This is a genomic window from Mesonia sp. K4-1 (genome assembly GCF_008017825.1).
Lineage (GTDB): Bacteria > Bacteroidota > Bacteroidia > Flavobacteriales > Flavobacteriaceae > Mesonia.
In genome coordinates this window covers 1-57671 of record NZ_VRLS01000006.1, presented here as the reverse complement: position 1 = coordinate 57671, position 57671 = coordinate 1, and the positions used below count along the sequence as shown (strand labels likewise).

Annotated in this window: 58 protein-coding genes and 1 riboswitch (1 of these 59 running past the window's edge); of the genes, 23 read left to right on the top strand and 35 right to left on the bottom strand. The window is 33.3% G+C overall.

The window, feature by feature from the left end; genetic code table 11:
- The 5 genes in view from FT986_RS00375 to FT986_RS00355 are tightly spaced (at most 53 nt apart) and all read right to left on the bottom strand, a layout consistent with a single transcriptional unit that may run on beyond the window.
- Window positions 1-279: the beginning of an RNA polymerase sigma factor gene (locus FT986_RS00375; protein WP_147863314.1), read on the bottom strand. 285 nt of this gene lie to the left of the window's left edge; only the first 279 of its 564 coding nucleotides appear in the window; it begins with the start codon at window positions 277-279; its stop codon lies beyond the left edge, outside the window.
- 10 nt (window positions 280-289) lie between these two features.
- Window positions 290-2119, bottom strand: coding sequence for an ABC transporter ATP-binding protein (locus tag FT986_RS00370; protein WP_147863313.1), 1830 nt, complete (start codon window positions 2117-2119; stop codon window positions 290-292).
- Between the two features lie 12 nt (window positions 2120-2131).
- Complete coding sequence (locus FT986_RS00365) at window positions 2132-3844, bottom strand: phospho-sugar mutase (RefSeq protein ID WP_147863312.1); 1713 nt, start codon at window positions 3842-3844, stop codon at window positions 2132-2134.
- A 53-nt stretch (window positions 3845-3897) separates the two neighbouring features.
- Window positions 3898-4851, bottom strand: coding sequence for a glycosyltransferase family 2 protein (locus FT986_RS00360; protein WP_147863311.1), 954 nt, complete (start codon window positions 4849-4851; stop codon window positions 3898-3900).
- Between the two features lie 3 nt (window positions 4852-4854).
- Window positions 4855-5391 (bottom strand): DUF4199 domain-containing protein, encoded by a 537-nt coding sequence (locus tag FT986_RS00355; RefSeq protein WP_147863310.1) that lies wholly within the window; start codon window positions 5389-5391, stop codon window positions 4855-4857.
- A gap of 171 nt (window positions 5392-5562) precedes the next feature.
- Between FT986_RS00355 and FT986_RS00350 the strand changes: the two genes are divergently transcribed.
- A complete protein-coding gene (locus FT986_RS00350; RefSeq protein WP_111541194.1) occupies window positions 5563-5814 on the top strand; it encodes a type B 50S ribosomal protein L31 in 252 nt (83 codons plus the stop codon).
- A gap of 150 nt (window positions 5815-5964) precedes the next feature.
- On the opposite strand, the gene FT986_RS00345 is transcribed toward FT986_RS00350, so the two are convergent.
- The 6 genes from FT986_RS00345 to FT986_RS00320 form a co-directional block, all read right to left on the bottom strand.
- A complete protein-coding gene (locus tag FT986_RS00345; protein WP_147863309.1) occupies window positions 5965-8187 on the bottom strand; it encodes an NADP-dependent isocitrate dehydrogenase in 2223 nt (740 codons plus the stop codon).
- Window positions 8188-8368: 181 nt separating this feature from the next.
- On the bottom strand, window positions 8369-8725 hold the full coding sequence (gene rplS, locus FT986_RS00340) for a 50S ribosomal protein L19 (protein ID WP_111541196.1): 357 nt from the start codon (window positions 8723-8725) through the stop codon (window positions 8369-8371).
- 113 nt (window positions 8726-8838) lie between these two features.
- Window positions 8839-9516, bottom strand: coding sequence for a tRNA (guanosine(37)-N1)-methyltransferase TrmD (trmD, locus tag FT986_RS00335; RefSeq protein WP_147863308.1), 678 nt, complete (start codon window positions 9514-9516; stop codon window positions 8839-8841).
- Between the two features lie 17 nt (window positions 9517-9533).
- Entirely contained in the window at window positions 9534-10127 is a 594-nt protein-coding gene (locus FT986_RS00330) for a hypothetical protein (RefSeq protein ID WP_147863307.1), read from the bottom strand.
- Between the two features lie 162 nt (window positions 10128-10289).
- Window positions 10290-11735, bottom strand: coding sequence for a glyceraldehyde-3-phosphate dehydrogenase (locus FT986_RS00325; RefSeq protein WP_111541199.1), 1446 nt, complete (start codon window positions 11733-11735; stop codon window positions 10290-10292).
- Between the two features lie 128 nt (window positions 11736-11863).
- Window positions 11864-13279, bottom strand: coding sequence for a S1C family serine protease (locus FT986_RS00320; RefSeq protein ID WP_147863306.1), 1416 nt, complete (start codon window positions 13277-13279; stop codon window positions 11864-11866).
- A gap of 124 nt (window positions 13280-13403) precedes the next feature.
- Here FT986_RS00320 and dapF point away from each other — a divergent pair, with 124 nt between their 5' ends.
- Genes dapF through mltG form a run of 3 tightly spaced genes read left to right on the top strand, consistent with a single transcriptional unit; the run spans window position 13404 to window position 15743 of the window.
- On the top strand, window positions 13404-14183 hold the full coding sequence (gene dapF, locus FT986_RS00315; protein ID WP_147863305.1) for a diaminopimelate epimerase: 780 nt from the start codon (window positions 13404-13406) through the stop codon (window positions 14181-14183).
- A complete protein-coding gene (locus FT986_RS00310) occupies window positions 14177-14710 on the top strand; it encodes a GNAT family N-acetyltransferase (RefSeq protein ID WP_147863304.1) in 534 nt (177 codons plus the stop codon). Before dapF ends, FT986_RS00310 begins: the two co-directional genes overlap by 7 nt.
- A complete protein-coding gene (gene mltG / locus FT986_RS00305; protein WP_147863303.1) occupies window positions 14700-15743 on the top strand; it encodes an endolytic transglycosylase MltG in 1044 nt (347 codons plus the stop codon). Before FT986_RS00310 ends, mltG begins: the two co-directional genes overlap by 11 nt.
- Window positions 15744-15840: 97 nt before the next feature.
- Here the strand turns inward: mltG and FT986_RS00300 are convergent, their stop codons facing one another.
- Genes FT986_RS00300 through FT986_RS00290 form a run of 3 tightly spaced genes read right to left on the bottom strand, consistent with a single transcriptional unit; the run spans window position 15841 to window position 18657 of the window.
- Window positions 15841-16224: a DUF3037 domain-containing protein gene (locus FT986_RS00300; RefSeq protein ID WP_147863302.1), complete on the bottom strand. Its 384-nt coding sequence runs from the start codon at window positions 16222-16224 to the stop codon at window positions 15841-15843.
- Window positions 16202-16996 carry a HipA family kinase gene (locus FT986_RS00295; RefSeq protein WP_147863301.1) on the bottom strand — a complete coding sequence of 265 codons (795 nt, stop codon included), beginning with the start codon at window positions 16994-16996 and terminating at the stop codon, window positions 16202-16204. The genes FT986_RS00300 and FT986_RS00295 overlap by 23 nt, the downstream gene beginning before the upstream one ends.
- 44 nt (window positions 16997-17040) lie before the next feature.
- Entirely contained in the window at window positions 17041-18657 is a 1617-nt protein-coding gene (locus FT986_RS00290) for an ABC transporter substrate-binding protein (protein ID WP_147863300.1), read from the bottom strand.
- Window positions 18658-18763: 106 nt separating this feature from the next.
- Between FT986_RS00290 and mtaB the strand changes: the two genes are divergently transcribed.
- Window positions 18764-20098 carry a tRNA (N(6)-L-threonylcarbamoyladenosine(37)-C(2))-methylthiotransferase MtaB gene (gene mtaB / locus FT986_RS00285; RefSeq protein WP_147863345.1) on the top strand — a complete coding sequence of 445 codons (1335 nt, stop codon included), beginning with the start codon at window positions 18764-18766 and terminating at the stop codon, window positions 20096-20098.
- On the opposite strand, the gene FT986_RS00280 is transcribed toward mtaB, so the two are convergent.
- The gene (locus FT986_RS00280; protein WP_147863299.1) at window positions 20095-20400 is read right to left on the bottom strand and encodes an N-acetyltransferase; all 306 of its coding nucleotides are present in this window, start codon (window positions 20398-20400) and stop codon (window positions 20095-20097) included. The two genes, mtaB and FT986_RS00280, sit on opposite strands and share 4 nt — an antisense overlap.
- 160 nt (window positions 20401-20560) lie before the next feature.
- Here FT986_RS00280 and FT986_RS00275 point away from each other — a divergent pair, with 160 nt between their 5' ends.
- Genes FT986_RS00275 through cls form a run of 3 tightly spaced genes read left to right on the top strand, consistent with a single transcriptional unit; the run spans window position 20561 to window position 23678 of the window.
- Entirely contained in the window at window positions 20561-21259 is a 699-nt protein-coding gene (locus FT986_RS00275; protein ID WP_187248541.1) for an alpha/beta fold hydrolase, read from the top strand.
- Window positions 21260-21269: 10 nt separating this feature from the next.
- A complete protein-coding gene (locus tag FT986_RS00270; RefSeq protein WP_147863298.1) occupies window positions 21270-22223 on the top strand; it encodes a lytic transglycosylase domain-containing protein in 954 nt (317 codons plus the stop codon).
- Complete coding sequence (gene cls, locus FT986_RS00265) at window positions 22224-23678, top strand: cardiolipin synthase (RefSeq protein ID WP_147863297.1); 1455 nt, start codon at window positions 22224-22226, stop codon at window positions 23676-23678.
- Here cls and FT986_RS00260 read toward each other — a convergent pair whose 3' ends face one another.
- Together FT986_RS00260 and FT986_RS00255 are read right to left on the bottom strand one after the other, a co-directional pair.
- Complete coding sequence (locus tag FT986_RS00260) at window positions 23679-24377, bottom strand: redoxin domain-containing protein (RefSeq protein ID WP_147863296.1); 699 nt, start codon at window positions 24375-24377, stop codon at window positions 23679-23681.
- A gap of 100 nt (window positions 24378-24477) precedes the next feature.
- Complete coding sequence (locus tag FT986_RS00255) at window positions 24478-24993, bottom strand: DUF2892 domain-containing protein (protein ID WP_147863295.1); 516 nt, start codon at window positions 24991-24993, stop codon at window positions 24478-24480.
- A 282-nt stretch (window positions 24994-25275) separates the two neighbouring features.
- Here FT986_RS00255 and rpmH point away from each other — a divergent pair, with 282 nt between their 5' ends.
- From rpmH to FT986_RS00240, 3 genes are all read left to right on the top strand, one after another.
- Window positions 25276-25434, top strand: coding sequence for a 50S ribosomal protein L34 (gene rpmH / locus FT986_RS00250; protein ID WP_013071475.1), 159 nt, complete (start codon window positions 25276-25278; stop codon window positions 25432-25434).
- Window positions 25435-25541: 107 nt separating this feature from the next.
- The gene (carB, locus tag FT986_RS00245; RefSeq protein ID WP_147863294.1) at window positions 25542-28394 is read left to right on the top strand and encodes a carbamoyl-phosphate synthase large subunit; all 2853 of its coding nucleotides are present in this window, start codon (window positions 25542-25544) and stop codon (window positions 28392-28394) included.
- A 103-nt stretch (window positions 28395-28497) separates the two neighbouring features.
- The gene (locus FT986_RS00240; protein WP_147863293.1) at window positions 28498-29130 is read left to right on the top strand and encodes a T9SS type A sorting domain-containing protein; all 633 of its coding nucleotides are present in this window, start codon (window positions 28498-28500) and stop codon (window positions 29128-29130) included.
- A 47-nt stretch (window positions 29131-29177) separates the two neighbouring features.
- Here the strand turns inward: FT986_RS00240 and FT986_RS00235 are convergent, their stop codons facing one another.
- Window positions 29178-29885 (bottom strand): DUF3307 domain-containing protein, encoded by a 708-nt coding sequence (locus FT986_RS00235; protein WP_147863292.1) that lies wholly within the window; start codon window positions 29883-29885, stop codon window positions 29178-29180.
- A gap of 1 nt (window position 29886) precedes the next feature.
- Window positions 29887-30501, bottom strand: a complete 615-nt coding sequence (locus FT986_RS00230) for a SatD family protein (protein WP_147863291.1) — start codon at window positions 30499-30501, stop codon at window positions 29887-29889.
- Window positions 30502-30700: 199 nt separating this feature from the next.
- Here FT986_RS00230 and FT986_RS00225 point away from each other — a divergent pair, with 199 nt between their 5' ends.
- The 3 genes from FT986_RS00225 to FT986_RS00215 are packed head-to-tail and all read left to right on the top strand — an operon-like array spanning window position 30701 to window position 33416.
- Window positions 30701-31999, top strand: a complete 1299-nt coding sequence (locus FT986_RS00225) for a cytochrome ubiquinol oxidase subunit I (protein ID WP_147863290.1) — start codon at window positions 30701-30703, stop codon at window positions 31997-31999.
- Window positions 31999-33024, top strand: coding sequence for a cytochrome d ubiquinol oxidase subunit II (locus FT986_RS00220; protein WP_255505870.1), 1026 nt, complete (start codon window positions 31999-32001; stop codon window positions 33022-33024). The genes FT986_RS00225 and FT986_RS00220 overlap by 1 nt, the downstream gene beginning before the upstream one ends.
- Window positions 33021-33416, top strand: a complete 396-nt coding sequence (locus tag FT986_RS00215) for a DUF423 domain-containing protein (protein ID WP_147863289.1) — start codon at window positions 33021-33023, stop codon at window positions 33414-33416. Before FT986_RS00220 ends, FT986_RS00215 begins: the two co-directional genes overlap by 4 nt.
- Window positions 33417-33890: 474 nt before the next feature.
- Here FT986_RS00215 and FT986_RS00205 read toward each other — a convergent pair whose 3' ends face one another.
- From FT986_RS00205 to FT986_RS00175, 7 genes are all read right to left on the bottom strand, one after another.
- Window positions 33891-34280, bottom strand: a complete 390-nt coding sequence (locus FT986_RS00205; protein WP_147863287.1) for a hypothetical protein — start codon at window positions 34278-34280, stop codon at window positions 33891-33893.
- Window positions 34281-34353: 73 nt separating this feature from the next.
- Window positions 34354-34896 (bottom strand): acyl-CoA thioesterase, encoded by a 543-nt coding sequence (locus tag FT986_RS00200; protein WP_147863286.1) that lies wholly within the window; start codon window positions 34894-34896, stop codon window positions 34354-34356.
- Between the two features lie 130 nt (window positions 34897-35026).
- A complete protein-coding gene (locus tag FT986_RS00195) occupies window positions 35027-35392 on the bottom strand; it encodes a 6-phosphogluconate dehydrogenase (RefSeq protein ID WP_147863285.1) in 366 nt (121 codons plus the stop codon).
- 12 nt (window positions 35393-35404) lie between these two features.
- The gene (gene rmuC / locus FT986_RS00190) at window positions 35405-36778 is read right to left on the bottom strand and encodes a DNA recombination protein RmuC (protein WP_147863284.1); all 1374 of its coding nucleotides are present in this window, start codon (window positions 36776-36778) and stop codon (window positions 35405-35407) included.
- Window positions 36779-36834: 56 nt separating this feature from the next.
- Window positions 36835-37617 (bottom strand): ABC transporter ATP-binding protein, encoded by a 783-nt coding sequence (locus tag FT986_RS00185; RefSeq protein WP_147863283.1) that lies wholly within the window; start codon window positions 37615-37617, stop codon window positions 36835-36837.
- A 2-nt stretch (window positions 37618-37619) separates the two neighbouring features.
- The gene (locus FT986_RS00180) at window positions 37620-38642 is read right to left on the bottom strand and encodes an iron ABC transporter permease (RefSeq protein ID WP_147863282.1); all 1023 of its coding nucleotides are present in this window, start codon (window positions 38640-38642) and stop codon (window positions 37620-37622) included.
- A 1-nt stretch (window position 38643) separates the two neighbouring features.
- On the bottom strand, window positions 38644-39780 hold the full coding sequence (locus FT986_RS00175) for an ABC transporter substrate-binding protein (protein ID WP_147863281.1): 1137 nt from the start codon (window positions 39778-39780) through the stop codon (window positions 38644-38646).
- Window positions 39781-39845: 65 nt separating this feature from the next.
- Window positions 39846-40054: riboswitch (cobalamin riboswitch) on the top strand.
- A 30-nt stretch (window positions 40055-40084) separates the two neighbouring features.
- Here FT986_RS00175 and FT986_RS00170 point away from each other — a divergent pair.
- Window positions 40085-41917, top strand: a complete 1833-nt coding sequence (locus FT986_RS00170; RefSeq protein ID WP_147863280.1) for a TonB-dependent siderophore receptor — start codon at window positions 40085-40087, stop codon at window positions 41915-41917.
- 3 nt (window positions 41918-41920) lie between these two features.
- Window positions 41921-43012: a YncE family protein gene (locus FT986_RS00165; RefSeq protein ID WP_147863279.1), complete on the top strand. Its 1092-nt coding sequence runs from the start codon at window positions 41921-41923 to the stop codon at window positions 43010-43012.
- Window positions 43013-43079: 67 nt separating this feature from the next.
- On the opposite strand, the gene FT986_RS00160 is transcribed toward FT986_RS00165, so the two are convergent.
- Complete coding sequence (locus FT986_RS00160; RefSeq protein WP_147863278.1) at window positions 43080-44474, bottom strand: S41 family peptidase; 1395 nt, start codon at window positions 44472-44474, stop codon at window positions 43080-43082.
- A 114-nt stretch (window positions 44475-44588) separates the two neighbouring features.
- On the opposite strand from FT986_RS00160, the gene FT986_RS00155 reads away from it, so the two are divergent.
- Genes FT986_RS00155 through FT986_RS00140 form a run of 4 tightly spaced genes read left to right on the top strand, consistent with a single transcriptional unit; the run spans window position 44589 to window position 46695 of the window.
- Window positions 44589-45101: an RNA polymerase sigma factor gene (locus FT986_RS00155; RefSeq protein WP_147863277.1), complete on the top strand. Its 513-nt coding sequence runs from the start codon at window positions 44589-44591 to the stop codon at window positions 45099-45101.
- Complete coding sequence (locus FT986_RS00150) at window positions 45088-45543, top strand: hypothetical protein (protein ID WP_147863276.1); 456 nt, start codon at window positions 45088-45090, stop codon at window positions 45541-45543. Before FT986_RS00155 ends, FT986_RS00150 begins: the two co-directional genes overlap by 14 nt.
- 6 nt (window positions 45544-45549) lie before the next feature.
- On the top strand, window positions 45550-46074 hold the full coding sequence (locus tag FT986_RS00145; protein ID WP_147863275.1) for a DUF4252 domain-containing protein: 525 nt from the start codon (window positions 45550-45552) through the stop codon (window positions 46072-46074).
- A 6-nt stretch (window positions 46075-46080) separates the two neighbouring features.
- Window positions 46081-46695 carry a DUF4252 domain-containing protein gene (locus tag FT986_RS00140; protein WP_147863274.1) on the top strand — a complete coding sequence of 205 codons (615 nt, stop codon included), beginning with the start codon at window positions 46081-46083 and terminating at the stop codon, window positions 46693-46695.
- A 46-nt stretch (window positions 46696-46741) separates the two neighbouring features.
- Here FT986_RS00140 and FT986_RS00135 read toward each other — a convergent pair whose 3' ends face one another.
- Together FT986_RS00135 and FT986_RS00130 are read right to left on the bottom strand one after the other, a co-directional pair.
- On the bottom strand, window positions 46742-47377 hold the full coding sequence (locus FT986_RS00135; protein WP_147863273.1) for a vancomycin high temperature exclusion protein: 636 nt from the start codon (window positions 47375-47377) through the stop codon (window positions 46742-46744).
- A gap of 46 nt (window positions 47378-47423) precedes the next feature.
- Window positions 47424-48857 (bottom strand): L-serine ammonia-lyase, encoded by a 1434-nt coding sequence (locus FT986_RS00130; protein WP_147863272.1) that lies wholly within the window; start codon window positions 48855-48857, stop codon window positions 47424-47426.
- A gap of 245 nt (window positions 48858-49102) precedes the next feature.
- On the opposite strand from FT986_RS00130, the gene dnaK reads away from it, so the two are divergent.
- Together dnaK and FT986_RS00120 are read left to right on the top strand one after the other, a co-directional pair.
- On the top strand, window positions 49103-51019 hold the full coding sequence (gene dnaK, locus FT986_RS00125) for a molecular chaperone DnaK (protein ID WP_111542030.1): 1917 nt from the start codon (window positions 49103-49105) through the stop codon (window positions 51017-51019).
- 69 nt (window positions 51020-51088) lie between these two features.
- The gene (locus FT986_RS00120) at window positions 51089-52084 is read left to right on the top strand and encodes an LLM class flavin-dependent oxidoreductase (protein ID WP_147863271.1); all 996 of its coding nucleotides are present in this window, start codon (window positions 51089-51091) and stop codon (window positions 52082-52084) included.
- Window positions 52085-52150: 66 nt separating this feature from the next.
- On the opposite strand, the gene FT986_RS00115 is transcribed toward FT986_RS00120, so the two are convergent.
- From FT986_RS00115 to FT986_RS00105, 3 genes are all read right to left on the bottom strand, one after another.
- Window positions 52151-52882, bottom strand: coding sequence for a DUF4369 domain-containing protein (locus FT986_RS00115; protein ID WP_147863270.1), 732 nt, complete (start codon window positions 52880-52882; stop codon window positions 52151-52153).
- 91 nt (window positions 52883-52973) lie between these two features.
- Window positions 52974-54242, bottom strand: a complete 1269-nt coding sequence (locus FT986_RS00110; protein WP_147863269.1) for a DUF819 domain-containing protein — start codon at window positions 54240-54242, stop codon at window positions 52974-52976.
- A 67-nt stretch (window positions 54243-54309) separates the two neighbouring features.
- Entirely contained in the window at window positions 54310-55236 is a 927-nt protein-coding gene (locus FT986_RS00105; RefSeq protein ID WP_147863268.1) for an alpha/beta hydrolase, read from the bottom strand.
- A gap of 130 nt (window positions 55237-55366) precedes the next feature.
- On the opposite strand from FT986_RS00105, the gene FT986_RS00100 reads away from it, so the two are divergent.
- Window positions 55367-56155 (top strand): S1/P1 nuclease, encoded by a 789-nt coding sequence (locus FT986_RS00100; RefSeq protein WP_255505868.1) that lies wholly within the window; start codon window positions 55367-55369, stop codon window positions 56153-56155.
- Between the two features lie 57 nt (window positions 56156-56212).
- Here FT986_RS00100 and FT986_RS00095 read toward each other — a convergent pair whose 3' ends face one another.
- The 3 genes from FT986_RS00095 to FT986_RS00085 are packed head-to-tail and all read right to left on the bottom strand — an operon-like array spanning window position 56213 to window position 57476.
- A complete protein-coding gene (locus FT986_RS00095) occupies window positions 56213-56491 on the bottom strand; it encodes a TIGR03643 family protein (protein ID WP_147863267.1) in 279 nt (92 codons plus the stop codon).
- Between the two features lie 2 nt (window positions 56492-56493).
- Complete coding sequence (locus FT986_RS00090) at window positions 56494-57072, bottom strand: alpha-ketoglutarate-dependent dioxygenase AlkB (protein WP_147863266.1); 579 nt, start codon at window positions 57070-57072, stop codon at window positions 56494-56496.
- 17 nt (window positions 57073-57089) lie between these two features.
- A complete protein-coding gene (locus FT986_RS00085; RefSeq protein ID WP_255505867.1) occupies window positions 57090-57476 on the bottom strand; it encodes a MauE/DoxX family redox-associated membrane protein in 387 nt (128 codons plus the stop codon).
- Between the last annotated feature and the right edge of the window lie 195 nt (window positions 57477-57671).

The following is a 57671-nucleotide window of genomic DNA, read 5'->3' as shown; positions in this document are numbered from 1 at the left end:
TTTAGCTTTTTTATTTAAGAAGGTAATAGATTCATTGGTAGCAATACGATACATCCAACTGTATAATTTACTTTCTTCTTTAAAGTTTTTAATATATTTAAAGACCTTTATAAATGTATTTTGAAGTACGTCGTGAGTATCTTCATGGTCTTTTAGCATATTTCTAATATGCCAATAAAGAGGCTCCTTGTATAAATTTACAAGTTCTTGAAAAGCAGCGTCAGGATTTTTATTCTCCTTCAGTTTTTTTACAATTTCTTTCTCTTTATCTGTAAGCATATAAAGTCACTTATTCTAAAGACTGCATATCAACTAAACCTTTATACGCACCATTGAGTGCTAAAAGTTCATGATGTTTTCCTTGCTCTATGATTTTACCTTTTCTCATTACTACAATATGATCTGCGTTTTGAATGGTAGAAAGTCGGTGAGCAATAACAATAGAAGTTCTATTCTTCATCATGTTTTCTAAAGCTTTCTGTACCAACTGCTCACTTTCAGTATCTAAGGCAGAAGTTGCTTCGTCCAAAATCATTATCGGCGGATTTTTAAGTACGGCTCGAGCGATTGATAGACGTTGTTGCTGTCCACCACTTAGTTTTCCTCCGCCATCACCCACATTGGTATCTAAACCATTCGGCAACTCTGAAACAAACTCCCAAGCATTGGCAATTTTTAATGCATCGATAATTTCTTCTTCGGTGGCATTGTCTTTACCTAATGCAATATTGTTTCTAACAGTATCATTAAAAAGGATAGAATCTTGAGTAACTAAGCCTGTTAAGTTACGTAGAGATGCTTTAGAAAGATCTTTTATGTCTACACCGTCCACTTGTATGCTTCCTTCATTTACATCGTAAAAACGAGTCACTAAATTAGCAATAGTAGATTTACCACTACCAGATTGTCCCACTAAAGCAACGGTTTCTCCTTTTTTTACATTTAAAGAAAAATCTTTAAGAACATATTCTTCTTCATAACCAAATGAGATATTCTTGATAGTGATCTCTTTTTCAAAATCTTCTTTATTAATCGCTTGAACGTGTTCTTTTACAGTAGTTTCTGTTTCTATGATATGATGAATACGTTCTGCACTAGCATTTCCTTTTTGTATACTATAAGTAGCTTTTGAAATTGCTTTCGCTGGAGTTAAAATATTGTAGGTTAGAACTAAGAATCCTATAAATGTTGAAGCGTCCATAGTTTCATCAATTAAAACCATGTTCCCTCCGAACCATAAAATAATAGTAATCACTAAAACACCTAAAAATTCACTCATAGGTGAAGCTAAATTTTGACGATGTAATAAAGAGTTTAGTATGATGTTTAACCTTCCTGTACTTTCTTCAAATTTATTTCTAAACTTTCTCTCTGCATTAAACCCCTTAATAATCTTTAAACTAGATAGAGTTTCTTCTACAATAGAAAGAAAATTAGCATTTTCTTGCTGAGCTTTATTCGATTTAGATTTTAATTTTTTCCCGATACTAGAGATTAAAAGTCCAGATAACGGTAAAAACACCAACACAAAAATGGTAAGCTTAACGCTGATTAATAGCATAAAAATAAGCGTAAAAATGAGTGTTAGGGGTTCTTTAATAAACATTTCTAACATACTTAAAAAAGAAGATTGTATTTCTTGCACATCACTTGTAATTCTTGAAATGACATCTCCTTTTTTCTTTTCAGAAAAGAAAGAAATAGGAAGCTCTGTTATTTTTTCATAAATCTTATTTCTTATGTCTTTTAGCATTCCATTTCTCAAAGATGCAATAAAAAACATTGCCATATAGTTGAAAAAGTTCTTTAAAAAGAAAAGGATAATGACTAAAATACAGATACTGATTAGTGCAGATATTTGTCCGTGTTCTTCGACTCTTTGGTTTAAGAAAAAATTGGCATAATCTCCAGCAAAACTTTTCATTCCTGCTATGTTTCCATCCCAAACAGGTTTTTCAAGAATAGGATCTTCTTCTTGAAAAAGTACTTGTAACATTGGGATAAATGCCAAAAATGATAAGGTGCTAAAAAGAGCGTAAAAAATATTACAAATAATATTCAGGATAGCGTAGCGCTTGTAGGGCTTGGCAAACTGAAGTACTTTTTTAAAATAACTCATTAAATAATTTTGTTAAAAATTGAAATAAGATAAAGCGGCATCTATTTTTTGATCTAACTCGCTTTTCACCTTATCGTAATCTTGTAGATCTTCTAATTTAGCGTTTGCGCTAACATAAAATTTTATCTTAGGTTCTGTACCACTTGGTCTAGCGGCAATCTGAGTGCCGTCTTCTAAGTGATAAATAAGAACGTTAGATTTTGGAATCTCTAAGATTGTTTTCTCATTGGTTAGTAATTCTTGCGCCTCAGAGATTTGATAATCTTCAACTCTTTTTACAGCAACCTCACCAAAATGAGTAGGAGTTTCTGCTCGAAGCTTTTTAAGCATTTCCTCAATTTCTTGAGCGCCTTCAATTCCTTTTTTAACTAAAGAAATAAGTCGTTCTTGGTAAACACCGTGTGTTTTATATAATTGCAACAGCTGTTCATAAACCGAGCTATTATTGCTTTTAGCTTCAGCTGCAATTTCACAAATAAGTAGGGTAGAGGTAACCGCATCTTTATCTCGTACAAAATCGCCTACCATAAAACCAAAACTCTCTTCCCCGCCGCCAATAAAATCTTGGTTAGGGAAATCTTTTATCATTTTAGCAATCCACTTAAAACCAGTTAATCCTAATTTACATTCAACGCCATAATGTTGGGCAAGTTGCAGCATCATTGGAGTAGAAACAATGGTAGAAGCTATAAAATCTCCATCATTAAAACCTTTCTTCTTTTGTTCTTTTAATAGAAAATCGGTCATTAAAACCATCGCTTGATTTCCGTTAAGTAAAATCATTTTGCCTTCTTGGTTTCTTACAGCGATACCTAATCTATCACTGTCGGGATCTGTACCAATAACAATGTCAGCTTGTTCCTTATCGGCTAACTCTAAGGCCATTTTTAAAGCTTCGGGCTCTTCAGGGTTAGGAGATTTTACCGTTGGGAAGTCTCCGTTTGGTTCGGCTTGTTCTTCAACTACTTTTACATTGGTATAACCTGCACGTTTTAATACTTCTGGAATTAAGGTTATAGAAGTCCCGTGAAGGGAAGTGAAAACAATTTTTAATGCCGATTTTGCTTCCGCGGAAGCGTTAAAACTACCATTTTTTATCGATGCTGAAATAAATGCTTCATCTACATCTTTATCAATAAACTGAATGAGTTCTTTTTTGGCTTCAAAATTTATGTGTTGATATTCTAAATTTTCAATCTCCTGAATAATTTCTCCGTCCTGGGGAGGAACTAGCTGTCCGCCGTCTTTCCAATACACTTTGTAGCCATTATACTCGGGCGGATTGTGGCTAGCGGTAAGTACAATACCGCATTGGCAATTAAGATGTTTTACAGCAAAAGAAAGCTCTGGTGTAGGTCTTAGGTCTGAAAATAAAAAGACTTTAATACCGTTAGCCGAAAACACATTTGCTACGATTTGTGCCAATTCTTTACTATTGTGTCTACAATCGTAAGCAATCGCTACTTGTAGTTGTTCGTTAGGGAATTGTTTTTTAAGGTAACTAGAAATCCCTTGAGTGTTTTTTCCTAAGGTGTATTTGTTAATCCTATTGGTACCTACACCCATTATACCGCGCATGCCACCTGTACCAAAAGCTAAGTTTTTATAGAAGCTATCTTTTAATTCTGTTGCATCATTTTCTATTAGATGTTGAGTTTGCTGTCTTGTGTGGGTATCAAAAGTGTCTGATAACCAATTTTTGGCTTTAGATAGTATTTCTTCCATAAGATTAGATAATTATAGAGTGCAAAAGTAAAGAATATTACTGAAGCGAGTACTTATTTAAGTATTTTACTGATTTTGTAACGTTGTGGATTTTTTTGTGTTCGTAAGATAAGTTCTCCAAGAAATCCAGCAATAAAAAGTAATGTTCCTAAAACCATCACCGTTAGCGCGATATAGAACCAAGGATTTTGAGTAACTAAAATATCTGGAATATGATGCCAGAGTTTATAAAGCTTAGATGCGCCTACCCAAATAGCGGTTATAAAGCCAATAGCAAACATAATTACTCCCCAAGCTCCAAATAAATGCATGGGTCTTTTTCCAAATTTTGATAAAAACCAAATAGAGATAAGATCTAGAAAACCATGGACAAAACGTTCGGCTCCGAATTTTGTAGAGCCATATTTTCTAGCTTGGTGTTTAACTACTTTTTCATCAATTTTAGAGAAACCTGCATTTTTCGCTAAAAGCGGAATATACCGATGCATTTCCCCGTACACATCGATATTTTTTACAACCTCTTTTTTATAAGCTTTTAAGCCACAGTTAAAATCGTGTAGTTTAACGCCTGAAACTTTTCTGGCAGCAGCATTAAATAGTTTAGATGGAATGTTTTTAGTTAAAACGTCGTCATAACGTTTCTTTTTCCAGCCAGAGATAATATCGAAGTTTTCATTTTTTATAAGCTCAAACAACTCTGGAATTTCTTCAGGGTTGTCTTGTAAATCGGCATCCATGGTAATGACCACTTCTCCTTGAACCATTTCAAAACCTGCGTGTAAAGCTTGTGATTTACCGTAATTTTTTAAAAACTGTATGGCTTTTATATGCTCATCTTTGGCAACTATATTCTGAATTTCTTGCCACGAACTATCGCTACTGCCATCATCTATAAAAATTACCTCATAACTATATTGGTTGGTTTTCATTACAGAAGTAATCCAACGGTATAACTCGGGAATAGATTCTTGCTCGTTTAAAAGGGGAATAACGATAGAAATTTGCATATTTTATGCTACTTGATTAGATTTTTCTTTAAAAATAAGAGCAACCAGTAAACCTATAACCGAATAAAATACAAGTTTTACAGCTAAACCGATGGCTTGGTTAGAAAGCGAAAATTGATTTTCATTTTGCATATCGGCAACTACTTGATTGATTTGTTCTTCAGTACCCCCAAAACTGCTCATAGTTTCTCGTACTTTTTCAATAGAAACTTCTACAATGTAATTAGCTGCTTCTGGATCTACAAAATTAAAAAGAATATAATTTACCAACGAATAAATAGCTAGGCCTATGGCGATAGTTATAAAGAAAGCACTGAAGCTATTTTTAAATGTAAAAGGTTCTGTAAAATGTTTTTTAGCTTTAGAACAGGCATAGCCGCCTAAAATTACAATTATTAAAAATTCAATAATTCCAATATACCATTCTGTAATAAGTTCTAAATTAAATGCGTAAATAAGAATAATGAATAATGTTAGAGAAATACCTAGTACTACTCCCAAATTACTTGCAATAGGCTTAACTGTGTTATTAGCTTCCATGATTGTTCTTTTAAGTTTCTGATTGGTTAGTACACAAATATAGAAAAAGGTTACATAGTCTTGATGAAAAGTTTATATTTGTAGGAATAATTTTTAGAAAAAGATTGTTTTATTCTAAGAATTGTTTAAATTTGCACCTCGAAAAAATCATAAGATTTAAAGATTAAGAAGATGAAACAAGGAATCCATCCAGAAAATTATAGACTTGTAGCTTTTAAAGATATGTCTAACGACGAGATTTTTTTAACAAAGTCTACCGTAAATACAAAAGAAACAATCGACGTAGAAGGAACTGAATATCCTTTGGTGAAGTTAGAAATCTCTAGAACTTCTCACCCGTTTTATACTGGTAAGACGAAGTTAATCGATTCAGCTGGTCGTATTGACAAGTTCAAAAACAAATACGCTAAGTTTAAGAAGTAATTCTTTACTTTTTTTGATATACAAAAAGCCTTCAAATTTATTTGAAGGCTTTTTCTGTTTCCCTGATTTAAATATATTTTATCGGCCTGTCTAAAAATAAAAAGCCCGCAATGTTAATTGCGGACTTTTTATTAAGAATACAGGATAATCTTATTTATTGATAATCTTATTTAAAGTTTCACTAGCTCTCATTTCTTTATTAACAAGTGTCTCATTAGGATTGTAATATCCTTCAATATTTACAGGGCTTCCTTGAGCTGCATTTAATTCAGATATAATCTTTTCTTCATTGTCTTTCATAGCTTTGGCTATTTCAGAGAATTCAGTTTTCAAATCTGTGTCTTTATCTTGATTAGCAAGAGCTTCTGCCCAGTACATCGCTAGATAAAAGTGGCTACCGCGATTATCTAATTCGTTTACTTTACGAGATGGAGATTTATTGGTGTCTAAAAACTTATCTGTAGCTTCATCAAGTGCATCTGCTAAAATTAATGCTTTAGTGTTATTGTATTTTTTACCTAAGTGCTCTAAAGAAACTGCAAGCGCTAAAAATTCACCTAAAGAATCCCAACGTAAATGACCTTCTTCTGTAAATTGTTCAACGTGTTTGGGAGCAGAACCTCCAGCTCCAGTTTCAAATAAACCTCCGCCATTCATTAGAGGAACAATAGATAGCATTTTTGCACTTGTACCTAATTCTAAAATAGGGAAAAGATCAGTTAAATAATCACGTAAAACATTACCAGTAACTGATATTGTATTTTCTCCAGCCTTAACTCTTTCTAAAGTATAAGTGGTAGCATCTGCAGTAGACATGATTTGTATGTCTAAACCTTCAGTATCGTGATCTTTTAAGTAGGTGTTTACTTTTTTAATTAATTCAGCATCGTGAGCTCTTTCTTGATCTAACCAAAAAATAGCTGGCCAACCGGTATCTTTAGCTCGGTTAACAGCAAGCTTAACCCAATCTTGGATTGGAGCATCTTTAACTTGACACATTCTCCAGATATCTCCAGTTTCAACTGTGTGCTCTATAAGTACTGTTCCCTCGGTATCTACTACTTGAACTTTCCCGTCTCTAGGAATTTCAAAAGTTTTATCATGAGAACCATATTCTTCGGCTTTTTGAGCCATTAATCCAACGTTAGGAACTGTTCCCATAGTGGTAGGATCAAAAGCACCATGCTTTTTACAGAATTTAATCGTTGCGTCATATAAAGGTGCGTAACTACTATCAGGAATTACTGCTTTTGTGTCTTGAGTTTCGTTGTTTTTATTCCACATTTGACCAGAAGTTCTAATCATCGCGGGCATAGAAGCATCAATAATTACATCACTTGGTACGTGGAGGTTGGTAATTCCTTTGTCAGAATTAACCATAGCCATATCGGGACCATTTTCTAAATCTCTCTGAATATCTGTTTCAATTGCTTTTTTCTTGTCTTCGGGAAGATTGTTGATTGCATTTAATACAGATCCCAGTCCGCTAGTAGCATCAGCTCCAGCTTCTTTTAATTCTGTAGCATATTTTTCAAAAACGTCGCTGAAGAATGCTTCTACCGCGTGACCAAAAATAATAGGATCAGAGACCTTCATCATGGTAGCTTTCATATGAAGAGAGAAAAGTACGCCTTGTTCTTTAGCTTCTGCAATTTGCTCTTTTAAAAACTTTAAAAGTGCTTTCTTGCTCATAAAAGTTCCGTCTATTACTTCTCCTGCTAGTACGTGAGTTTTTTCTTTTAATACAGAAGTGTTTCCGTCAGTACCAACCAACTGAATTTTTACATCTCCTTCTTTACTAATGGTAACCGATTTTTCATTAGCTTTAAAATCTCCGCTTTGCATAGTGGCAACGTGAGACTTTGAGTCTGCACTCCATTCTCCCATACGGTGAGGATTTTTCTTAGCGTAGTTTTTTACCGCTTTTGGAGCTCTACGATCTGAATTCCCTTCTCTTAATACTGGGTTGACAGCACTTCCTTTAACACTGTCATATTTTTTCTTTATAACTTCTTCTTCTTTATTTGAAGCTTCAGCTGGGTAATCTGGTAAATTATACCCTTGAGATTGTAATTCTTTAATAGCTTCCTTTAATTGTGGAATAGAAGCACTAATATTTGGTAATTTGATGATGTTAGCTTCTGGAGTTTTTGCTAATTCACCTAATTCAGCTAAAGCATCTGGAACTTTTTGTTCTTCAGTAAGTACTTCAGGGAAAACCGCTAAAATTCTTCCTGCTAAAGAAATGTCTTTAGTTTGAATGTTAATTCCAGAAGATTTGGTGTAAGATTCTATGATTGGTAACAAAGAATGAGTTGCTAAAAATGGAGCTTCATCAGTTTTTGTATAAATAATTTTGGGTTGGTCTGCCATGGTTATTTGTTTGTATTAGAAGTTAATTTTAGTAATGGATAAAAGCTGAAAATTGCTTTTTATGTAATTTTTCACAAATATAAGGAATTAGCGCTCTTAGTGAAAGTGGTATGCTATTAGAATATTGTTAATAAAAAAAGTCTCCCATTATGGAAGACTTTTTTTATTAAGATTAAAAAGCTTATTGCTTTAAGCGACGCTCTTTAATTCTTGCTTTTTTACCAGTAAGTTCTCTAAAGTAGTAAATTCTAGCTCTACGAACTTTACCTCTTTTATTGATCTCTACTTTTTGAAGAGCAGGTAAGTTAAGTGGGAAGATACGCTCTACACCAACAGTTCCACTCATCTTACGAATCGTGAAAGTTTGAGATGATCCTGTACCTTTCATTTGAATTACTACTCCTCTAAAAAACTGCGTACGAGTTTTTTGACCCTCTTTAATTTCGTAGTATACAGTAATTGTATCTCCGGCACCAAATTTTGGGAATTCTTTTTTTGTAACGAATTCGTCTTGTACAAATTTAATTAACGATTCCATATTTTCTATAGTGTTTAAGTAAAACTAAAACAACGTTCGCGATTTTCGCCAGAGGTTGATTTAGAAGCGAGTGCAAAAATAATATTTATTTTTAAACCAACAAGTTTATTAATTTATTCTTTTAACAAGTCTGGTCTTTTTTCTTGTGTTCTTTGGTAAGCTTTTTCTTCTCTCCAAGCTTCAATTTTAGGAAAATTTCCGCTGGTTAAAATTTCAGGTACTTTCCATCCTTTATAGTCTGCTGGTCTGGTGTAAATAGGAGGGGCTAATAAATCGTCCTGAAAAGAATCTGTCAAGGCTGAAGTTTCATTGCCTAACACTCCTGGGATGAGACGAATTACGGCATCACATAAAATAGCCGCTCCTAATTCTCCTCCAGAAAGCACATAATCTCCTACAGAAATTTCTCTAGTTATGAAATGATCTCGTACACGTTGATCAACACCTTTATAATGTCCGCAAAGAATAATAATATTTCCTTTTAAAGAAAGTTGATTGGCTATACTTTGATTAAGTGTCTCTCCGTCGGGAGTCATATAAATGACCTCGTCATAGTCTCGTTTTGATTTTAAATCAGAAATGCATTTATCAATAGGCTCAATCATCATGACCATTCCTGCGCCACCGCCAAATTGATAATCATCAATTTGCTTGTAATTATCGGTTACATAATCTCTCAAATTATGTAGGTGAACCTCTACAAGTCCTTTTTCTATTGAACGTTTTAAGATAGAAGCTTCAAACGGACTTTTAAGAATATCGGGTACAACCGTGATGATATCAATACGCATATGTAAGGATTAATTTCTTAGCTTTTATTAGCTTGTTTATTCTTTTCGTCTTGAAGCATTCTTCCTAATTTTTGCTGCTTCTCTAAGGCAGTTTTACGATATTCTTCAAATTCAGCTTCATTTTCGGCTAAATTCTTTCTAGCTTCTTTGGTAAGAACATTACTGTTTTTAAACTTATAAATAAAGAAGAGTAGAATTAAGACAAGAGCTAGAATAATAACCCACATGGTAGTTTGATAGGTACCTTTGTTAGTAGCCATACCTAAAAAACTAATGTCATCTTTTTCTTGAGTTACATTTTCTAAATCTTCTTTAGTCTGATTTAGCTTTTGCTGAAGTTGAGCAACTTCCTTTCTTTGGTTTTGTATGGTGTCGCTTGAAGATTGAATGGTTTTATTAAGACCTTCAATTTCGTTAACCGTATTTTTTTGCAATTGAAGAAGTTTGTTGTGTTTAACAACTTTGTATTCTTGATAATTATTGGCATCTTCAATAAGCTCTGTAAATTGAGCGTTAATTGAATTATCGATATTTTGAGAATCTTCTTCTTGCGCGAAAATACTTCCGCAAAGGAATAAAAAAAGAATAAGGCTAGATAGCGATTTTTTCATTTCAAGGTTTTTATAGTTTGTAAGCACAACGTCTTAGAATAATTACTTATTGTATGATATGCGATACAATTTTGAAGCGACAAATATACTAATTAAATGTAGCTTTATAGAATTAAAAAACCTACTGCGAAAACAGTAGGTTTGAAGAATTTTTTATAACTACTAGTAGTAAGTAAATCTTCTTACTTTAGCAATGTATTTTGCTAGTCTTATAACTTGATGACTGTAACCATACTCGTTATCATACCAAATATAAAGGATAATATTTTTACCATCTTCAGTAACTATAGTAGCATTACTGTCGTAGATTGAAGGAGCAGAAGATCCCACAATATCTGATGATACTAATTCATTATCTACAGAGTATTTTATTTGTTCAACTAAATCACCTTCTAAGGCATACTTCTTTAAAATGTCATTTAGTTCTTCTAAGGTAACTTCTTTTTTAACGTTTAAGTTAAGAATCGCTAAAGATCCATTAGGAACAGGGACTCTAATTGCGTTAGAAGTTAGTTTTCCTTCTAAAACAGGTAATGCTTTAGCCACTGCTTTCCCAGCACCAGTTTCGGTGATTACCATATTTAGAGCGGCAGCACGACCTCTTCTATATTTTTTGTGCATATTATCCACCAAGTTCTGGTCATTAGTATATGCATGGATAGTTTCTAAATGTCCGTGTTCTACGCCTAATGAATCTTCAATGGCTTTTAGGACTGGAGTAATAGCATTTGTAGTACAAGAAGCAGCGGAAAAGATGGAAACTTCATCTGGGTTATGCTCTTTTTGATTAACTCCGTGTACAATATTAGGAACACCTTTCCCTGGAGCAGTCAATAAAACTTTACTAGCTCCTTTTGTTAAGTGTCTTTTTAGTGCCACATCGTCTCTAAATGCACCAGTGTTGTCAATAATAAGGGCGTCGTTAATTCCGTAGGCTGTATAATCAATATCTTCTGGTTGGTTAGCAGAAATAATATGTACCGTGGTTCCGTTAATAATTAAGGCACTTTTTTCTACGTTATAAGAAACGGTACCTAAGAAATCTCCGTGAACAGAATCACTTCTTAAAAGAGAAGCTCTTTTTTCTAAAACAGTTTCATCTACACTTCCTCTAACTACAATAGCTCTTAAACGAAGCTGACTTCCTTTACCAGTTTTAGACATTAACTCACGAGCCAATAATCTACCAATTCTACCAAAACCATATAAAACCACATCTTTAGGTTCTATATTCTCATAGTTTTTAGCTTCTCCTAACTTTCCGTTTACAAAAGCTGTAGCATTGTTATAGTTTTCAGCTTCTTTTTGATATTCGTAAGTTAACTTTCCAATATCTAATTTTGCAGGTGGAAGATCAATAGTCTTAATTGCTTGTGCAATTTCTACAGAATCGAAGATAGAAATAGGTTTTTGAACAAATTCTCCTGCATATTCATGAAGGTTAAGAATTTCACTAACACTTTTATCTATTAATTGGTTTTTAAAAAGAACAAGCTCTATTGCTTTATCATACCATAAATCATTTACGGTTTTAATAAACTCTACCGTAGCTTTCCTTCTATCTGCTTGAAAAGCAAGTTCTTTTTCGTAAGTTTCGTTTTGACTCATTATTTGTTGTGTTAAGATTTAAGGTCGTGCAAAAATAATTATTTAAAACATATTTATCCCTTAAAAAATGAAAATCCTCTTACAGAATTCTATAAGAGGATTTTTTATTAGTGGATGGAATTAACTTATTACCTAAAAATATAACTCTCTTCGTGACCTCGTTTGTTTTTAAAGGTTAGTTTGACCGCTTGATTTTTAGTTTTGTTTTTAAAAACTTTCTTTACATCATCAACATTATTAACTATTTGATCATTTATTTTTGTAATGATAAATTCGTTAACCGGAATTTCTATTTTATCAGATAAAGGTCTATAGATTCTAACTCCGGTATTAGAATTAAACTGAGCTAAAAAAGCATCTTCTGCATTTGTAATTTCAATTCCCGCAGCTTCAATAGCAAACGTTTCAAACTTCGTTAATTTAACCTTGCTGATTCTCTCACTTCCATCGCGTAAATAATTAATTTGTACTTCATCATTAGGACGTTTAGTTTGTATGTAAGAAGTAAGGTCTTCTAACTTCCTCACTCTAATTCCGTCTATATTTGTTATCAAATCCCCTTCTTTAAGTCCTGCTTTTTTCGCACCGTCATCGGTAGAGCTTATATAAACTCCTTGAGAAATACTTAGATTATTTTGTTTGGCAGCTTCAGGATTTAAGGTTCCTCCTGTAATCCCCAAAATAGCTTGTTGTACATCCCCAAACTCTAGGAGATCTTCAATAATTTTTCTTGCATTGTTGCTAGGTACGGCAAAACCATAACCAATATAACTTCCAGTTTGAGAAGTGATTGCAGTATTAATTCCGATAAGTTCACCATTAATATTTACTAAAGCTCCACCGCTGTTTCCTGGGTTAATAGCAGCATCGGTTTGTATAAAAGATTGCATACGTTGGTCTCCTTGATTAAGGTCTCTTCCTTTAGCACTAACAATACCAGCAGTTACTGTAGAAGTTAAATTAAAAGGATTACCTACCGCAAGTACCCATTCTCCTGTTTTAACATAATTACTATCACCAAATGGGAGGTAATCTAAACCATCTTCATTAATTTTTATTAGAGCAATATCTGCACTTTCATCGGTACCTATCACCTCAGCTTTATAAGTTAGGTTATTATTAAGCGTTACTTCAATTTCTGAAGCTCCTTTAATCACATGGTTGTTGGTTACAATATAGCCGTCTTCAGTAATAATGACTCCAGATCCTGCCCCTTGTATAGCGCGTTGTGTTTGTCCGCTTGCTCTTCCTGTTCGCATGTACTCCATATATTCTGCAATACTACTAGGAGAGCGTCCTATAGCAACATTTTTAACGTGTACAACGGCATGTACTGTTTTATCAGCAGCTTCCGTAAAGTCTACATCTGCACTGTTAAATTTTTTTCCGTAATCGGAATGATTAACAAAGGTAGTTGCTGTTTGTTGGGTTGGGGTCGAGGAGATCATTTGTTGATTTTCCTCTTCCAAAAACAGTTTGTATGTTCCTAAAGTAATAGCACCGCCTAGGACAGATACCATTACTAAGCTTAGAATTTTTTTCATATAGATTTAAATTTTTAAGATTAAAATTAAAAGATTCACTTTCTATTTCTTCTTTGGTTAACGTGATTTTAACGTGTTTTTCTTCATAAGTAAATTGTATCTTTGCTTTTTATAAAACGAAAAAATGACGCTAAAATTTTATAAATATCAAGGAACTGGTAATGATTTTATCATGATTGATAACCGAGAAAAACTTTTCAAAAATGATACCAAACTTATAGCGTTTTTATGTGACAGAAAGTTTGGCATAGGAGCAGACGGACTTATACTTTTAGAACATTCTGAAGATGTCGAGGATGATTTTAAAATGGTATATTTTAATTCTGATGGAAACGAAAGTACAATGTGTGGTAATGGAGGAAGGTGCTTAGTGAAATTTGCTCAATTTTTAGAAATTATAGAAGACAAGGCTACATTTACTGCCATAGATGGAAAACATCATGCAAGTATAGATAAACATCTAGTAAGTCTACAAATGCAGGATGTCTATGAAATAAAGAACGTTGATGATACTTATTTTTTAAATACGGGATCTCCACATCACATTAGTTTTGTAGAAAATGTTGATCAACTGCACGTCAAAGAGGAGGGAGCAAAAATCCGTTATAGCGAAACTTATAAAGCGGAAGGTGTAAATGTAAATTTTGTAACACCACAGGAAGATTACCTACAAGTAAGAACGTACGAAAGAGGAGTGGAGGATGAAACTTTATCTTGCGGCACAGGAGTAACCGCTGTTGCAATTGCAGCACATCGCTCAAAATTAATTTTAGATCATAAGATCGCTATTGTAGCTCAAGGCGGAAGTCTTTCAGTAAGTTTTGACGAAAGTGAAGGTAACTATACAAACGTATGGCTTACGGGACCAGCTCAATATGTTTTTGAAGGTTTTATACCATGCTAACATTAAAAGGAGAACATATTTATTTAAGAGCTTTAGAGCCAGAAGACCTTCTTTTTCTTGAAGAGGTTGAAAATGATGAGCACTTATGGGAAGTAAGTTCTACACAAGTACCCTTTTCTAGATTTATACTTAAAAAATATTTAGAAAACAGTCATCTAGATATTTATGAAACCAAACAATTACGATTAGCAATTGTTTCACAAGAAAGCTCTACCGCTTTAGGATTTATAGATTTATTTGACTTTAATCCTTCTCATCGTAGAGCGGGAGTAGGGATTGTTATTGCATCTAAAATGATGCGTAATAAAGGATACGCTTTAGAGAGTTTACAATTGCTCGCTAATTATGCCTTTACACATTTAAAAGTTCATCAATTGTATGCTAATATTCCTCAAGATAATATTGCGAGTAGAAAACTCTTTGAAAAAGCAGGATATATTCAAGCGGGAATTAAAAAGGATTGGGTGCTTACTCAAGGAGAATATAAAAACGAAATATTATACCAATTAATCAAACATGTATATTAAAAAGATATTACTAACTATTGCTTTGTTAGGAATTGTAGCTGTCGGAATATTTAGCTACGTCATTTATAACACTATTTTTTCTCCCAATACTCAATTTGAAAGTGATGAAGCTTCAGTTTATGTGGCGAGTGACACTAATTATAAGGAGTTATTAAAGCAAATTCAACCCTTGGTGAAAGATATAAATGACTTTGATCAAGTTGCTAAAAGAAAAGGTTATGCTACCAACCTTAAATCGGGGAGATTTATTCTTAAGCAAGGAATGAATAATAACGAAATCATTAATACACTTAGAAGTAAAAATGAGCCTGTTTCAGTTATCTTTAATAATCAAGAACGTATAGAAGATCTTGCAGGAAGAGTGGCACAGCAAATAGAAGCCGATAGCATCTCTTTACTCAATTCGATGAAAGATGAGGTTTTTTTAAAGAAGAATGATTTCAATCTAGAGAATGCGCTAAGTATGTATATTCCTAATCAATATGAATTGTATTGGAATACTTCCGCGGAAGCTTTTAGAGAAAGAATGCTAAAGGAATATCATCGCTTTTGGACTGAATCTCGTTTACAACAAGCAAAAAAATCAAATTTAACACCGCAAGAAGTAAGCGTGGTAGCTTCTATTGTTCAAAAAGAAACAGCTAAAGTAGACGAGCGTAAAAGAGTCGCTGGGGTTTATATGAACCGCTATCTAAACGGTTGGAAATTAGACGCCGATCCTACTGTTATTTATGCTATAAAGAAAGAAAACAAGGATTTTGATACCGTTATTAAGCGTGTTTTGTACAAAGACTTAGAAATCGAATCGCCTTATAATACTTATAAGTATAAAGAACTGCCTCCAGGACCTATTGCTATGCCCGATATTTCCTCTATCAATGCAGTACTTAATTTCGAAAAGCACGACTACTATTATTTTGTAGCCAATCCAGAAAACCCTGGCTACCATATGTTCGCTAAAACTTTAAGGCAGCACAATAATAACAGACAAGCTTATGTACGTTGGATTAATAAAATGGGGATTAACAGGTAATTTTCTCGGGCGTTTCCCTATCGGGTCGGGCTTTTCACTACAATCTTTTTCTGAAAAAAGAAAAAGGATTTTCGTTACAATCCCTAACGCAAAAAACTCATAATACCAATTCGTTAAAAAGACAAGTCATCGTTTCTGTTAATGAATCACTAAAACCAGGATGTGTTTTAGAGGTTTGAATTACAGAACTTCGTGTAGCTGTAAGCCACCTAAAACGAGAAGCGATATCCATTTCGGCAATGCGACCTCCATCTTTTTCTCCTAAACTAATAGATTTAAAAGCAGCAAGGTTTTTCTCAATTTGTTCTACATCCAATTTTGGACAAAAAGCTTTTAATTTTTTAGCGTCTAAATGATACTGCATATCAATAAACTTAGACTGTTTAGCATATAATATAACGCCCACATTAAAAAACTCCTCCCGTTCTACTTTAGGAACAATTCGAACAATTGTATATTCATATAAGTGCTTCCCTTGCATGCTGTGCTTCTTTTATAAATAAATTTGAATAATTTAAACGTGTGTGCAGAAAATTAAAATACACGGTTCTAATTTCTTCCGGAGTTTCAGTATACCCTTCCCAATCCAGCCACTCTAAAGGAATAAGATTTACTATTTTTTGGAGTACATCTGAAGTAAGAATTTTTTTAAATTCTACATCAACTGTGGTTAGATCGCTGGCTTGTGGTAATAAAACATGATCTTTAATAAACGGAAATGGAGTTTGAGCAGTCTTCTCCCAATTGGTCCAAGAATGATGAAAATACAAAGCAGCTCCGTGATCGATAAGCCATACTTCTTTATTCCAAATTAGCATATTTGTATTTCTAAACGTGCGATCAATATTAGTGAGAAAAGCATCTAGCCACACAATTTGGGAGGCTAACTTGTTCTCCACTTGGGTTACTACAGGATCAAAATTAATGGCACTCGAAAGAAAATGCAATCCCAAATTTAATCCTTGACTACCCTTAAGTAAATCTTGTATCTCTTCATCGGCTTCTGTTCTTCCAAAGGCTTCATCTAGTTGAGCAAATACCAACTCTGGTACTTTAAATCCTAATACTCTAGCCACCTCTGCACCAATTAAATCGGCTATTAAAGCTTTAACACCGTGACCTGCACCTCTAAACTTAATGACATATTTAAAGCCATCATCTGCATCTGCAACCGCAGGTAAAGACCCCCCTTCTCTAAGAGGAGTGATGTAACGGGTTACATTTACAGTTCTTAAATCTGCTTTAAAACTCATTTTTGGTTCGTTCGTGTATAAAAATACATAGTTAAGATTTCATTTTAATTCTTGACTTTCTTTACCCGTTTTAAATCTAATAAATTAATCGGGTTAATACCTAGACCGTTTACATTGTTTTGAGTGAACCTAATCACTTCATCATAATACAATGGTACTACAGCGGCATTCGTCATAATTAGAGAATCCATCTCTTGATATAGAGGAATTCTTTGATTTAATTCTCCTAAATTTAAGGATTGCTCGTATAAGCTATCATATTTTTTAGAAGAGAAATGAGTGTAATTTGGACCTTGAGGAGAAAAATTTTCACTGTAAAACAGAGATAGATAATTTTCGGCATCAGGATAATCTGCTATCCAACTGGCGCGAAAAGAAGCTAATTTCCCAGCAGATCGTTGTTGTCTAAGTGTAGAAGGTGGCATAACATCTATTTCAACTTGCAATCCTACTTTTTGTAATTCACGTTGTATATACTCACACAAATCTAAATAAGAAGCGTTAGTACTAATACTTATTTTGGGGTTTTGATTACCCGTTTCAATTTTGTAATCTTCAATAAGTTTTTTCGCTTTACGCGGATTGTATTCGTAATAGCTAGTATCTGAAAACCCAGGTAAACCTTTAGGGACAAAGCCCCCAGAAGCCGGTGTGCCAATACCGTTTCTTAGGTAGGTGATCATGGTATTTCTGTCAAACCCATAATTTATGGCTTGTCTAATTTTTTTTGATTTTATTTCCGAGGAAGGGTGGTCTAAGTATATGCCTAGATATTCAGTATTTAAATAAGGTGCTCTTAGCATTTGAATACGCTCTTCGTAGTTCGCTTGCAATTCTCCTTTGGCGTTAAGCAATTCATCTTTATACGACGGATCTAATCCGCTAAGAAAATCTATCTTTCCCTGTGCAAATTGAAGAAATTCACTCTGTTTGTCGGGTAAAAATGTGATAGCTACAGCTTCTAGGTAGGGGAGTTGATTTCCATTTTTATCCTTTTCAAAATAAAGGTCATTTTTTCTAAATACTAGTTTTTCATTGGCTTCCCAACGTTTAAAATGAAAAGGACCCGTGCCGATAGGGTTTTCTCGAAAATCTGAATTTTCCATCTCCACTGGGACAATGCTGGTATATTTCATAGAGAGCAAACCTAAAAAAGCAGGAAAAGCTTGATTCAATTCGATAACTACAACTGAATCATTTTTAGCAGAAATATTTTTTACTTGCTGCATGACCCAACTTCCGGGAGAAGCAATTTTAGTATCGGTCAACCGCCTAAGACTGTAAACTACATCTTTAGCCTTTACTTTTCTTGTCTTTTGTTTTCCGAAAATTTCACTTTCGTGGAAAAAAACATCGTCTCTTAGTACAAAAGTGTAGGTTTTTGCGTCTTTTGAAACTTGCCAGGATTTAGCAATGTCGGGTTGTGTATTCAGCTGGTCATCTAATTGAATTAAACTATTGTATAGTTGATTACAAGCCCAAATATTACGTTGATCCTTTGCAAAAGCAGGATCTAAAGAAGTAATATTAGCATGTTCATTATATCTAAAAACTAGATGATCATTTTGATCAGTAGAAGAGTTTCCACAAGCATAGAAAAGCAATGGTAAAAGTAATAATGCCAGAGAGTCGATTTTTAAAACAAGTGAGGATCTATTCAATTTGAGTATAACAGTTTAAGGTCGTATATTTGCAGCCCTTTAAGGAAAAATAAACTACTTCTTTAGTATCACACAATATTACTAAAAGAATACGAAAGAGCTTATGATGCACGAAAATAAAAAAGTCGCTTTTTATACCCTAGGGTGTAAATTAAATTTTTCTGAAACTTCTACGATTGCTAGATCTTTTGAAAATGAAGGATTTTCTAGAGTGGAGTTTAATGAAGAAGCCGATATTTACGTAATAAATACGTGCAGTGTAACCGAAAATGCAGACAAGCGATTTAAGACGATCGTAAAGCAAGCTCAGAAAGTAAATAGTGATGCTTTTGTAATTGCTATAGGCTGTTATGCGCAACTAAAGCCAGAAGAATTGGCCGATGTGAATGGGGTAGATTTAGTTCTTGGGGCAACCGAAAAATTTAAAATCACCGATTACCTTAATGATCTCTCTAAAAATGACATGGGGGAGGTTCATTCTTGCGAAATCGAGGAAGCCGATTTTTATGTGGGTTCTTACAGTATAGGAGATCGTACTCGAGCTTTCCTAAAAGTTCAAGATGGTTGCGATTATAAATGTACGTATTGTACCATCCCTTTAGCAAGGGGTATTTCTAGAAGTGATACTTTAGAGAATGTACTAAAAAATGCTAAAGAAATTTCAGAACAAAATATTAAAGAAATTGTTCTCACTGGTGTAAATATAGGTGATTACGGAAAAGGAGAGTTTGGTAATAAGCGCCATGAGCACACTTTTTTAGATTTAGTAAAGGCGTTAGATGAGGTAAATGGAATAGAACGTTTACGCATTTCTTCTATAGAACCCAATCTTTTAAAAAATGAAACTATAGATTTTGTGGCGCAAAGCAATACGTTTGTTCCGCATTTTCATATTCCGTTACAAAGTGGTAGCGATACTCTATTAAAAAAGATGAAGCGTCGTTATATGAGTAGCTTGTATGTAGACCGTGTAAGTCAAATTAAGCGAGTAATGCCAAATGCTTGTATTGGTGTAGATGTAATTGTAGGTTTTCCAGGAGAGACAGATGAACTTTTCTTAGAGACTTATAATTTTTTAAATGAGCTTGATATTTCTTATTTACACGTATTTACTTATTCAGAAAGAGACAATACCCCAGCTGCAGAAATGGAAGGAGCAGTACCATTAAAAGTAAGAAAGAAAAGAAGTAAAATGCTTAGAGGTCTTTCGGCTAAAAAGCGTCGTGCTTTTTACGAAAGTCAGTTAGGGAATACATTAGAAGTTCTTTTTGAAGGGGAAAATAAAGAAGGTTACATCCACGGTTTTACAGAGAACTATGTAAAAGTAAAGATGCCTTGGGATCCTTCTTTTGTCAATACACTTCATCAAGTTACTTTATCTGAAATTGATGAAGATGGATTGGTTCGCTTTAACTTTGCTTCAGAAAAAATAACAGCTTAGATATTCATTCCTATAGGAAGCAGATCGCTGTATTTAGATTTGTTGGCTCTAAAAAATGTAGCCACATCTTTACCTGTAGGAACAATTCTTATTCGACCTTTATCTAATATGTAATCGAAAATTGCGGTTAAGAATTTTTCTAGTGTACCGTCACTTCTTCTTTCCTCTGAAATGGTAAGTTTAGAAAGAAAAATTTTTCTTTCTTGTAAGGAATATTCAAGTTTAATCAATTCATTATCAATATTAGTTTCAAACTGTCTTAGAAATTCATTGTCTTTAAGTTCGATGGTGTCCTCTTCCATAATGGTTTAATTTAGGATATAGGTTAAAATGAGGTAGAGTAAAAATAAAATTGCTTTAGTTTTAACCTTTTAAATGAGGTAAAACCATTTTTATAAAATATTTTTACCTAGTAAATTTACTGTATATTTTAATAGGTTACTGTTAGACCGTTGTTAAAAGATGATTCAAGACAATTTAATTCACGTTTATTTTATGCCAGGGATGGCGGCTAATCCAAGTATTTTTGAACATATTAAATTGCCAAAAGAAAATTTTAAAATACATTGGCTAGCGTGGAAAATCCCTTTGAAAAATGAATCTTTAAAAGATTATACCAAAAGAATGTTGCAAGATGTTCATCATGAGAATCCCGTATTGATTGGAGTGTCTTTTGGCGGGGTAATTGTACAAGAGATGAGTAAGCAAATCCGCGTAAAGCGTTTAATTTTAATCTCTACGGTAAAGAATAAGTTTGAGTTGCCTAGAAGAATGCAATTTGCTAGGAAAACGGCTATTTATAAGATTTTCCCAACGAGTTTAGTCGATAAGTTGGGAAACCTCGAAAAACTACCAGTTAGTAAATTTTTAAAGAAAAGAGCAGCCTTATACCGCCAATACTTATCGGTAAGTGATAAACGTTATATAGATTGGGCGGTAAAACAAATGTTGTGTTGGGATCAAGAAGAAACGATTCCTAATGTAATTCATATTCATGGGGACAAGGATATTGTTTTTCCGTATAAAAATATCAGAAATTGTATTACCATAAAAAATGGTACCCACATTATGATTATCGATAGGTTTAGGTGGTTTAATGAACACCTGCCTGAACTTATTTTAGAAGGTAAATTAAGAAATAAGAATAAAGAACAAGATTAAAAAAAAGCAAATGAAAAATATAAAAAACATATTAACGATAGCAGGGGCAATTGCCGTTGCCGGAATTGGAATACAAGGGGTGAGTTCGGTTTCAAAAGAAGAGAAAGTACAGGTTGAAAAAACCAAGGTAGATCCAGATAAGGTGGTAAAAGATTACAATATCTATGCTCTGCCTATTCCAGAAAATTTAAACTTCGCGGGAGAAAGAGTGCCTACAGAGAATCCTGATATAAAAGAAAGAATGGATAGGGAGTTGCTAGTAAACACCTATTGGCAATCTAATGGTTTGTTGCTTATAAAAAGAGCTCATAAGTATTTTCCGATCATCGAACCTATTTTAAAAAAATACGGAATTCCTGAAGATTTTAAATATTTAGCTGTAGCGGAAAGCGGACTTACACAAGTTGTTTCTCCGGCAGGAGCAACTGGTTTTTGGCAAATTATGGAATCTACAGCAAAAGAATATGGTTTAGAAGTAAACGATAATGTAGATGAACGTTATCATATAGAAAAATCTACCATAGCAGCTTGTAAGTATTTATTAGAGTCAAAAAAGAAATTTGATAGCTGGACATTAGCTGCAGCAGCTTACAATGCCGGTAACTATGGGATAACTAGACAACAAGACCGTCAAGATGTTCACGAATATTACGATTTGCTTTTAAATGCAGAAACTGGTAGATATGTATTTAGAATATTAGCTTTAAAAACCATACTCGATAATCCAGAAAACTACGGATTCAACTTTACGGAAGATAATTTATACCAAACGCTTTCGGTTAAGGAAGTAATGGTAGATACGGCTGTTACCGACTTTGCTAAGTTTGCAAAAGAATTTGGAATCAATTATAAGATTTTAAAAATTCATAACCCTTGGTTAAGAGAAGCGCATCTTAATAATAAATCTAGAAAAGCTTATCAAATTGAGATTCCAGAAAAAGGAACATATACCTATAAGCCCTAAATGATAGACTTCGTTCAAAACAATGTTTTTTTTACATTGCTTATCATTAACTATGTGATAGCTATTGGTACGGCTTTTTTTATTATTTTAAATAATAGAAATCCTGTCACCACCGTCTCTTATATATTATCGCTTATTGTATTACCATTTGTAGGTTTGCTTATCTACTTTTTCTTTGGTCAAGAGTATCGAAAAGATAAGATGTTTAAACGCCGAAAGGTTTTTAATGATGAAAAGGTAAAACAATGGGAAGAGAAGCTGTTATTAGGTGAACAAGAGTTAGATAAGTATGAAGATAAGTTTTTAGACAATCAAGTAAATATTGTAAAACTGCTTCAACATAACCAAAAAAAACCGCTCACCTTTGGCAATGATGTGAAAGTTTTAATCAATGGAGAGAAAAAGTTTGAATCTCTTTTTAAAGATTTAAAAAAAGCGAAAGATCATATTCATTTAGAATATTATATTCTAAATTCAGATAAAATCGGACTTCAGCTTATAGATATTCTTTGTAAAAAGGCTCAAGAAGGAATTTACGTTAGAGTTATCTATGATTACGTAGGGAGCGACCTTAGCGGAAAACAAGTCAAACGCATGCAATCTTGCGGAATAGAGATTTTCCCATTTATGCCTGTTTGGTTTCCTAATTTAACTAGAAAACTGAATTATAGAGATCATCGTAAAATTGTGATTATTGACGGAACGTTAGGTTACGTAGGAGGCGTAAATGTGTCTGATGATTATGTAAACCCATGTGAGAAAGGTTACTGGCGTGACACACATTTACGAATTGAAGGAAATGCTATAAAATCTCTACAATCACACTTTTTACTGAATTGGAATTTTGTGAGTAAACAAGAGATAAAAATCATTGATCCCTTTTTTCCTCAAATGGATAATTGTGGTGAAGTGGCTGTCCAAATCGCTGCTAGTGGGCCAGATTCTAGTTGGCCACATATTATGGAAGCAATTTTTACAGCGATCAATTCCGCTAAGGAAAGTATCTACATTACTACTCCTTATTTTATTCCTAATGAACAAATTTTAACGGCGCTTAAAACCGCTAGTAGAAGAGGAGTTGAGGTCAAGGTTTTGGTTCCTAAAGAGGGGGATTCTTGGGCCGCAAAGTATGCTACTAATTCGTATGTGTTAGATATTTTAGAATCTGGTATTCAGGTATATCATTATTGCAAGGGCATGGTACACGCCAAAACGATGGTGGTAGATGGAGAGTTTACAACTGTGGGAACCTCTAATATGGATTATCGTAGTTTTGAGATTAATTTTGAGGTAAATGCCTTAGTTTACAATAGAGAAATTAGTCAGCAGTTAATTCATATGTTTAATGATGATGTAGAACATTGTGATAAAGTTTCTTTAGAAAACTGGAAAAAAAGAGATTTTTTGGAAAAATTAAAAGAATCATTTTGTAGACTTTGGGCGCCTTTACTTTAATCAATTTAAAGTAAATGGAGTTGAAGATAACAATTCTTCTTCGTGGGCTAAAATTTCAGAAATACCAGATGAAAGATTATTGAAGTTGAGGTTGTAAGATTTCTCAAAAGGATCTGTAAACGGAAGTTTTGCTGTACGATCTATGTGGATTATTTTTTTATCTGAACCTATATAAAATGTTGTAGGGAAACCTAATGAGTGCTTCATAGTTTTTACAATATAGGCATCTTTGTTCTTCAGTTCGTCTACATATACGATATCGATATACCCTCTATAATCAGAAATTACTTCTTTCACATTTTTCTTTTCGTCCCAAAAAAGCACAATAAAATCTATTTTATCTTTATATTTTTTTGCTAGTTCATTAAGCGCAGGAATCTCGCCTTTACCTGGCACGCACCAAGAAGCGTAAGTAGTTAAGTAGATAGGTTTTTTATAATCGTTAAAGCACTTTTTTGTTTTGCCAATACAATTGATATTGAAGTTATCTATGTAAGTTCCAGAAAGATGATTCTTTACCAATGAGTCGAATAAAAATTCAGCATATTGGGTATTATCTTGTCGGTAAGCTTTTTTAGCTTTCTTCTTGTATTTAGGTATATGAATTCCTACAGCTTCAGAAAAATAGACTTTTCTACCTTGTGCGAAAACCGAATAGCTAATTAAGAAAATAAATAGAAATGGTAGAAATAATTTCATACGCTTTTCTTTTATGTTTTCTTAAAAATACAAATAAATCCCGAAAAGTCGGGATTTATTGTTAAATAAATAACTTATGTGTTTGTTTTTGTGAAATATGTTATATTTTTTTCATTTGCTGCTTCATCATTTTAATTTGGTCAGCAAGCATATTATGCTTATCGGCATTCTTTGCTTCTTTTAAATACATTTGTGCTTCTCTTTTCCTTCTTTTAGTCATAGAAATGCCTGCTAAATTAAGCTTGGCCATTGCTAAATCTTGACTCATAGAAAGACCAAGCTTGATTGCTTTTTTGAAGTACTTCTCAGCTTTAGTAATATTCTTTTGTGAGTACATTAACCCGTGTAAGTACCAGTAATAACCTTGTTGCTTAGTAACTAAAGCAGCTTCTGGATTTTTTATTTTATCTAACCATTTTTTTGCACCTTCAAAATCTTGTTTTCTTAAGCGCATAAACGCTAACAAAATCATTTCGTTTTTAAAATATAAGAAGATAAAAATAGCGGCAAGGAGTATAAAACAAATTCCGTTTCCTATATTTCCTTCAATAAATTGGTAAACAGCAAAAGCAAAAGAGGCTATTGCTAAAATGAGTTTTATATTTTTGTTATACATATTGTTTTTTTAAGAAGCGCAAAGGTATAAAAGAAATGAAAATTTTGAGTAATTATAGGCTATCAAAATTCTTTCTTATGAGGAATTAGCTCATTTTAGCATGAAACCCCTTCTTAGTAAGCATATTTCAAGCAAAAAAATAAACTTTAAATAAATTAAAATTATTTTTAAGTTAGGTTTGTGAGACTGAAAAGTTGTTGTATATTTGCCCGCAGTTTAAAAAGCATAACTGCTTTGGTAATTATAAATAAGATATTCAACGAAGATTAAAGATATTTTAAGATGAAAAGAACGTTTCAACCCTCGAAGAGAAAAAGAAAAAACAAGCACGGTTTTAGAGAACGTATGGCAAGTGTAAACGGACGCAAAGTGCTTGCGAGAAGAAGAGCTAAAGGTAGAAAGAAACTTTCTGTATCTTCAGAAAATAGACATAAACACTAATGGTTTTTATTAGTTGTTAAATATAAAGGTGTTACCATTACGTAACGCCTTTTTTTATACCCAAATCTAACGTATTTTTACAAGTATCATAAATTCAACCCTTTGTAATGCCTAAAAATAATAACCTTAAAAGTATTTTAATTATAGGTTCTGGCCCAATCGTTATTGGTCAAGCCTGTGAATTCGATTATTCAGGAACTCAAGCTTTACGATCATTAAGAGAAGATGGAATAGAAACTATTCTTATTAATTCTAATCCAGCAACTATCATGACCGATCCTACAATGGCCGATCATGTATATCTAAAACCTTTAACTACAAAATCTTTAATTGAGATTTTAAAAGAACATCCGCAAATTGATGCCGTTTTACCTACAATGGGAGGACAAACAGCATTAAACCTTTGTATAGAAGCTGATGAGAAAGGAATTTGGAAAGATTTTGATGTAAATATTATCGGAGTTGATATTAATGCCATTAATATTACTGAAGATAGGGAGCAGTTTAGAGAATTAATGACCAAAATAGGTGTCCCAATGGCACCACAGGCAACGGCTACCTCTTTTTTGAAGGGTAAAGAAATTGCACAAGATTTTGGTTTTCCTTTAGTAATTAGAGCTTCTTACACTTTAGGAGGAGCAGGAGCAGGAATTGTTTACAAAGAAGAAGATTTTGATGAAATATTAACTAGAGGTCTTGAAATATCACCAATTCACGAAGTGATGATTGATAAGGCGATGATGGGTTGGAAGGAGTATGAGTTAGAACTTCTACGTGATAAAAATGACAATGTTGTTATTATTTGTACCATAGAAAATATGGACCCTATGGGAATCCATACTGGAGACTCTATAACGGTAGCTCCTGCTATGACATTAAGTGATGCCACTTTTCAGAAAATGAGAGATATGGCGATCAAAATGATGCGTAGTATTGGAGATTTTGCAGGAGGATGTAACGTTCAATTTGCGGTAAGTCCAGATGATAAAGAAGATATTATTGCTATTGAGATTAACCCACGTGTGTCTCGTTCTTCCGCTTTAGCTTCAAAAGCAACAGGATATCCTATTGCAAAAATTGCAGCAAAATTAGCGATTGGTTATAACTTAGATGAGTTAGATAATCAAATTACAAAATCAACTTCGGCTTTATTTGAGCCAACTTTAGATTATGTAATTGTAAAAATTCCTCGTTGGAATTTTGATAAGTTTGAAGGATCAGATCGTACTTTAGGACTTCAAATGAAATCTGTAGGTGAAGTGATGGGTATTGGGCGTTCTTTCCAAGAAGCTTTACAAAAAGCTACACAATCTCTTGAAATCAAAAGAAATGGATTAGGAGCCGACGGGAAAGGATACAAGGATTACGATCAGATTATTCAAAAGCTTACTTACGCAAGTTGGGATCGTGTATTTGTACTTTATGATGCCATCCAGCTTGGAATTCCGTTAAGCAGAATACACGAAATCACTAAAATAGATATGTGGTTCTTAAAGCAATACGAAGAACTTTATACACTAGAAAAAGAGATTTCTAATTATACGATAGAAAATCTTGGTAAAGACTTGTTGCTAGAAGCAAAACAAAAAGGATTTGCAGATCGCCAAGTAGCTTATATGCTAGGATGTTTAGAAAGTCAGGTTTATAATAAAAGGGACGAACTTCAAATCAATAGAGTTTATAAATTAGTAGATACGTGTGCAGCCGAATTTAAAGCGCAAACACCATATTACTACTCTACTTTTGAAAATCAAGTGCAGCGTGCAGATGGAACGGTATATACCGATAATGAGAGTCACGTAACCGACAAGAAAAAAATTATTGTATTAGGTTCTGGGCCTAACCGAATAGGACAAGGAATCGAGTTTGATTATTGCTGCGTTCACGGTGTTCTCGCTGCCGCGGAATGTGGCTATGAAACCATCATGATTAACTGTAATCCTGAAACTGTTTCGACCGATTTTGATATCGCCGATAAACTTTATTTTGAACCTGTATTCTGGGAGCATATTTACGACATTATTCGTCACGAAAAACCAGAGGGTGTAATCGTTCAGCTTGGTGGTCAAACCGCCTTAAAGCTTGCTGAGAAATTAGATCGATACGGAATAAAAATTATGGGAACCAGCTATGAAGCATTAGATTTAGCTGAAGATAGAGGAAGTTTTTCTACCCTATTACAAGAAAACGATATTCCTTATCCAGAGTTTGGAACAGCAGAGAATGCAGACGAGGCTTTAGCTTTAGCAGATGAGTTAGATTTTCCAATCTTAGTACGTCCTTCATACGTGTTAGGAGGTCAAGGAATGAAAATTGTTATTAATAAACAACAATTAGAATCTCACGTAGTAGATCTTCTACATAGAATACCTAATAACAAATTATTATTAGATCATTACTTAGACGGAGCCATTGAAGCTGAAGCAGATGCGATTTGCGACGGAGAAAATGTGTACATTATAGGTATTATGGAGCATATAGAACCTTGCGGAATACATTCTGGAGACTCTAATGCATTGCTTCCACCTTTTAATTTAGGTGATTTAGTACTTCAGCAAATAAAAGATCATACCCATAAAATTGCTTTAGCATTAAAAACTGTAGGTTTAATCAATATTCAATTTGCGATCAAAGATGAAAAGGTTTACATCATAGAAGCCAATCCAAGAGCTTCTAGAACTGTACCTTTTATTGCAAAAGCTTATGGTGAACCTTACGTAAACTATGCTACTAAAGTGATGTTAGGAGAGAAAAAAGTAACTGACTTTACTTTTAATCCGCAACTTAAAGGCTATGCGATTAAACAACCGGTATTTTCTTTTAATAAGTTCCATAATGTAAATAAGCAATTAGGACCAGAAATGAAAAGTACTGGGGAAAGTATCTTATTTATAGATAGTTTAAAAGATGACGATTTTTACGACTTATATGCGCGTAGAAAAATGTATTTAACAAGTTAAAATTTTAACTTCAATTTTTTTTGAAAGTGCTTCTTTTTTAGGGTTTTACATGTAGAATCAAAAAAAAGAAGTACTTTTGTTTTTTATAATTCATTCTATTATTATGAAGAAAAAAATACTTTTTAGCTTAAGCTTTTTACTGTCATTTTCTTTTTTTGCACAAACCACCCAAACTATTCATATTGATTGGGGCATAGGTTCTACACCTAATGTACCTGAAAGTCAATCCAATCATACCAATAAAACAATTGAGGTGGGAGATACGGTAATTTGGACTTGGACAGATACTCAAACACATAATGTACATAATCAATCTGGTTCAAAAGAGAACTTTGATAGCGGATTGTTATCGGGAGTTGGTACTACTTTTTCTTATACTTTTACAGAAGAAGGAATTAACGGTTATCAATGTGATCCCCATGCAAGCAGTATGTTTGGCACAATTACAGTCGTTCCAGATGGTAGTTTAGCGGTAGATGATTTAAGTTTTAAAAATACTATCTCGGTTTATCCAAATCCATCTTCAGAATTGAACTCTAATTTGAACATACAACTACCTAAAATGCGTAGTGGTTTAAAGCTTGAAGTTTTTAATATTTTAGGTAAGAAAATTTATTCCACTAAAATCGATCAAATATCTAATACAGTAAAAATTTCTTCTTGGAATTCGGGAGTCTATCTTTTAAAGATTTTTGATGATAAAATGACGATTACAAAGAAGTTTGTGAAAAACTAAATTTCAGTTTATTGTATATATAATAAAGCTCTTTTTAAGGGCTTTTTTTATACCCAAAAGCGTAATCCATTTATTAAAAGTGCTATGCCAATAGCAATTCCAAAACTTAGTAAAGTACCAATAAGAATGTACTCGGTGAGTTTTCTGTCTTTAGATTGGGTAAGGTCGCTAAAGCGGAAAATAGATTTGGCGGCAATTAAAAATCCTACTCCTTCCCAATGATTGGTGATAATAAAGATATACACCAAAAGACGTTCTAAAATGCCTATATATTTTCCTGCATTGTTAAGCGATTCATCTTCTTCAATTTCAGTTTTTGGAGTGTATACAGAAATAATAGTTTTAATACTAATAGAGGCTGGGTTGGTTACTAAAAATGCACCTAGTAAGTAAAGCCAAAACTCTGTAGGAACTTCTATTACCTCAATGGTTTCTGTAAAAAGAAGAACAATAAACCCTATGACAAGGATATGTAGAGCTTGATCTATAAAAAACAACAATCGATTGTTTCTTCCATTCTGTAAAAGAAGTTTACTTGCGTCTATGACCAAATGGCTAATCCCAATAATTAGGGGAATATACCATAAACTTAAATCCCATATAAATAGAAAGCTGAGAGCAATATGTATAAGTATGTGAAAATAAAGCTTGGGTGAAGCTAATTTTCTGCGTTCCTTATCTTTTACCCAGCTGTAAGGTTGAAAAAGAAAATCTCCTAAAAAATGCGCGAATAAGAGTTGAAGGGCCAATAGCATATTATAAAATAGATTTTATTTTTAAAGAAAATACTTCATTGAACGCCTTTAGTTCTTCTAAATAAGCTCTTTTTTGTCGTTCACTAATTGTGTTTTGTTTGATACCAATTAATTTCCCTAATTCTTGCTGATTCAATTCAGGGTTTTCAATAGTTAATTGAACTACTTCAGCCGAATTTACTGTCCAGTTATCCATAGCAATTAATGCAAGCTGAAAATAGGTATTTAATTCTTTATCTAAAAACGGACTACTAGTTTTTATGGCGAGATTAGTTTTCTCTTTTTTCAAATTCTCAAAGATTTCTCCAGAATTCACAAAAGCGGACCCATTAGATTCACTCAAGTTTTCTGTAGAAAATGTCTTTTCACCTAGTCCAATAGCTATTCTTACATTTAAGTTTTTTACGGTTTTAATTACAGCTTTAAGATAGACTGTAGACCAAAAAACTTGTGAAGGGTCTTCTATTTCTACCTGAAAACTATCTCCTCTAAAAATTTCCCATAATGATTTTTTAGGCTGAATAATTTCGAGTGCATAGCGTAACTTACTTAAATACTCCTCTGGATTGTGCTTCTTTCTAGATGCTACAATATCTCCTGTTATAATACTAGTCATAAACAAATATCGTTCTTTTAAACGATATATGCAAATATCGTCTTTTTAAACGATAAATGTAATTATCGCGTTATTAGGCGATGATAAAGAAGTAAGCAATTCCGCGAAAGCGTTAAAATTACAGATTTTATAAAAGATTAAAAAGGCTATATTTTTTAGCTGTTGTATCTTTGTAAAGAGCAATTAATCTTACTTTACTATGGAAAATTTAGAGGCAGCAAGACTCCAAATGGCACTAACATTAATTTTTCATATTGTCTTTGCTTGTATAGGCATGGTGATGCCTTTTTTTATGGTCATTTCGCACTACAAGTGGCTCAAAACAAAAGATGAAATTTATTTAAAGTTAACTAAAGCCTGGCAAAAAGGGGTAGCAATTTTTTTTGTGACAGGAGCTGTTTCGGGTACAGCGCTTTCATTTGAATTAGGTTTATTATGGCCAGGTTTTATGGAACATGCAGGTCCGATTATTGGGATGCCTTTCTCTTTAGAAGGAGCAGCTTTTTTTGTAGAAGCTATAGCTTTAGGATTTTACCTTTACGGATGGAACAAATTACCCGAAAAATTTCATTGGTTTACAGGAGTGATCATAGGAATCTCTGGTGTTCTTTCAGGAATATTAGTCGTTGCCGCCAACTCTTGGATGAACGCACCGTCTGGCTTTGATTATAAAGACGGAGTTTTTAGTAATATCGATCCTATAAAAGCAATGCTTAATGAAGCTTGGTTCACTCAAGCGCTACATATGACACTTGCAGCATTTGTTGCCACAGGTTTTGCTGTAGCAGGAATTCATGCATATCAAATTTATAAGGGAAGAAATAAGCCGTTACATAAAAAGGCCTTTCATATAGCAATTTCATTTGCAGCCGTAGCAGCTATACTGCAACCTATAAGCGGAGATCTTTCTGCCAAAGATATTGCAGAAAGGCAACCTGCAAAATTAGCAGCCCTAGAAGCGCATTATGAAACCAAAAAGGGAGTACCGCTATATATTGGAGGAATTGTAGATGAAGAAAAACGAGAAGTGAATTACAAAATAGAAATTCCTAATGCCTTATCATTTTTAGCTTTTGGAGATTTTGATGCAGAAGTAAAAGGCTTAAATGATTTTCCTATAGAAGATCAACCTCCAGTCGCTATTGTTCATTATGCATTCCAAATCATGGTAGGCATAGGGACATTATTGGCACTAGCCGGGTTGCTTTATTTCTTAAGTGCCAAATGGAAACATTGGAGAGTTAAAAAAAGATTTTGGTTATTTTTTACACTATTAACTCCTTTAGGTTTTATAGCTTTAGAAGCGGGGTGGATTGTGACCGAAGTAGGAAGACAGCCTTGGATAATCCATAATGTAATGAGAACCAAAGATGCTGTAACACCCATGCCAGGTATTTTTTACAGTTTAATTACATATTCTTTCATTTATGTACTGCTTACTTTTGTGGTAAGTTGGTTAATGATAAGACAGATTAATGCTTTAAATAACGAGGAATAATGATGTTAAGCGTAGTTTTATTTTTTTTATTTTTCTCCTTATTCCTATACGTGCTTTTAGCTGGAGCTGATTTTGGAGCAGGAATTATAGAGTTATTCTCTTCAAGAAATCAACAGGAGAAAACAAAAAAAACAGTCTATAGAGTAATGGGTCCCATTTGGGAAGCTAACCATATTTGGATTATTATTCTTATTGTAATCCTATGGGTTGCTTTTCCTGTATATTATCAAATATTTGTAGTGTACTTACACATTCCAATTACGCTCATGCTTTTAGGGATTACCATGCGCGGACTCGCATTTATATTTAGACATTATGATGCGGTAAAAGGGAAGTCTCAAGTTTGGTATAATGGGATGTTTAAGATCGCAAGTGTAGTAACTCCATTTTTTTTAGGGATGATTTTTGGCGGATTAGTAGGTGGAAATATTCAATTATTTGAAGAAGGAACCAATCAAAGCTTTGCAGACATTTACATAAAAGGGTGGCTTAATCCTTTTTCAATTCTTGTAGGCTTATTTTATGTCGCTTTATGTGGATTTATAGCTGCAAACTTTTTAATTGGTGAAGCTGATGAAAATAATGAGTTAGAGAACTATAGAAAAAAAGCAAGCGTAGCTACCATAGTGCTTGTATTTTTTGGCTTTTTAATTTTAGGATACGGTTATTGGAAAGAAGTTGCTTTTGTACAGGATTTTATACACAATCCTATATCGATAATTGCCATAGGTTTATCGGCTTTATTTTTAATTCCTTTGTGGATGATGATAAAAAGAAAGCAAAAAAAGTGGACAAGAATTTTAGCTGGCTTTCAAGTGTTTTTCGTAATCGCAGCAGCAATGACAGTTCATTTTCCCCATATAATTATAACTTCAACCAAAGAATATAGCATTCTTGAGGGAGTAGCACCAGACAGTGTTATTACAAGTTTAGGAGTTGCACTATTAATAGGAGGTGCTATAATCTTACCTGGACTTTTTCACCTTATGCGTTCCTTTCAATTAATAAAACTATTTAAAAAATGATCAAAGAAATTACACTAATTGTAGCTGCTTTATATGGTGGATTAGCAATTATATTAGGAGCTTTTGGAGCTCACGCACTAAAAAAAATATTTACTCCAGAACAAATTGCAAGTTTTGAAACTGGTGTAAAATACCAAATGTATCACGCTATAGTACTTTTAATTATAGGGACTCAGCTTCCTTTGGTAAACTCTTTAGAAGTAGTAATGGTGTGGTTATTTATTATAGGAACTCTTTTATTTAGTTTTAGTATTTATGGCCTTTGTATTTCTTCCGCTAAGGGAAATAAAATAAAAATTTTAGGTCCAATTACTCCTTTGGGTGGTTTATTATTAGTTGCAGGTTGGGTCTGTTTGCTTATTTACTTTATTTCTTATGGAAAATTTATATAGATATAAGAGTTTTAAGACTTTATTAAAATTCGTGTAAAATATAATGATAGTAAAAAGCAAAAGCTGATGATGCTTAGGTTAACCGAGGCACGAATAACCCATTTTTGTTTTGAATGATCTTGTTTTAAATGTCTAGTGATTAAAACAGCTAAACTCATAATTAAAAACCATACACTAAATAAGAAAGATGTTGATCCCTTAAAAATTAGGGTAACCATATCGTGTATCAACCCGCAGAAAAGAAAAGTAAATATTAAAGAAATCGGGACGGGAAAGATACTTTTAAGGGGTTTAAAAATAAACTTCCCTAAATAATATCCAAATATGGGATTCCAAAAATTCCAAAAAGTAGAGAAATTTATAGCTCCAAAGGATTTATAAAGATTGTATCTCAAAGACTTGGGGTTTCCTATTGAAACCCCATTCCTTTTTTTTACATATTCCGATAAAGTCATTAAATAAATTCAATTAAATCTATCGACTAAGTTCTAAAATTTGAACGTTATCACTTCCATCTGTAGATTTCCAAACTTGTTTTTTGCTTTTGTCGCTTACAATGATCCAAGTTTTATTTAAAGCAGATTTATCTTTCTTATCGCCACTTTTTATAATCACGTAGCCTTCTTTCATTTCATAATTAAAGCCGCTTTCGTCTTTAAAATCATTTTGAAAAACATTATAATTTATATTCTTACTTCCTGTACCATTTTTTTTAAACTCGATGGTACCAATGTTTTGCGAAGTTGTATTTTGACCTTTGCTATTAATAACCTCATACTTGTCAATATTCCATTGATTCACAAGATTCGGTGCACAACTAAAAAGACTTATAGATACGAGTAATAATAATAATTTTGTTTTCATAGTATAATTTTGTTTTCCCAGAATATAAGGAAAATACAAAGGCAAGTCAATGATCTTAGCAGAGGTTTAACTTTTACACGATTTGTACTCTGTAAGAGCTAAATTCTTCTAAGTATTTTTCAGAAGAAAAGTCGGTTTCATTAAACTCATCACTTCTATGACGCTTTATTTTAATACGTTTAACCGATTTTAAAAAGCGTCTTTTCTCATTCTCATCTTCCAATATAAGTCCAGGTATTTTAACGCTATCGCCATTTTTATCTTTCGCCACCATAGTGATGTAGGATGAGTTACAATGCTTAACATCTCCTGTTTGAATATTTTCTGCTTCTACTCGAATCCCAATCACCATCGATGTGTTTCCTACATAATTAACCGAAGCTTTCATGGTGACTAATTCACCAATATCTATGGGGCGCAAAAAATCTACGGTATCTACACTTGCAGTCACACAATATTCTCCGCTATGCTTAGAGGCACAAGCAAATGCTATTTGGTCTAAAAGTGATAATACGTAGCCTCCGTGAATTTTTCCATTAAAATTAGAATGGGAGGGAAGCATCAATTCAGAAATCGTGACTTGAGATTCTTTAACCGTTTTAAATTCTTTAGTCATGTAGTATAATTTTTATTTGGGCGCATCCCTAACGGGTCGGGCTTTACGCTATATCTTTTTTGCAATTTTTGCACCAGCAAAAATGCAAAAAAGGATGTCGCTTCAATCCCTTGCGCTAGTCTTTTTAATATTATCTTCTAAAATGTGGAGATTGAGAAAGTTCTACTTTATTGATAAAATATTTAGTATCTCCCCAAAAAATAAAAGTACCGTATCTTTCCACGTAAGTGAGCTTTACATACTCACCCTGATATTGATTAAGCTTTTCTATCACCTCTTCATTTTTATCTAAAACCGAAAAACTGAAAATTTGCGCTCCACTAATCCCCTGACTAATTTCACCTTCCCACGTTTTTACCATAACACCTCGATTACTAAACTTTATAAGTTCACCAGCCCTAGTTCCTTCACTGTAAGGAACAAAGTATACAAAAGAGTAAAAAGCAATCGCGACCACCGCAATGGCTAATAATATATAAATAAGTATTTTTTTCATAATAAATAAAGATTAAACTTCATCCTCTTGGGTATGACTAATTAGTTGTTGATCTATTTGCTTACTTGCTTTAGCCCCTAATTTTTTTAATTTTTCTACGCGCCTAATTAGATTTCCTTTACCTGTTAATTTTTTCATAGCATTATCATAACTACCTTGAACCGTGCCTAGTTGACGACCTATTTTTAAAAGCTCGTCGGTTAGATTGGTAAAAGAATCATACAAAGCACCTGCTTGTGTAGCAATTATGATCGCATTTTGTTTTTGCTTTTCATTTTGCCACATACTATCAATAGTTTTTAAAACTGCTAATAAGGTGGTAGGCGTAACAATAATAATATTTTTATCAAAGGCATCACTATACAACTGAGGATATTCATTAGAAGCTATAGCAAACGCCGCTTCAATAGGGATAAACAGCAATACAAAATCTGGACTTTCCATTTGGTAGAGTTGATGATAATTCTTTTTACTTAACTCATCTACTCGATTTTTTATGGCAATTAAATGATTTTTAAGGTGGGTAGATTTATGCTCTTCCCCTTCATTTATATAGCGTTCATAGGCATTTAGAGAGACTTTAGCATCGATAATCATTCTCTTTTCACCTGGTAATTTTATTACCACATCTGGCATAACTCTTTTACCTTCTGAAGTGTGAAAACTTTGCTGAACAAAATATTCAGCGTCTTTTTGAAGTCCGCTACGTTCTAGCACACTTTCTAAAATCATCTCGCCCCAATTACCCTGCATCTTTGTATCTCCTTTTAAGGCTTTGGTAAGGTTGGTTGCTTCCTCACTTATTTTCAAATTCTGTTCGTTAAGAAATTGAAGTTGTTTACCTAATTCGGCGTGTCTTTTAAGAGAGTTTTCGCTATTTCGATCTACTTTTTCTTCAAATACTTTAATTTTTTCCTGCAACGGATTTAAAATATTTTGAATATTCTCTTTGTTTTGAAGTGTAAATTTTTCAGATTTTTGTTCTAAAATTTTATTGGCCAAGATTTCAAATTCTTTACTGAATTTTTCTTGTAACTGTTCTACCTCACTTTTTTGCTCTTCGTTTCGGTGTCTTAGGTTTTCGAACTCTACATTTTTCCGCGTAAGCTCATTTTTAAAAAACTCTTTTTCATTTCTTATCTCTTCTCGGTCTCTAGAAACTTCTTTTATCTCTTTTTGCATTTCTGTTTTGAGCTCTAGAAAGTAAGTTTCAGATTTTTGTTGCTGTTCTTTTAACGAAAGGGATTCAAGTTCTTTTTGTTTAGAAAAAGCTTCTAGATTTTTAATCTGTTTACTACTTTTTAAGTGCTTAATGAGAAAGCCAAGTATAATTCCGCTAAGGAAAATAAAAATTGTAGAAACAATAAAAAGTGTAGGTTCTTGCATAAATCAAGGTAAATGATATCTCAAATATACATATTAGCAAGGCTAAGTTAAAAAACTTAACTTTTAATTTTAAAGCTTTTGCTTATTGAATCAAATTGAATAAGGTCACTTGGGAAAAGGTGCTCTAAGTGCTTTTCTTTGATAAGATTCTCGGGAGTTTGTTGAATAACTTTTCCGTTATTAACGAGAATAATTTGATCACATAATTGTAAAGCTAAATCAATTTCGTGAGTAGCAAATACAATGGCTTTTTGAGTAGTTTTTGAAAGTTTTTTGAGCATTTTTAAAACAAATGCTTTGTGATATAGGTCTAAATGGGTGGTAGGTTCATCTAGCATAATTAAAGGTGTGTTTTGAGCTAAGGCTCTCGCTAACATCACTTTTTGAAGCTGACCGTCACTAAGATTGCTACATTTTTTATGTGCTAAATCTTGTAATGCAATTAGGTTTAATGCATTTTGAACAGCAACTTTATCTTTAGAGGTTAAAATACCTAACCAATTAGAGTAAGGCTGTCTTCCTAACGAAACCAACTCTTCGACGCTTAAGTTTTTGGAAAAATGAGTTTCGGTTAAAACAATACTTATTTTTTCTGAAATTTCTTTAGCAGAAATATTCTCTATAGCGACCTCTTCTAAAAATACATTTCCAGCAATAGGCGTCAACTCCTTAATAATGGTCTTAAGCAATGTCGATTTTCCTGAACCATTAACGCCAATAACGGCTACCAATTCCCCTTTTTTTATATTTAATTCAATATTTTGTGCAACTACTTTATCCTTATAGCCGATACTAAGGTGTCGAGTAGATAAAATTGTTTTTGCTTCTTTATTTTTCATACCTAAAACATCAACTTCTTTTTTCTTACTAACAACCAAATCACTACAGGAGCACCAATAATAGAGGTAATTGCATTAATGGGTAAAATAAGTTCGCTACCAGGAATTTGAGCAATACTATCACAAATTAGCATTAGAATAGCTCCGCCTAAAATTACAGCAGGAACTAAAACCAAATGGTTACTACTCGGTATAATTTGACGAACCAAATGAGGAACTGCCAAACCTATAAAAGCGATAGGACCGGCAAAAGCGGTAATGCTTCCGGCAAGTAAGCTAGTCGCAAAAATAACTAGAAAACGGTTTTGCTTTAAATTAGTACCTAAGCTTTTAGCATACTGTTCTCCCAATGAAAGTGAATTAAGGTTTTTAATACAAAAGATGCTTAGTATAATTCCGCTAAGCCAAAAAAGAAAAAGGATACCAACCTCTGTCCATGAAAGGTTACCTAAGCTCCCAAAGGACCAAAAAATGTATTGTTGTAATTGTTGTGACGGACTAAAATAGGAAAGAACGCTGACTACTGCAGAGGTTAAACTAGCAAACATAAGACCGATAATGAGTAACGCCATAGTGTCTTTAATTTTAAAAGAAGCGCCAAGTATAGCGAGAAGCACTAAAAAACTTCCTAAGCTGGAAGCGATAACCAGGGTCCATTTAGAGAGAAATAATCCAGCAGTAATTCCGCCAAAAAGACTACTGCCCATAATGACTAGAGCAACCCCCAAACTAGCTCCGCTACTTAACCCTAAGACATAAGGGCCTGCTAATGGATTCCTAAATAAGGTTTGCATTAATAAACCACTTAATGCTAAACCAGAACCTACCAGGATGGCGGTAAAAGCTTTTGGTAAACGATATTCTAGAATAATGTATTGCCAACTTTCTTTGCTTACTTCTAAGTGAAAAATTGATTTTACAATTTCATCTAAAGGTATAGAAACCGACCCTAAACTAATGTTTAACAGGGTGGCAAGAATTAAAATAAAAATTCCTATCCATAAATATGTAGTTAGGTTTTTCAAGTTATTCTAAAGGCTTAAAAAAAGTGGTTTCGTAATTAGGTAATACCTCTGGGTGAAAGATTTTGATTAAATCTTTTAAAACCAGATCGGGGCGATTCGGTGCTAACTCATAATATAATGCTCCGCCAGTTTCTCCTGTTACTCCGGCAAAAGAGTAGATTTTTTTCTGCTGAAAGGCTTCAAATTTATTATAATGCTCACTCGCATTCATCATAGCATCATAAGAGGTAAAAGCTCCTGGAGCAATCCAGTAATCTGCTTTGTGAGATTTTTCTAGAACACTCTCAAAAGCTAAAGAAATACTTCCGTTACCGCTAGTGTTGGTATATAAATAATTTGCATTGGCGTCATCAATAAATTTAGCCTGCCAAGAATCCCCATAAGGTAAATACCAAACATCTTTATACATCGCCCCGCAAAGAACATTAGGTTGATGGTCGCTTTTTGAAGCTAATTTTTTTGCCTTGTTATATTCAGTTTTAATTTGATTAAAAATTGTAGTAGCAAGGTCTTCCTTATCATAAAAAGCACCAAAAAATTTAATCCATTCTGCTTTTCCCAAGGGATCGGCTTCTGTCCAATCACCATTATAAATTACGGGAATACCACTTTTTTTAATGGTTTCGAAGGTTTTAGTACCACTTTCAACTGCAAAACCAATAACAACATCGGGTTGAATATCAAGAAGAACCTCTGTGTTTATCGATTCGTTTTTGCCCAATTCTTTTACTTGTCCTGCATCGATTAAAGCTCTTGTCTTTTTTGAAGACACATATTTAGTATTAGGGAAACCTACTAATGTATTTTCAACTTCTAGACTTTCTAAAGAAGGAATATGTGTTGTTGAAGTAACCACAATCTTTTTTAAAGGAATGGTTACTTTTTGATCATACTCTAGGTCTGTTGGTAATTGAGTCCCTTTTCTAGACAATACATAAATAAACTTTTTCTCTGCTTTTGGCCAAGGATTGTTTACCGTTACTATTTTATAGTCGTCATAATTGGTAATTGAAAACCCATTAGCATTAGAAACTTCAATTTCTTTTCCCTGGAAAGAAGAAAGATTAGATTCTTTTGTTTTTTGCTCTTTACAAGCAAATATAAATAGAAGACTTAATAAGAAAAAGATTTTTTTCAAAGCAGATGATTTTTGACAAAAGTAAGATTATTTCATTTTCTGATGCGTAAAGTGTGCAAAATGTTTACTTTTGCAGCCAAATTGGTTAAACGGTTAATGTTAATTAGCTGTTTATTAAAAGGGAATTTCGTTAAACGCGAAAGCTGTTCCCGCAACTGTAAGCTTAGTCTCGTAGAGATGCTTTTGGTTCACTTCAATTCCACTGTTTAATAAAACGGGAAGGATCAACCAAAAGACGCAAGCCAGGAGACCTGCCAATTTTAAACCTAAAAATGAAGACTTTCGGGTAAAAGGTCTTACGTGTATGAAATATTTTATTTTCACATTTTTATTAAGCCTGTGTGCTTTCCAAGCATTTGCTCAAAACGATTCTATAAACGTATTAGAGGAGGTTTTGCTGAGTTCTAAAAAATTAGAACAATTTTCTACAGGACAATCACTAACCACATTTACCGATTCTACTTTTATCAAAAACGATCCTTTACTCACTTCTTTCTTAAACTATAATACCCCCGTTTATTTTAAAGAAAATGGTTTAGGTATGGTTTCTTCGCCGAGCTTTAGAGGAACTACCGCCCAACAAACCGCAGTAGTATGGAACGGTATCAATATCAATTCTCAATTTAACGGTCAAACCGATTTTAATACATTGAGTATAGCAGGTTACGATGAGGTTTCCGTTAAACCAGGAGGAGGTAGTGTACTTTACGGATCTGGCGCCATTGGTGGAACCATCCATTTAAATAACAATCTAGATTTCGATCCTAAGCATCAACATCAGGTTCACTTTTCTTATGGAAGCTATAATACCTATGATGCTCGATATGGTTGGAAATTGTCAAAAAATAACTGGTCTGTAGCGATTGACTTAAGCAGAAATCAATCTGAAAATGATTATGAATACCCTGATGATAAAGGAAAAAACAGAAACGGACAGTTTTATCAACAAGCTTTAAATACCAATATTGGCTACCAAATAAATAAAAAAAACACCCTGAAATTTTATAGTCAATTTATAGATGGAGAACGCCATTTTTCCTTGATTAGAAAATCTGATACTAAAACCAAGTACCAAGATATAAATAATCGAAATTTATTAGAGTGGGAGCGTAGTTTCGGTAAATTTTTATCGGTGACAAGAGCTGCGTATTTAGAAGAAAGGTATAAATATTTTGGTAATTTATCCACTCAAAATTACAGTTTTGCAGAAGCAAAAACCTATATAGGGAAATATGATCTTCAATATAAACCAACCAGTAATAGCTTAATTAACGGGATTGCTTCTTATCAAAATACTCAGGGTAAAGGGTCAAGTTTGGGAAATAATAAAAGAGAAGTCACTTCATTTTCTCTTTTGGGAAAACACCAGCTCTCTCCTAAATTAACCTACGACGTTGCCTTCCGTAAAGAAATCTCACACAGTTATGAAAGTCCGTTATTATATTCTTTGGGCGTAATCTACGACATTGCTAGTTTCTATGATTTAAAACTGAATTTCTCTAAGAATTTTAGAATGCCCACTTTCAACGATTTGTATTGGGAAGGCAGCGGTAATACTTCGCTTAAAGCGGAACAATCTCATCAAGTAGAAGTAGGAAACATATTTAAGTTCAAAAACGCCTCTATTAATATAACTGGTTTTTACAATGATATTAATGACATGATACGTTGGTTACCTAGTAATAACAGCGTGTGGGTACCCGATAACGTAGATGCTGTGAAAACTTATGGAGGTGAACTACTGGCAGATTACTCTTATACTTGGAGTCAACAAAAACTAGCTTTTGCAAGCACTTTTTCATATACCATTTCAGAAAATACAGAAACATCTAAATTCCTTACTTACGTCCCAAAAACCAAAATAACATTTTCTGCAATTTATGAGTGGCATCGTTGGTTCTTAGATTATAAGTTTTTATACACTGGAGAAGTTTTTACTAGAACCGATAATAATTCTAAATATAATTTAGATGCTTATACGGTGTCCAATTTAGGAGCAGGATTTCAATTAGATAAAAATAATAATAAAGTAATTGGTATACGAACCAAAAACATTTTTAATAAAGCATACCAAAGCGTAGAAAATCGCTATATGCCAGGATTTAATCTCAATTTTTATATAACCTTAAATTTTTAAACGATGAACTTTACTAAATTTTTAATGCTTGCTTTTATGAGCACATTTTTCTTTACTGCTTGTAGTAATGATGATGATTTTGTAGCAGAAACTCCAGACTCAGAAACACCAGGTACAGAAAATCCAGATCCAGAAGAACCAAGAGGAGATTACGATAATGGAATATTAGTGCTTAACGAAGGAGGAACGGGCTCTGTAACTTATATTAGTGAAGACTTAGCGAGCGTAGATCAAGAAATTTTTCAGACTGTAAATAGTGGAGATGATTTAGGAGCTTATGTACAATCTATATTTTCTGATGAAGAGAAAGCTTATATTATTTCTAATGGATCTAATCTTATCACAGTAGTCAATCGTTATACGTTTGAGCTTTTAGGAAAAGTAGATGCAGGTCTTAGCGTTCCACGATATGGTGTTGCTATGAATGGTAAGCTTTATGTAACCAATCAAGCCGATTTCGCTACCACTGCAGATGATTATGTAGCTGTTATTAACCAAGAAACCCTATTGGTAGAAAATTCGGTAATTATTGGAGATGCTGTAGAGTTTATCGAAGAAGAAAATGGTAAACTGTACATTCAAAATGCAACCTATGGAGCTGGTAATAAAATTTCTGTATTTAATCCAACCAACAGTATAGTAGAAGCTACCTTTACTACCAATGATGCGCTAAACTCTATAGAAATAGAAAACGGCTCTTTATTCGCTTTAAGCGGAAATAAATTGCAAAAGTTCAATCTTACTACTCAGGCTTTAGAATCTGAAATAGATTTAAATTACACTCAAGATGGGAGTTTTATTAGTGCAGGCAATCTAGAAATTGAAGATGAGAATATCTATTTTACGGCAAGTAATAAAGTGTATACTATGGCGTTGAATGCAACTACAGCACCTGTTAATGCATTAATAACTTACCAAACTAGTTCAGAATATGGAGTAATGTACGGTTTTGAAGTTGATGATGACCGTATTTTTATTGGAGATGGTGGCGATTTTGCATCCAACAGTTTTGTAGAAATATATGACCTTAACGGAACTTTACTTAAAAATGTAGAAGTAGGTCTTGCTCCTAACGGATTTTATTTTAACGACTAGTTAAACTATTTATATAAAAAAAGCCCGCTTTTTTGCAAAGCGGGCTTTTGTCTTTTATAGATAAAATTTATTTAGTTTCTGCATACATACGTTGGTAGGTAGCGTTATACATTTTACTTTCTCCAATATTTTTTATTTCTAATGGTTGAGTTCTTCCTGAAGGTCTCCCGTTTCCTAAAATGTCATCTATTGCAGCTTTAAGCAGTGATTCATTAGGGTCACCTAATTCTCCTAAATTAGAATAATCTTCATTCACTTCAATAGTAGGAATTAGACCATCAACATAATCTGTAAAGCCGTTGGCGTTAACCGATTTTAAAATTAAAGGTTGCAAAGCATAAGTGTGATTTAAGTTAAGGTTATCTCCGTTTCTTCTAAAATTGTTAGAATCATAAAGCGTCGTTGAGCCTTGAAACTTCCCTACAGTAGTTGTTCCTATTTGCTTAACATCTACATAAGGCATTAAACCACTAATCAACAATTCACTCGCTGAAGCGGAACTACTCGTAGTTAAAATATATACTTTACTTAAATTAAGACTATTTATAGACTCATCGGTAGAGATTTTATTGTTAAAGTCACGTTCAAAATCATCAAAATTGTCATTATAAACTTGAGTAATAAATAATTCCCCATTAAACTGTCCAGTAACCATACTAGCTAAATCATTGCAAGTTTCAATGCTTCCACCGCTGTTGTATCTCACGTCGATAACTAAATCTTGAATCCCATCTGCTTTAAAATCCGCGAAAGCGTTATTAAGTTCACTATCAAAATTTTGTCTAAATCCGTTATACATTAAATAGCCAATTTTTTGTCCTTCTACGGTTAAGGTTTTCGCTATAAATACAGGGTTTTCTGTATATTCTTGCTTAGTAAGACTAATGGTTTCGTCTAGCGGAGTTAAAATTCCGTTTTCAAAAGAAGCCAAACCTATACTGTAATTATTGGAAGAAAGAAGTTGATTAAAGTTATTTTCGGTAAGTATTTGGTCATCAACTCGGTTAAAAATCATTCCTCTTTCCAGGTTATTTTGCGAAGCAGAAGTATTGGGGAGAACGTAACGAACATAACCAAAAATTTCTCCCGTAGATTGTAGTTGCACCAAACCAAACTCCATACCGTTATTGGTGGTGGTCCCGTTAAAGGCTTGTTCTAACTCAATATAATTATCTACCAAAAAACTAAAACGATCTTGACTAGAGAGTAAATCTGCAAAAAGTTCTTCTGGCGTATTAAAACCATTTAGGTATTGATTACGTTCGTTTGTAGAGCTAAAACTATTATTAGCCAATACGGGCTTATCTGCTTTATACAAATAAAATGTCTGCATAGCGTTATAGATAAAGTCTTGTATTTCTATAGTACTAGCTTGTTGGAAATCATCATCTCTATCTTTAAAACAAGAGGTGACCACGAGGGAAAAAATAATGAGAAGTAAAAGGGAATTGGTTTTTTTCATAGTATATACTCTTATAAAGGATAAAGTTAAGTACAATATAATTAAATTTTAATCCTTTGTAACAAAATTTAAATTGGAACGTCAAGCTTATAGAAACCACCAAATAAAAGGAAATTGAATCAGAAGTCATTTTTAGAGTTTGTAAATCCTATAAAAGATAAAATTTATCGATTGTCTTTAAGATTGCTGGTTTCTAAAGATGCAGCCGAAGATGCTACACAAGAAGTGATGATAAGGTTGTGGAAGATGAAGGATAAATTGAAAGATTATAACAGTCCGCAAGCTTTAGCGATGACCATTACTAAGAATTATTGTTTTGATCAATTAAAAGCAAAAAAAAACAATAACCTAAGAATTGTTCATAGTAATTATGAAGATGGAAAGAAAAGCTCCTTGCAGAAAGAAATTGAAGCAAAAGATGAACTTTTAAAAGTACAAGAGATCATAAAAAATTTATCAGATCAAGAACAATTACTTATTCAGTTAAGAGATATAGAGCAGTTAGAGTATGATGAAATGGAGGAAATTACAAAAATGAATCAAACTGCGATTAGAGTGGCACTCTCTAGAGCCAGAAAAAAAATTAGAAAAGAAATATTAAAAAAACATAACTATGGAATTGCATAAAATAGAGTCTCTCTTAGAGAAGTACCTCGAGGCAGAAACCACAGTACAAGAAGAAACTATATTGAAAAATTATTTTTCTTCCTCAGAGGTAGAAGCTCATTTAGAACAATACCGTCCTTTATTTCAGTTTTACAGCTTAGAGAAAGCTATTGTTTTAAATGAAGAGGAGCGTGTAATCAAGCTTCCGCGGAAGCATAGCCGTACGAGTTTATACGCCAGTATTGCTTCTATAGCAGCTATATTGATGGTGGCAATAAGTGTATTTCAATTTTCTAATTACCAAGAAGAACATTTGGTACTAGAAGGAAGTCATGAATTGGCTATGAAAAACACACAAGATTTATTCAATATGGTAACCGGGGCAGTAGCTAACAGCAAAGAAAATCTAATGTATTTAAAAGAGTTACCCCAAACAAAAAATAAATTAATAACAACAAAATAAGTAAAGATGAAAAAGAGTATAATTTTAGTTTTAGCCATTATGTTGGCTCCGATTTTTAGTAATGCACAATCTAAATTTGAGCGTTATGAGAAGATGCGAGATGTAAATGCTATGGTCATTACCAGCAATATGTTTAAGCTTTTAGCGGAAATAGACTTAGATAGTGATGACCCAGAAATGCAACAGTACATTAACCTTATAGAGAATCTAAAGGACATTAAAGTTATTTCTACCGAAAATACATCGATAGGAGCAGAGATGAAAAAAGATTTTGATTCTCATATCAACTCAGGTTCTTTAGAGAAGTTGATGAGCTTTAAAGATGATAACAAGAATGTTCAATTTTATTCTAAACCTGGTAGTAAGAAAAACTTTGTAAGTCAGTTAATGATGTTAATGCAAGGGCGTGAAGATGGAAAACCTATCACGGTAGTACTTTCTATAACAGGAGATATTGATCTTAAGGAAGTATCTAAGTTAGCCAAAGATTTAGAAGTACCAGGAGCTGAAGAATTAGAAAAAGTTAATTAAGAAAAAATGAAAAAGAAAATAAATATTATAGGAATACTAGTTTTAATTTTAGGACTAGCTTCTTGTACAAGCGAACCAAGCCTACAAAGTTATTATGTAGACCACCAAGATAATAAGAACTTTATGGTGCTAGATGTTCCTGCAAGTTTAATTGTAGGGGATAACTCTCAACTTCCTGCAAAAGATCAAGAAGTTTTAAAATCGGTAAAAAAAGCAGTAGTGCTAGCTTTACCGTTAAACGGAGAAAATGAAGAATTCTATAAAGAAGAACGCGTTACAATAGAACAAATCTTAGAAAATGAAAAGTATAATCTATTAATGAGAATGGGCTCTTCTAAAAGTGGTGTGCGTATATCTTACTTAGGTGATGAAGATTCTATAGATGAAATTGTAATTTATGGGAATGATGAAGAAAAAGGCTTTGCAGTAGCTCGTGTTTTAGGAGATGATATGAATATAGGAGCAATCTTAAAATTAGCAAAATCTATAGGAAATGGAGATGTAAACGTGAACGTTAATTCCTTAGAACCATTAATGGATATGTTAGGAGAGAAAAATGACTCTTTAGAAATGAAGATTAATAAACAAAGACAAGTAAAGAATAGATATTCTTTAAAGTAAAACTAAAATGTGATTCAGAAAAAAGCCCGTTTTTAGACGGGCTTTTTTATTTAATTTCAATTTTATCGCCTAAAAATTTAGGTTCTATTCCAATCATAATATCTAAAAAAGCTTTTGTCCTCGCTAAATATTCTCTAAGCTGTGTTTTAAATCCATAATTAAGAGAAACATCTTTAGCATTATAACCTACTGCACTTAGCGCGTGTTTACTGGCTAAATAGATTGCCCTTTCATTATGAAACTCTTGAGAAATAATAGTAACACTATTTTGACCGAATATTTCTTTAGCTCTAACTACAGAATCTAACGTTCTAAAGCCTGCATAATCGAGGAAAATTTTATCTTCAGGTATTCCTTTTTTTAAAAGTTCATTTTTAAAATCGTTAGGTTCGTCATAGTTTACACTTCCGTTATCTCCACTTATGAGAACAAAATCTATTTTTCCGCTTTTAAAAAGTTGAACAGTCGCATTAATTCTGTATGTAAAATATAAATTAACTCTTCCGTCTCTTAAGTACTTGGAGGTGCCTAATACAAGACCTACCTTATTTTTAGGAATTTCACTAAGCGTTGAAAATGTTTTGTTTTTAGCAGCTCCAACAATAATATAATTAGAAATAAAAATCAACGTAAGTGATAAAACAATGAAAGAGATAAAGGTAAATTTGAGTTTTTTTAACATAAGTAAAACAATTTACCTTTCAGGAAAATATATAAAGCTCTAAAAATTAACAATCACTCAAGCTTACTTTTACAGCCAAACCACCTTCCGATGTTTCTTTGTATTTAGAATTCATATCTTTTGCCGTATCCCACATCGTCTCAATTACTTTATCTAAAGGCACTTTAGCTTTGCTGGCATCACTCTCTAAAGCGATTTCGGCGGCATTTATCGCTTTTATGGCTCCCATAGCATTTCGTTCTATACAAGGAACTTGTACTAAACCAGCAATAGGATCACAGGTTAATCCTAAATGATGTTCCATAGCAATTTCACTAGCCATTAAAATTTGTTCGGGAGATCCACCCAAGAGATGTGTAAGTCCGCCCGCAGCCATAGCAGAGGAAACGCCAATTTCTGCTTGACAACCTCCCATCGCAGCCGATATAGTTGCTCCTTTTTTAAATAAACTTCCTATCTCTCCTGCAACCAACATAAATTCTTTTAAATGTTCAAAAGTGGCATCGTGGTTTTCAATAGTCATATAATACATCATTACGGCAGGCACAGTTCCTGCACTTCCGTTTGTAGGAGCAGTAACTACTCTTCCTAATGCTGCATTCACTTCATTTACACTAATGGCATAACAACTTACCCATTTGAGAATTTGTCTAAATTTCACCTCGGTATTACGAATCGATTCTAACCATTCTAGCGGATTGTTATATTGCTCATCACCAATTAAGCGTTGGTGCATCCCATGAGCTCTACGCTGCACATTTAATCCTCCTGGTAAAACACCATCGGTGTGACAACCTACATACATAGATTCTAGCATAACATCCCAAACATCTTTTAGCCCTGTATGAATTTCATCTTCATTACGTAAAGATTTCTCGTTTTCTAAAACAATTTCGGGTATGCTTTTACCTTCCTGTTTACAAAATGCAAGTAAGTCACTTCCTTTCTCTATTGGAAATGGGAATTGAGCTAATTCTTTTTGATTTTGTTTAGCATTTTTTCTTTCTTTTTTAACCACAAAGCCTCCACCAATGGAATAGAACGTGGAAGAAGAAGTTTTGCCGTTTTCTAAAGTAGCGGTAAACTTAATACCATTAGGATGAAACTCTAAGAATTTCTTATTGAATATAACTTGCGTAGTAGGATCAAATTCTAATTGTTTTTCTCCGTTAAGTTCTAATCTTTTAAAAGTATGGATGGTTTCAATGGTTTCATCTAGTAAAGATAAATCCATCGTTACAGGATCAAAACCACAAAGTCCTAAAATAGAAGCGATATCTGTAGCGTGCCCTTTTCCGGTAAGAGATAAAGAACCATATAAGTCTACTTTTACTTTTTTTACTTGTTCAAAAACATTTTTTCCTTTCAATTCATCTATCCATCGTTGTGCAGCACGCCAAGGTCCCAAAGTATGAGAACTAGAAGGGCCAACGCCAATTTTTAGCATATCAAATACACTTATGCATTCTATCTTTTTCATAAGAAAAGAGTGTTTAATTTTTTGTATTTACAAATATGATAGAAAAAATTGTGCTTTCCATAACTGGCAGTGTTTTTTATTCCGCTTAAAGCGAAAAATAAAAAGAACTCTAAACTAAAGAAAGCTTGTCATCTTTATAGTATTGAATATTTAGGCTTGTGACAACCTGTCATAATTTTTTGAGTGGCACAGAGATTGAAATATGCTTACCGAATTAAAAAACAAAAAAATAAAAATATATAGTTATGAGTAAAATAATTGGTATTGATTTAGGTACGACCAACTCTTGTGTTTCTGTAATGGAAGGAAACGAGCCAACGGTAATACCTAATGCCGAAGGTAAAAGAACAACTCCTTCTGTGATTGCTTTTGTAGAAGATGGAGAGATTAAGGTAGGTGATCCTGCAAAGCGTCAAGCAGTTACCAATCCAGAAAAAACGATTTCTTCTATTAAAAGATTTATGGGGAATAAATTCTCTGAGTCTAGTAGAGAAGCTGGTCGTGTAGCTTATAAAGTAAAAAAAGGAGATAACGATACACCAAGAGTAGATGTTGATGGTCGTTTATATTCACCACAAGAACTTTCTGCGATGATTCTTCAAAAAATGAAGAAAACAGCAGAAGATTATTTAGGACAAGATGTTACAGAAGCGGTAATTACTGTTCCTGCATATTTTAACGATTCTCAGCGTCAAGCAACTAAAGAAGCTGGAGAAATTGCTGGTCTTAAAGTAAGAAGAATAATTAACGAGCCTACTGCAGCAGCATTGGCTTATGGATTAGATAAAAAAGGACAAGATCAAAAAATCGTAGTATTTGACTTTGGTGGAGGAACTCACGATGTTTCTATCTTAGAATTAGGAGATGGAGTATTTGAAGTATTAGCTACCGATGGTGATACACACTTAGGAGGTGATGATGTAGATGAGGTAATTATCGACTGGTTAGCTGAAGAGTTTATCAAAGATGAAGATATCGATTTACGTAAGGACCCAATGGCGTTACAACGTTTAAAGGAAGCTGCAGAGAAAGCAAAAATTGAATTATCTTCTTCTAGCCAAACTGAAATCAATTTACCTTATGTTACTGCTACATCTAGCGGACCTAAGCACTTAGTTAGACCATTATCTAGATCTAAATTTGAGCAATTAATTTCTGATCTTGTAAAAAGAACAATCACTCCTTGTGAGAAAGCAATGAAAGCTGCTGGAATCTCTAAGAGTGATATCGACGAAGTAATCTTAGTAGGAGGTTCTACAAGAATTCCTGCAGTACAAGAAGCAGTAGAGAAATTCTTTGATAAGAAGCCAAGTAAAGGTGTAAACCCAGATGAGGTAGTATCTTTAGGAGCAGCGATTCAAGGAGGAGTTTTAACAGGAGATGTAAAAGACGTTTTATTATTAGATGTAACACCACTTTCTTTAGGAATTGAAACTATGGGAAGCGTAAACACTAAGTTAATTGAAGCGAACACTACAATTCCTACGAAAAAATCTCAAGTATTCTCAACAGCGGCAGATAATCAACCATCTGTAGAGATTCACGTATTGCAAGGAGAGCGTCCAATGGCGGCAGATAATAAAACTATTGGTAGATTTCACCTTGACGGAATCCCTCCGGCACAAAGAGGAACTCCACAAATTGAAGTAACTTTTGATATTGATGCTAACGGAATTATAAAAGTAAGCGCAGAAGATAAAGCAACTGGTAAAAAGCAAGACATTCGTATCGAAGCTTCTTCAGGTTTAACCGAAGAGGAAATCGAAAAAATGAAGCAAGAAGCTGAAGCTAATGCTGAGTCTGATAAGAAAGCTAAAGAAAAAGTAGATAAGCTTAATGAAGCTGATGCTATGATTTTCCAAACAGAGAAGCAATTAAAAGAGTTTGGTGATAAACTTTCTGACGATAAGAAGAAACCAGTTGAAGATGCTTTAGAAGAATTAAAGAAGGCATACGAAACGAAAGAGTTAGAGCAGATAGAGCCAGCTTTAGATAAATTAAATGAAACTTGGAAAAGCGTTTCTGAAGAAATGTATAAAGCGCAAGCTGAAGCACAGCAAGGCGGAGCTCAACAAGGAGCAACTGGCGGAAGTGCAGAAGGAGCAGACGATGCTAAAAGCGGAGACGATGTAGAAGACGTAGACTTCGAAGAAGTGAAATAAGTTCTTTAAATATTTTAATATATAAAACGCAACTCTCAAAAGGAGTTGCGTTTTTTTATCTCTAATACTATGAAAAAGAAAACCCCATATTCAATCTTAGAATTGGCAAGTGTTGCTAAAGATTCTACTATAGGACAAACCTTTGCCAAAAGTGTAGATTTAGCACAAGCAGCCGAAAGATTAGGATACACAAGATTTTGGTTAGCAGAACATCATAATATGAAAAGTATCGCGAGTTCTGCAACCTCAGTACTTATTGGTCATATTGCTGGAGCAACGAAAAAAATAAGAGTAGGGTCTGGCGGAATTATGTTACCCAATCATTCTCCCTTAGTAGTTTCAGAGCAATTTGGTACGCTAGGTAATTTATACCCCCACCGTATAGATTTAGGTTTAGGAAGAGCACCAGGAACAGATCAAGAAACCGCACATGCGATACGATCTGATCGTATGAAAGCTGTATATCAATTTCCAGAGGAAGTAAATAAAATTCAACATTTTTTCTCTGCTGAAAATAAGGATAAGGTACGCTCATATATCTCTGAAGGAGTAGAGATGCCTATTTATATTTTGGGTTCTAGTACAGATAGTGCGCACGTGGCAGCTCAAAAAGGTTTACCTTATGTGTTCGCAAGTCATTTTGCACCTGCACAATTACATAAAGCTTTGCAAATTTATCATGAAAACTTCCAGCCCTCTAAATATTTAGACAAGCCTTATACCATTGCTGGAGTAAATGTAATTGCAGCAGATACTAATGAAGAAGCCGAAAAGCTTTCTACTTCTATGCTACGTATGATTTTGGGTGTGGTGACTGGAAATATAGATTATGTGCAAGCACCCACTAATATGACTCAAGAATTAAAAGAAAGTGCTAGTCACCCTAGCATTCAACAGATGACAAAATATGCGTTTGTTGGGAATAAAGAAAGTGTAAAAAAAGATACAAAACAATTTTTAGAGGATACCCAAGTAGATGAAGTTATTGTTGCTTCTCATATTTATAATCATCAAAACAGGGTAAAGTCTTATGAGATTTTTGCTGAAATTATGCAAGAATTGTAAAACTCAATTAGTAGATAAAAAAAAGGCGATGTTTTTACATCGCCTTTTTTATGAAATTGTAAATTACTATTTGTCACTGACTTTATCATCCAGCTTCAAAAGTTTACGCTGTTCTTTAATTAAATCTTTCAGCTCTTTACCATATTTAGATTTTCTAATCTCTTTTTGGTAAGAATTATAAACGGTATCTAAATATTTAATGTTGGCATCAAAAGCTTCCGTTAAGATAATATAAGGAGAAACCTCTTTATCTTTATGGTTGATAGCAAAGTTTACAGTATATAAATACTTTCTCTTTAATAAATTCTCATACGACTTATTGATAGCTAACACTTTTTCTTGGTCGTTTGCTTTTTGAGCATCAAAACTTTCTTTTACTAAATCTAAATTTTGCTCATTAAACCTTTTTATGATTCCTTCATACTCTTCTAAAATAGCTTGATTCTTAGATCCTGAAACTTTTGAGTTCGCCACAAAATTGTCTAAAGTAGAATTGATGGTCATTTCTCCTTTTTCTGCAAAGAAATCAATGATGTCATCATTTTTGTCTCCATCAATTTTATCTAAGTATAGAAACATGATTTCGGGTTCATCTATATAAGCTTCTAAAAGGTAATTAGAATCTCCATCAATAATAACCGAATCTATATTTACGATACTGGTATCTTTTATTTTTTGTAAATAAAGTGATCCTTGCTTTAATCCTTTAATATTTCCGCTAAGGCTAAAATTAGTTTCTTTTTCTTGGCAAGAAACCATTACTAAAATAGTGAGTGTTAAAATAAATATTCTTTTCATCTTCTTTTTTAAATTGGGTGCAAATATGCTTTTTTTTATTGAACTGTACTATTAGATTATGAATACTGAATCAAATTTAGGACCAGTGAATTTAGGCACTTACCGCGGCAATTTCCATTAATACAGCACATAAATATGCAGCCCAAGTACCAACTACATATCCCATCACTGCTAAAAGTACACCAACTGTAGCTAAAGAGGGGTGAAAAGCTGCAGCCACAACAGGAGCAGAGGCTGCGCCACCTACATTAGCTTGACTTCCTACGGCTAAGAAAAAGTATGGTGCTTTAATAAGTTTAGCTACTCCAACAAGTAAGCCAGCGTGGATGGTCATCCATACTAAACCTATAGCAATTAGCCCTGGATTTTCAAAAATCATTAAAAGATCCATTTTCATTCCTATAGTTGCTACTAAGATGTAAATAAAAATACTTCCTAATTTACTAGCACCAGCTCCTTCATATTGTTTGGCTTTGGTGAAAGAAAGTAAAATCCCGATAAGGGTAGCGATGGTTATCATCCAAAAGAAAGTAGAAGTGAACGATGATAGAGCAGATGATTTATCATTAAATACTTCAAAATTATTAATTAAAGCAGCAGAAATACCGTCGGCTCCCCAATGTGCGATACCCACAGCACCTAATGCTAAACCTAGCATAATCATATAATCTGCTAAAGAAGGGTTTCTTGTAATCCCAGCAGTATAATCTTGTACCTTATTTTTAAGTTTGGTAATAGCAGAAGAATCTGCTTTTAACCATTTGTCAATCGCTTCGGTTTTGGCAATTCCCATTAAAATCACCGCCATCCATAGGTTCGCGACAACAATATCTACGAAGACCATTCCGCCATATTTCTCTGGATTGAATTTGAATATCTCCAACATAGCAGCCTGATTAGCGCCACCACCAATCCAACTCCCCGCAAGAGTAGCTAGACCTCTCCAAATCGCATCTGGACCAGATCCGCCAACCGTTTCTGGAGAAACAGCAGAAATTAAAAGAATCGCTAAAGGTCCGCCAATTACAATACCAATGGTTCCTGTAAAGAACATAATTAAAGCTTTTGGCCCTAAATTAAAAATTGCTTTTAAGTCTATACTTAATGTCATTAAAACTAAAGAAGCTGGTAAAAGGTATCTACTGGCTACAAAATAAAGTTGAGATTCTTCTGCACTTATAATTCCTAGTGTATTAAAAATTGCAGGAATTAAATAACACATTAAAAGTGCGGGTACTACTTTATAAAAGCTTTTCCAAAAGCCAGTTTTGGCTGAAGAGGTATAAAATACAGCTGCTAAAATGAGCATTAGTATTCCAAAAACAATGGCATCGTTCGTAAAAACAGGTGCGTTTTCCATAAAATATCTGATTTTTGGTAAATATACTTACTTTAGGAAAACTTCAAATATTTTGAGGAAGGACTTCTTATTTATCTTTAATAAAAAGTGAGATCGTTTTAGTAAGTTCTTCAGAAATAAGTAAATCTTTACGGTAGTAACTTTTCTGGTTCACCATATCATTATCGCCCTCTACATTTACTAATACGTAATTCATATTTTCAATTTCCTTAACGGAAGCATTAGGGTAAGCTTTTTGTAAAGCAGATAAATCTTCTGGAGTGGATTGTAAATCTTTGCTTCCGCGGATAAGAAGCACTGGGATATTTAGCTTTTGAATTTCTTGAGTAGGCGTGTAAGCCATCCAAGAAGACATAAAAGGCTGCAAATCTTTACGCAACATGGATTCTAAAGCTGGATTATAGTTTTTTACTTTTCCTCGCTCTTTTAATTCCGCAAAAGCGTTAGTAGCATCTTGAGTCAAACCAGGAGCTTGAAGTTTAATTTTACCTAAAATAGTTTGATCTATACTTTTTGCTGCCCCGCCAATACTTATAAGACCGTCTACATTGTTTTGCGCTGCTAAAATCCCGACTAAAGAACCTTGTCCGCGTCCTATAATATATATAGATGTAAATCTTTGTTTATTCTTAAAGTAATCTATGGTCGTCTTGGCATCTTCGACCATAAAATCGAACCTGAAGTCTTTTTCTTGCAGATTAAGTTTTTGCGCTTTTAAAATTCTTTTATCGTATCTAAAAGAACTAATACCGCTGTGAGCTAAGCTTTCTGCTAATTTTTTCGTAGCATTATTGGTTTGGGTTCTTTCATTACCATTTCGGTCTATTGCTCCAGCATCATTGAGTATAATAACAAGTGGACTTTCCTGAGCAGTGCTTGTTAATAGGGTTCCTTCTACAAATTGGTTGATCTTAATATCGTTTGCAATCACATTAAATTGTGCAAAGGAAATTTGTGTAATGGTGGTTAAAATTAAAAAGCAAAACTTTTTCATAAGGGTAAATTCAATTTTTGCTAATATAAAACGATTTGTAGAGATAAATGTTGTTTTAAATTTAGATTAAGTTGAAGAAAAGAGAAATAATTTTTAAAACAATATTGTACTTTTGAAAAAAATATAAGTTTTGAAAAAACAAATCTCTCTAAGTTTACTTTTTTTACTAATTAGCATGAGTTCTATGCAAATCTTCGCGAACGAAGATTGGGGACAAAACGGACATAGAACTACTGCGCAAATCGCACAAAAGCATCTTTCTAAGAAAGCTTTAAAAAGAATTACTAAGTTACTAGATGGTAATACCATTGCAGTAGGATCTACTTTTGCAGACGAGATTAAAAGTGATAAAGCTTTTAGAGGTTATAGTAAATGGCATTATGTAAATATTCCAGATGGTAAGACTTATGCAGAAATAGAAAAAGATCTTGAAGAAAATGTAGTGTGGGGAATAGAAGAGTGCATTAATAAATTACAATCTAAAGATACAGAAACTAAAGATCAACAGTTTTATTTAAAAATGTTAGTTCATTTGGTAGGAGATCTACACCAACCTATGCATGTTGGTAGAGCAGAAGATAGAGGAGGGAACGATATTAAAGTAGAGTGGTTTGGGGAAAAATCTAACTTACATCGTGTATGGGATTCTAATATGATAGACAGTTACGATATGAGTTTTACAGAACTGTCTGCTCACGCACAACAGCTTTCTAAATCTGAAATCTCAAAAATTAAAGAAGGAAGTGCAGAAACTTGGGCTTTAGAATCTCAATCTTTAGCAAAGAAATTATATGAGTCTGTAGAAGATAATAGAAATTTAGGATATAGGTATATGTATGATTGGTTTCCTCAATTGAAAAAACAATTGCAAAAAGGAGGGATTCGATTAGCTAAAATTTTAAATGAAATTTACGGATAATCAAACTCTAACCATCCTTTTCTATATCTATTACAATCGGTGACCTTGTTAATCTTATTATCTTTTAGATAATTTATTTTGAGAAATGTGCTTTTGCTGTTTAGACTTAAAAGTATTTACATCATCGCCTCTTAGTTTTAAGTGTTTTGTTTTTCTTCCTTGTACGCGAGCTCTCCACATTCTAAAACTAGAAGGTTTTAGTTCTCGCTGCATAATTTTAATAACGTCGTCTTCAGAAATATTAAACTGAAATTCAATAGCTTCAAAAGGCGTTCTATCCTCCCAGGCCATTTCTATTATTCTATCTAATTCTCTTTCGGTGAAATCTCTTTCCATAATTATGTTATAATTCTAAATGTTAGGTTAATTCTTTCCCCAACTATTTTTTTGGTTTTAGGAATCTCGTGTTTCCAATAATGTTGCGTGGTTCCTTTCATTAGTAGTAAGCTTCCATTCTCAAGAAGTAGCTTTTTCTTTTCTTCTTTTAAAGTATTGTGTTTTAATTTAAAAACTCTTTCTGCTCCCAAACTAATAGAAGCTATAGGCGGATTTTCACCCAATTCCTTTTCATTGTCTGCATGCCAACCATTACTATCCTGTCCATCTCTATATAAGTTCAAAAGACAAGTAGTAAAATGAATTCCTGTAACCTCCTTTAACCGATCTCTTAAGTCTAATAACTCCTGCGTAAATAATTTTGGCTGCATAGTAATTCCAGAATAAGAATAGGTCTGATTATTCTCAGCATACAAGGCAGTCAATCTAGGTTGGTCAAATTCTTTTCCAAATATTTTAATGGAGTCTTGTTGCCATTCCAGTTTTTCCCTAAGAGTATTAAAAAGAGTAATACTTTCTTTATTATCTAAAAAGTGATTTTCATAATAAATTTCAGAATCGGGTAGAAGCAAAGGTTTCATATAGCGTTTTCACGGAATTAAAATTGCAAATAAAAGTAAGCCCACCATATAAGAACAAATTGAAGAGGGAGTCTTAATAATAAAATCCATCGCGGGATACCAGCACTAGCTTTCTTAGAACTTAGCATATAGAAATGAACCAACAAAAAAATGAGTAGCATAAGAATGATACCATAAATTGCCCAATCTTTATAAGCTTTAAATAAAAGAAGTGTACCCAATACAATTTCTAGAAGACCACTTAAGTAAACAAAACTGAGATGAGCGGGTAGATACCTAGGCATAATCCTCAAATACATTTTAGGTTTAATAAAATGAAAAAGACCAGCGATAATATACATTCCGCTCATTATATATAGGTGCCAAGTAAAATATTCCATGACTGAAAGATATATAAATGTCATCTAGAACTTATAAGATTTAACTAATTTTAATAGATGTTATACTATGATATTTGATGCTCAACGATTAATACTAACAAATGTTACTTTGCATATAATTCATTTTTAAGTTGTTAAGAGAATATTAAATAAAAGTTGCGATTTTGTTTGTTGATTAGGGAAAAAGGGTTGTATATTTGCACCCCGCTTAGCGCGGTA

Excerpts from the sequence above, each read along its gene's own strand:
- FT986_RS00220 (WP_255505870.1), top strand. The coding sequence starts at position 31,999 with ATGATGTTAAGCGTAGTTTTATTTTTTTTATTTTTCTCCTTATTCCTA.
- FT986_RS00360 (WP_147863311.1), bottom strand. The coding sequence starts at position 4,851 with ATGCAAATTTCTATCGTTATTCCCCTTTTAAACGAGCAAGAATCTATT.
- FT986_RS00270 (WP_147863298.1), top strand. The coding sequence starts at position 21,270 with ATGAAAAATATAAAAAACATATTAACGATAGCAGGGGCAATTGCCGTT.
- carB (WP_147863294.1), top strand. The coding sequence starts at position 25,542 with ATGCCTAAAAATAATAACCTTAAAAGTATTTTAATTATAGGTTCTGGC.
- FT986_RS00145 (WP_147863275.1), top strand. The coding sequence starts at position 45,550 with ATGAAAAAGAGTATAATTTTAGTTTTAGCCATTATGTTGGCTCCGATT.
- rpmH (WP_013071475.1), top strand. The coding sequence starts at position 25,276 with ATGAAAAGAACGTTTCAACCCTCGAAGAGAAAAAGAAAAAACAAGCAC.
- mltG (WP_147863303.1), top strand. The coding sequence starts at position 14,700 with ATGTATATTAAAAAGATATTACTAACTATTGCTTTGTTAGGAATTGTA.
- FT986_RS00130 (WP_147863272.1), bottom strand. The coding sequence starts at position 48,857 with ATGAAAAAGATAGAATGCATAAGTGTATTTGATATGCTAAAAATTGGC.
- FT986_RS00200 (WP_147863286.1), bottom strand. The coding sequence starts at position 34,896 with ATGACTAAAGAATTTAAAACGGTTAAAGAATCTCAAGTCACGATTTCT.
- FT986_RS00165 (WP_147863279.1), top strand. The coding sequence starts at position 41,921 with ATGAACTTTACTAAATTTTTAATGCTTGCTTTTATGAGCACATTTTTC.
- FT986_RS00115 (WP_147863270.1), bottom strand. The coding sequence starts at position 52,882 with ATGAAAAGAATATTTATTTTAACACTCACTATTTTAGTAATGGTTTCT.
- FT986_RS00085 (WP_255505867.1), bottom strand. The coding sequence starts at position 57,476 with ATGACATTTATATATCTTTCAGTCATGGAATATTTTACTTGGCACCTA.
- dapF (WP_147863305.1), top strand. The coding sequence starts at position 13,404 with ATGACGCTAAAATTTTATAAATATCAAGGAACTGGTAATGATTTTATC.
- FT986_RS00090 (WP_147863266.1), bottom strand. The coding sequence starts at position 57,072 with ATGAAACCTTTGCTTCTACCCGATTCTGAAATTTATTATGAAAATCAC.
- FT986_RS00170 (WP_147863280.1), top strand. The coding sequence starts at position 40,085 with ATGAAATATTTTATTTTCACATTTTTATTAAGCCTGTGTGCTTTCCAA.
- cls (WP_147863297.1), top strand. The coding sequence starts at position 22,224 with ATGATAGACTTCGTTCAAAACAATGTTTTTTTTACATTGCTTATCATT.
- rplS (WP_111541196.1), bottom strand. The coding sequence starts at position 8,725 with ATGGAATCGTTAATTAAATTTGTACAAGACGAATTCGTTACAAAAAAA.
- FT986_RS00255 (WP_147863295.1), bottom strand. The coding sequence starts at position 24,993 with ATGTATAACAAAAATATAAAACTCATTTTAGCAATAGCCTCTTTTGCT.
- FT986_RS00185 (WP_147863283.1), bottom strand. The coding sequence starts at position 37,617 with ATGAAAAATAAAGAAGCAAAAACAATTTTATCTACTCGACACCTTAGT.
- FT986_RS00150 (WP_147863276.1), top strand. The coding sequence starts at position 45,088 with ATGGAATTGCATAAAATAGAGTCTCTCTTAGAGAAGTACCTCGAGGCA.
- FT986_RS00160 (WP_147863278.1), bottom strand. The coding sequence starts at position 44,474 with ATGAAAAAAACCAATTCCCTTTTACTTCTCATTATTTTTTCCCTCGTG.
- FT986_RS00215 (WP_147863289.1), top strand. The coding sequence starts at position 33,021 with ATGATCAAAGAAATTACACTAATTGTAGCTGCTTTATATGGTGGATTA.
- FT986_RS00345 (WP_147863309.1), bottom strand. The coding sequence starts at position 8,187 with ATGGCAGACCAACCCAAAATTATTTATACAAAAACTGATGAAGCTCCA.
- FT986_RS00120 (WP_147863271.1), top strand. The coding sequence starts at position 51,089 with ATGAAAAAGAAAACCCCATATTCAATCTTAGAATTGGCAAGTGTTGCT.
- FT986_RS00275 (WP_187248541.1), top strand. The coding sequence starts at position 20,561 with ATGATTCAAGACAATTTAATTCACGTTTATTTTATGCCAGGGATGGCG.
- FT986_RS00140 (WP_147863274.1), top strand. The coding sequence starts at position 46,081 with ATGAAAAAGAAAATAAATATTATAGGAATACTAGTTTTAATTTTAGGA.
- trmD (WP_147863308.1), bottom strand. The coding sequence starts at position 9,516 with ATGCGTATTGATATCATCACGGTTGTACCCGATATTCTTAAAAGTCCG.
- FT986_RS00105 (WP_147863268.1), bottom strand. The coding sequence starts at position 55,236 with ATGAAAAAGTTTTGCTTTTTAATTTTAACCACCATTACACAAATTTCC.
- FT986_RS00365 (WP_147863312.1), bottom strand. The coding sequence starts at position 3,844 with ATGGAAGAAATACTATCTAAAGCCAAAAATTGGTTATCAGACACTTTT.
- FT986_RS00370 (WP_147863313.1), bottom strand. The coding sequence starts at position 2,119 with ATGAGTTATTTTAAAAAAGTACTTCAGTTTGCCAAGCCCTACAAGCGC.
- FT986_RS00295 (WP_147863301.1), bottom strand. The coding sequence starts at position 16,996 with ATGAGTTTTAAAGCAGATTTAAGAACTGTAAATGTAACCCGTTACATC.
- FT986_RS00195 (WP_147863285.1), bottom strand. The coding sequence starts at position 35,392 with ATGAAAAAAATACTTATTTATATATTATTAGCCATTGCGGTGGTCGCG.
- mtaB (WP_147863345.1), top strand. The coding sequence starts at position 18,764 with ATGCACGAAAATAAAAAAGTCGCTTTTTATACCCTAGGGTGTAAATTA.
- FT986_RS00280 (WP_147863299.1), bottom strand. The coding sequence starts at position 20,400 with ATGGAAGAGGACACCATCGAACTTAAAGACAATGAATTTCTAAGACAG.
- FT986_RS00300 (WP_147863302.1), bottom strand. The coding sequence starts at position 16,224 with ATGCAAGGGAAGCACTTATATGAATATACAATTGTTCGAATTGTTCCT.
- FT986_RS00240 (WP_147863293.1), top strand. The coding sequence starts at position 28,498 with ATGAAGAAAAAAATACTTTTTAGCTTAAGCTTTTTACTGTCATTTTCT.
- FT986_RS00235 (WP_147863292.1), bottom strand. The coding sequence starts at position 29,885 with ATGCTATTGGCCCTTCAACTCTTATTCGCGCATTTTTTAGGAGATTTT.
- FT986_RS00230 (WP_147863291.1), bottom strand. The coding sequence starts at position 30,501 with ATGACTAGTATTATAACAGGAGATATTGTAGCATCTAGAAAGAAGCAC.
- FT986_RS00320 (WP_147863306.1), bottom strand. The coding sequence starts at position 13,279 with ATGAAAAAAATTCTAAGCTTAGTAATGGTATCTGTCCTAGGCGGTGCT.
- FT986_RS00310 (WP_147863304.1), top strand. The coding sequence starts at position 14,177 with ATGCTAACATTAAAAGGAGAACATATTTATTTAAGAGCTTTAGAGCCA.
- FT986_RS00260 (WP_147863296.1), bottom strand. The coding sequence starts at position 24,377 with ATGAAATTATTTCTACCATTTCTATTTATTTTCTTAATTAGCTATTCG.
- FT986_RS00330 (WP_147863307.1), bottom strand. The coding sequence starts at position 10,127 with ATGAAAAAATCGCTATCTAGCCTTATTCTTTTTTTATTCCTTTGCGGA.
- FT986_RS00110 (WP_147863269.1), bottom strand. The coding sequence starts at position 54,242 with ATGGAAAACGCACCTGTTTTTACGAACGATGCCATTGTTTTTGGAATA.
- FT986_RS00350 (WP_111541194.1), top strand. The coding sequence starts at position 5,563 with ATGAAACAAGGAATCCATCCAGAAAATTATAGACTTGTAGCTTTTAAA.
- FT986_RS00325 (WP_111541199.1), bottom strand. The coding sequence starts at position 11,735 with ATGAGTCAAAACGAAACTTACGAAAAAGAACTTGCTTTTCAAGCAGAT.
- FT986_RS00095 (WP_147863267.1), bottom strand. The coding sequence starts at position 56,491 with ATGGAAAGAGATTTCACCGAAAGAGAATTAGATAGAATAATAGAAATG.
- FT986_RS00355 (WP_147863310.1), bottom strand. The coding sequence starts at position 5,391 with ATGGAAGCTAATAACACAGTTAAGCCTATTGCAAGTAATTTGGGAGTA.
- FT986_RS00225 (WP_147863290.1), top strand. The coding sequence starts at position 30,701 with ATGGAAAATTTAGAGGCAGCAAGACTCCAAATGGCACTAACATTAATT.
- FT986_RS00205 (WP_147863287.1), bottom strand. The coding sequence starts at position 34,280 with ATGAAAACAAAATTATTATTATTACTCGTATCTATAAGTCTTTTTAGT.
- dnaK (WP_111542030.1), top strand. The coding sequence starts at position 49,103 with ATGAGTAAAATAATTGGTATTGATTTAGGTACGACCAACTCTTGTGTT.
- rmuC (WP_147863284.1), bottom strand. The coding sequence starts at position 36,778 with ATGCAAGAACCTACACTTTTTATTGTTTCTACAATTTTTATTTTCCTT.
- FT986_RS00135 (WP_147863273.1), bottom strand. The coding sequence starts at position 47,377 with ATGTTAAAAAAACTCAAATTTACCTTTATCTCTTTCATTGTTTTATCA.